Origin of the sequence: Nonomuraea sp. NPDC005650 (assembly GCF_040605375.1) — a bacterium.
In the GTDB taxonomy this organism is placed as follows: Bacteria; Actinomycetota; Actinomycetes; order Streptosporangiales; family Streptosporangiaceae; genus Nonomuraea.
This window is the reverse complement of record NZ_JBEXCR010000007.1, coordinates 31279-87156: the sequence shown is the minus strand read 5'-3', so window position 1 is coordinate 87156 and position 55878 is coordinate 31279. Positions and strand designations below refer to the sequence as shown.

The following is a 55878-nucleotide window of genomic DNA, read 5'->3' as shown; positions in this document are numbered from 1 at the left end:
CGACCTGCTGGCCAAGGGCACCCGCACGCTGGCCGAGGCGGGCGTGCGGCGCATCGTCGCGGCCACGGACGTCGCGAACGTCCCGACTGCCGACGCGTTCCTGCGTGCTGAATACTCGGAGGTCGGCCGGTTGTTCCGCTATTACTGGAGGGCATCGTGAGACTCGGAGTCATGTTCGACCGGGACCTTCCTCCCGAGCAGTTGATCCCCTTCGCCAGGGCGCTCGACGACACGTCCGTGGACGACCTGTGGGTGGTGGAGGACCTGGGCTGGACCGGGGGCGTCTCGTCGGCCGCCACCGCGCTCGCCGTCACGTCCCGGCTGCGGGTCGGCATCGGCATCACGCCCGCTCCCCTGCGCAACCCGATGCTGCTGGCGATGGAGCTGGCCAACCTGGCCAGGGTGCACCCCGGGCGGCTGGCCGCCGGCATCGGGCACGGCGTGGGCGACTGGATGCGCCAGGTGGGCGCCGCCCCGGCGTCGCCGCTGGCGCTCCTGGAGGAGACGATCACGTCCGTACGCGCGCTGCTGCGCGGCGAGACGGTCACCCTGCACGGCAGGTCCGTCCACCTGGACGGGGTGTCCCTCGTGCACCCGCCCGCCTCGCCCCCGCCCGTGCTGGCCGGGGTGAAGGGGCCGCGCTCGCTGGCCCTGTCGGGCCGGGTCTCACAGGGGACGATCATCCCCGAGGGCGTCGGGCCCGCGCAGCTGGCCGGGATCCTCGACCAGATCGGCGGCTCCGCGGATCACGAGCTCGTGGTCTTCTCCTTCCTCAACACCGGCGCCGAGGTCCCGGAGAGCTCGCGTGCCCTGGTGGCGGGGCAGGCCGGGTTCCTCGGGGTCGCGCCCGAGGAGGTGGCGATGGCGTCGGGGTCCCCCGAGGCCGCCGCCGAGCACGTCAAGGAGCTGTGGGCGGCCGGGGCCACGACGGTGGCGGTGCGGCCGTTGGGCACGGACCCGCTGCGGCACGTCACGGCGCTACTGTCGGCTCTGTAGCGTTCGCCGGCCCGCCGTTATGGCCGAAAGGTCGATGGCGGGCCGCCCGAGCTCGGTCGGATGGTCGATGGCGGGCGGGGAGCGCTCGGCCACCATGGCGGCATGAGCATCTCCATGAGGCAAGTCATGGTGTCAGGGGCGACGCTGGCGGCGGCGCTGGCGTTGACCGGGTGCAAGGTGGACCTGGACGCCGAGGAGGTCCGCACCGCGCAGTCGTTCCCGTTCACGGGCGCCGCGCTGAAGATCGACGCCTCCCTGGGCGGCGTGCGTGTCCTCCCGGGCACCGGCGGGCGCGTCGAGGTGGAGCGGTGGGTGCGCGGCAAGGCCGCCGACGACGGCAACGCCACCTGGTCCCTGCGGGACGGCACCCTGCGCCTGAGCGCGAACTGCAGCATGGTCTTCGGCGACTGCGGCGCCCGCTACCACGTCAAGGTCCCGCCCGGCGTGCCGCTGTCGATCGAGGCCGACGACGGCGTCATCCTGAACGGCCTCGCCCAGGACGTGGACGCGGTCAGCCGGGACCGCATCCAGGTCTCTGGCGCCACCGGGAAGCTGCGGCTGCGGAGCGAGGGCCCGATCACGGGCGAGGGGCTGAAGTCGCCGAGCGTCCGGTGCCGGACGGCGGACGGCGCGATCGACGTGTCGTTCACCAGCCCGCCCACCGCCCTCGACCTGCGCTCCAGCGACGGCCGGGTGACCGCCACCGTGCCCAAGGGGACGTACGCGATCACCGCCCGCAGCACGGACGGCACCGAACGCTCGGAGCCCGAGCACGACGCCAAGAGCCCCAACACCATCAAGGCCGTGAGCGGCTCCGGCGATGTCCGCATCCTCCAGGCCGGGTGACCCGGCGCCGCTCACTGCCAGATGGCGGCGTACAACCCGTTCTCGGCGTTCACCTGGACGGGGGCCAGCCCCTTGGCCCTGAGGTCGTCGAAGCGCTTCTGGAAGCTGGCGGAGGTCATGTCGATGTAGTGGGCCCAGGACTTGACTCCGTCCTTGCGCCACACCGCCGTGTACGTCCCGTCGGGCGCCACGGCCACCTTGACCGGCCGGAACCCCTGCTTCTTCTTGGCGTAGAACGCGGCCTCGTGCTGCCGCCTGGACTTCCCGTACGTGTAGTACCAGGCCCCGCCCTTGTTGGCCGTCCACACGCCCACGTACCGCAGGTCGTCCGGGGTGCCGTACACGTCGACCGAGGCCAGCGCGAGGCCCTGGGCGGTGGCCCGCTTGTTGGCGGCGCCGAACTGGGCGGGGGTGAGGTTCGACCTGGCGAAGAACTTCCCGCGCCGCTTCTCGAAGACGGCCGTGAACACCGGCGCGTCACCCGGCCCGGTGGCGGAGACGGAGACCGGCTGCGCCCCCTCCTTCAGCCCCTGGTCGAACCGCTGCTGGTACTCCTCGGCGGACATGCCCTGCCAGATGCCCCAGTTGGCCGGCGACCCGCCCTTGACCCACACGGCCGCGTACCGCTCGCCGTCGGAGACGTTCACCGTGACCGGGTGGAAGCCCTGGTCCCTGAGCTGCTTGACCCGCGCCACGCTCTGCTCGGCGGTGAGGCCGTGGTAGGCGACCCAGGCCGGACGCGCCTGCGCGCCGGCCGCGGGCGCCACCACGGCCATCGGAGCCGTCATTCCGATCAGTAAGGCAGCGATCTTGCTCGTGGTCCGCATGACCCTCCCATGCAGGATTCGTACAGGTTCGTGGGTTTCGGACCGACCATAACAGCCTTAACTGACAACCCGCTGGAGCTCCGGTCAGCCGACCTTCTCGAACGGGGTCGGTGTCTGGCCCGTCCAGCGGAAGAGCTGGGCGTGGCTGGTGTACTTGCTGACCCCGCCCTCCGTGACGGTCCCGGACTTGGACACGTAGTAGCGTCCCCCGCCCAGCGAGATCAGGCCGTACTCGCCGCCGAACTCCCAGCCCCGGACCCCGGAGGCCTCGTGCTGGAGTCCGCCCGGCGCCAGCGCGAGCAGCCGGCCCCGCTCGGCCTGCGGCTGCCCGACGATGTCGCCCTCCCTGGGCCGCTCGCGGCCGTCCACCATGAAGAAGGAGTAGTTGGGGAACTGCGGCTTCTTGCCCTTGTACACGGCCATCATCCAGTTGCCCGTGAAGTCGTCGTACTCGAGGTTCTGCACGCCGTAGGTGGTGTTGCCGGTGTAGGCGAAGTACTTGCCGTCGACCTGCTCGGGGCCGCTCTTGTGCGGGTCGCTCTCGGTGAGCGGCTTCTCGTACTTCTTCCACCGCTCGATGTCGTACTGGAGGAGGACCTGGTGGTCGTTGTCGTCACGGGTGGTGTTGGAGTAGATCCCGTACGCCACGGTCAGCAGCTGCTTGCCGTGCCTCTTCCCGAACTCGGGCCCGAAGGACACGCCGTCGATGCCGCTGCACCCGTACCGGTGATCGGCGGTGTTCCCCACGTTGCCGTCGAACTTGCCGTCGCCGTTCATGTCGGCGGTGTAGTCGGCGACGACCTCCTTGAGGTAGACGGTCTTGACGACGTCACTGGTCTGGGCGTCCATGCCCATGCTGGTGATGCGGTCGACGTCGAAGATCGCGATGTAGAACGACTCCTGCTCCTTGTACTCGAGGGAGCCGTACACCCGGCCGTCCTTGGCGTTGAAGTCCAGATCTCCGAGGTGCCCGGTGAAGCCCGTCACCGAGCCCACGGGGTTGCCCTTGAGGTCGGTCTTCACGAGGACGTTGGTGAAGGAGAAATACATGTACCCCTTGCGCTCGTCTATGGCGATCCCCTGGACGTGCCCCTCGGTCCAGGCGCCGCCGTAGATCTCGTTCGGCAGCTCCCGCGGGCGGTTGTCGGCGGAGGCGGGGGCGGCGAGCAGGCCGAGCGATGCGGTGGCGGCCACGGCGAGCGTCAGGACTTTGCGCATGTTGCGGTACCCGTCTTCAGTTAGGGATCAGACCGAAACCTGACGGTATACCGGACGAATGCCGTTGTCTGACATATGACTGAACTAAGGGTGAAGTCACCTCAAACTACCCATTCAGCCCCCTAAGGGCGATACAGCCGCTCCAGCCCCACCAGAGCCACCCGAGGATCCTTGCCCCACTTGGCTTCACCGAACGACAGGATCCGCCGCGGCTTCCCGGGCTCCTGCGCGGCCGGCGCCACCACGTCAACCTGGGGTGTCGAGAGCGACCAGTTCGACCTCGAAGCCGTCCCGGTCCTCCAGGTAGGCGGCGTAGTGCTGGTCCCCGCCCGCGTAGGGGTGGCGATCGGGGAACATCAGCGTCCAGCCGTTCGCGGGCGCCTGCTCGGCCAGCGCGTCCACCTCGGCGCGGCTGCCCACATGGAAGGCCAGATGGTTCAGCCCGGGGCGGCGGCGGTCGTGCCGGTCTGCGCTGAGCGCGGGCGACTGCTCCAGCACCAGGTACGTGGCCCCCAGCCGCCAGCTGCGACCGTGCTCCCAGTCCTGGTGGAGGGTGTAGCCGAGCGCCTCCAGCAGCCACCGCCAGCTCTCGACGGCCCGCGGCAGGTCGGGCACCCAGATCTCGACGTGATGCAGCAGCCCGGTCGTGGGCTCCCCGCTCATCCCGTAACCCCCTCCGCCCGCGTCACCTCAGAGCTTGGAGACGAAGTACATGTTGCCGCCCGGCTGGAGGATATCGGCCAGGACGGAGGCCTTGACGGTGTGGGTGCCGCCGGTCGGCTTCCACGGGTCGTACACGGTGATGCTGCCCGCCGTCTTGTCGTAACCGTAGGCGATGATGGCGTGGCCGACCTTGGTGCCCTTGATCTTGCCCTTGTTCCAGGGCAGCTGCTCCATCCACACCGCGAGCACCGGCGCCCGGTGCAGGTCCCCGATGTTTCCCGAGACCCGGTTCATGAGCACGAGCGCGTTGCCGTCCGCGTCGGTGGGGATCGTGAACTTGTACCCGCGCGACTTGACGTAGGCGTTGACCACCGGCAGGGCGTTCGAACCCTTGGTGCCGGCGGCGGCCGTGGTCTTCATCTTCTTGGCAAGGGTCGACTGGCTGACCTTGACGCCGAAGGTCGACAGGCTCATCGACGACGAGGCGGGGACGCAGAAGTAGTTGGTCTCCTGCCGCTGGCCCTTGAGGCTGAGCTGGTACTTCAGGGGCGCGAACAGGCCCTTGGGCGACGCGGTGGCGGTCGGGGTCGGGGCGGCGGAGGGCGAGGGGCTGGGGGTCGGAGTGCTGGGGGACGCGTAGGCCGGCGAGGCGGCGGTGAAGGCCAGTACGCCCACGGTCACGGCTGCGGTGAGGGCGGCGCCGGTCCCCGCGCTGCGGTTCTTCACTTGATCACTCCACACGTGCACACAGGGGGATGACAGTAGTCAGGGACCGTAGTTGATATGCCAAGGGTGTGCAAATAGTGGCGCATGGTGACATAGGGACATTTGGTGTGCTGGGCCCCGGATCGGCGCATGTCGCGGAAGTGGCCGGATGCGGACGCCGGTGATCGCCAACCCGGCCGTCACGGCGACCGTCTCATTGATGTCACGTTCCATCACCAGTCAAGTGGAGCCCGCAGTGCTCAAGCGTCTCCTCGCGGCGATCGGCGTCACCGCCGTGGCCCTGCCGTTGGCCGCGACGTCCGCCCAGGCCGCCACCCCGGTCGTTCAGATCGTCAAGGTGTACTACGACTCGCCGGGATCGGACCGGGGCGGCAACGTCTCGCTCAACGGCGAATACGCGGTTCTGCGTAACATGAGCAGGCAGAGCATCCAGCTCGCGAACTGGATCCTGCGCGACAAGACCGGCTACAAGTTCATCTTCCCCAGCTTCACCCTCAAGCCCGGCAAGTCGGTGACCGTGCGCTCGGGCCAGGGGAGCAACACCGCGACCACCCTGTACTGGGGGCGCAAATGGTACGTCTGGAACAACGACGGGGACACGGCTGGCCTCTACCGGGGCGGCGACCTCAAGAAGATCGACGTTTGCGCCTGGGGACGCGGCGGCATCTCCACCACCTGCCAGTAGCGCCACCGCGGCAGCATCTCCACCGCCTGCCAGCAGTGCCGCCTGGGCGGCATCTCCTGCACCTGCCGGTAGTGCCACCTCGGCGGCTGACCCGCCGTGCGAGTTAGCCTGACAAGGTGAGCATCACCGCTGGTAGCTACACGTTCGGCCCCGATTCCGGCCGGATCTTCATCCATACGACCCGTACCGGGCTGGGGGCCAAGGCGGGCCATGATCTCACCATCGAGGTCACCCGCTGGCACGGCGACGCCACGATCGACGCCGCCTCCCCGGCCGGCTCCTCGGTCACCGTCGAGGTCGACGCGGGGTCGCTCGAAGTTCGGACCGGGACCGGCGGCGTCAAGCCCCTCACGGACTCCGACCGCGAGGAGATCGGGCGGATCATCCGGGAGAAGATCCTGCACACCGACCGCCACCCGACGATCACGTTCCGGTCGTCACGGGTCGACGGGACCGCGGAGTCGTTCCACATCGAGGGCGACCTCACCATCGCCGGGACCTCCCGGCTGGTGACGGTCCAGGGTCTGGTCGCCGATGACCGCGTACGGGGCTCGGCGGTCATCGTGCAGTCCCGGTGGGGGATTCGGCCTTATTCGGCGTTGTTCGGCGCGCTCAAGCTGAGCGACGAGGTCGAGGTACGGCTCGACGTCGGGCTCGCGGTGAAGGGTTGAGCGCTAGCCGGGATCGCCTCCCGGGCTCACGCAAGCCGAGGTGCGGCTAGAGACGTCCCTTGGCCCTGCGCTTGATTTCGGCTCTCCGAGGTCCGGTGACAAGGATCATGGGGCCGACCCCATCACAACCAGAACCTCGCACTGGCCTCAGGGTCTCCCCCTTGGCCGAGCTTTCTCTCCGTGGCTCGCGTGCTCAACGAACCGGCGAAGCGGCTTTTGGCTGGGGGTTTGGGGGGCCGCGCCCCCCAATGTCACAGCCCGAGCCCTCTTGGCGCGAAGCGCCCCCATGTGAGGACCACGCTTTTGGGGCGGGGGTTTGGGGGGTCGCACCCCCCAATGTCACAGCCTGAGCTTCCTTGGCGCGAAGCGCCCCCTTGCGAAGGCCATGCGTTTCCCCTCAGGGCTGCTATTTGAGGAGTTGGCGGGCCATGACCATGCGCTGGATCTGGTTGGTGCCCTCGTAGATCTGGGTGATCTTGGCGTCGCGCATCATGCGCTCCACCGGGAAGTCCTTGGTGTAGCCGTAGCCGCCCAGCAACTGCACCGCGTCCGTGGTGATCTCCATGGCGGCGTCCGAGGCGGCGCACTTTGCCGCGCTGGACAGGAAGGTCAGGTCCTTCTGGGGCTCGCCGTTCATGGCGCGCTCCGACTTGGCGGCCGCGTGGTAGGTGAGCTGGCGGGCCGCCTCCAGTTTCATGGCCATGTCGGCGATCATGAACTGCAGACCCTGGAAGTCGGCGATCGGGCGGCCGAACTGGCGGCGCTCCTTGACGTAGCCGATGGCGTAGTCGAGGGCGCCCTGGGCGATGCCCAGGGCCTGGGCGGCGATGGTGACGCGGGTGTGGTCGAGGGTGGCCAGAGCGGTCTTGAAGCCGGTGCCCGCGGCTCCGACCATGCGGCCGGCCGGGATGCGGACGTCCTCCAGGATCACCTGGCGGGTGGGTGAGCCCTTGATGCCGAGCTTCTTCTCCTTCGGACCGAAGGAGACACCGTCATCGGACTTCTCCACGACGAAGGCGGAGATGCCGCGGGCGCCCGCCGACGGGTCCGTCACCGCCATCACCGTGTAGTACTCCGAGACGCCGGCGTTGGTGATCCACATCTTGGTGCCGTTGAGGACGTAGTGGTCGCCGTCCTGGACCGCCCGCGTCCGCATCGAGGCCGCGTCCGAGCCCGCCTCCGGCTCCGACAGGGCGTAGGAGAACATGGCCTCGCCGCTGGCCACCGCCGGCAGGTAGCGGGACTTCAGCTCCTCCGAGGCCGACAGCAGGAGCGGGACCGTGCCCAGCTTGTTGACCGCCGGGATCAGCGAGGACGACGCGCAGGCGCGGGCCACCTCCTCGATCACGATCACCGTGGCCAGCGCGTCCGCCCCGGCGCCCCCGTACTGCTCAGGGATGTGAACGGCGTGGAAGTCGGCCGCGACGAGCGCCTTGTAAACCTCCCAGGAGAACTCCTCGTTCTCGTCGGCCGCCGCGGCCTGCGGGGCGATCTTCTCGTCGGCCAGGGCCCGGACCGTCTCCCTGAGCATGTCGTGCTCTTCGGCGGGGGCGTACAAGGGGAAGCTCATACGTCAGATATTAGGAGGTCCGACCATCTTGTTACCAGTCAGTACCGTTTGCGAACAAGTGCAGGTGGCACGTACGAGGTAGCGAGTCCCGGTAACATGCCTGCGCGATCGAAAGGAGCTCACTCGTGCCATATCGCCTCACGGTGATCGGGACCGGATACCTGGGCATCACCCATGCGGCATGCATGGCTGATCTCGGATTCGACGTCCTGGGCCTGGATATCGACGCCGACAAGGTCCGCCGCCTCAACCAAGGGGAGCTCCCGATCCACGAGCCCGGGCTCGAACCCGTGCTCCGCCGCGGGCTCGAATCCGGCCGCCTTCGTTTCACCACCTCGTACGAGGAAGCCGGCGCCTTCGGCGACGTGCACTTCGTCTGCGTGGGCACCCCGCAGAAGCGCGGCGAGTACGCCGCGGACGTCACGTACATGGACAACGCGATCGAGTCCCTCGCCCCGTTCCTCGACCGCCAGTGCCTGGTCGTGGGCAAGTCCACCGTGCCCGTCGGCACCGCCGAGCGGCTCGCGGACAAGCTCGCCCGTCTCGCGCCCGCCGGAGGGCAGGCCGAGCTGGCCTGGAACCCCGAGTTCCTGCGGGAGGGGTTCGCGGTCGAGGACACCTTGCACCCGGATCGCATCGTGCTCGGCGTTCGCACCGAGCGAGCGGAGAAGGTGCTGCGTGAGGTTTACGAGCCGCTGGGCGAGGTTCCGTTCGTGGTGACCGATTTCGCCACGTCCGAGCTGGTCAAGACCGCCGCCAACGCGTTCCTGGCCACCAAGATCTCGTTCATCAACGCGATGGCCGAGGTCTGCGAGGCCGCGCACGCCGACGTCAAGCAGCTGTCCGAGGCGCTGTCGTACGACGACCGGATCGGCGGACGGTACCTGAACGCGGGCCTCGGGTTCGGCGGCGGCTGCCTGCCCAAGGACATCAGGGCGTTCATGGCGCGGGCCGGCGAGCTGGGAGCGGACCAGGCGCTGACGTTCCTGCGCGAGGTGGACGCCATCAACCTGCGGCGGCGCGCCCGCATGGTCGATCTGGCCAGGGAGCTGGCCGGAGGCTCGTTCCACGGCTGCACGGTGGGCGTGCTGGGCGCCGCGTTCAAGCCCAACTCGGACGACATCCGCGACTCCCCCGCGCTGGACGTCGCCGTGACCATCGGCCACCAGGGCGGACAGGTCACCGTGTACGACCCGATCGCGCTCGTCAACGCCCGTAAAGCCCACCCCGAGCTGAACTACGGCGAATCAGCCCTCGACGCGGTACGCGGAGCGCACGTGGTGCTGCTGCTCACGGAGTGGCAGGAGTTCGTGGAGCTCGATCCCGAGGAGCTGGGGGCCGTGGTGGCGACCCGGCGCATCGTGGACGGGCGTAATGCCCTCAACGCCGAGACGTGGCGGTCCGCCGGATGGCACTACCGCGCCCTCGGCCGCCCCTAGCCCCTAGCTAGCCTCAAGCTCCTAGCCCCACCCACCTGCGTTCGACCAGTCAGCTGGATCCCCCGAATCCCGCAGCCTCGGCACCCCCCGTCACAACCCGAGGTCCGCGGCCTCCGCACGAAGCTTCTCGCCCTTGGCGTACGCCTGCTCCTTCAGCCGCGCCTGAAACTCCTCCATCCGCTCCCTCAACCCGGGATCCGACGCGGCGAGGATGCGTACGGCCAGCAGCCCCGCGTTACGGGCCCCGCCGACCGCCACCGTGGCCACCGGCACCCCGGCGGGCATCTGGACGATCGACAGCAGCGAGTCCATCCCGTCGAGGTACTTCAGCGGCACCGGCACCCCGATCACCGGCAGCGGCGTGACGGAGGCCAGCATGCCGGGCAGGTGCGCCGCTCCCCCGGCCCCGGCGATGATCACCTGGAGGCCCCGGGAGGCGGCCTGGCGGCCGTACTCGATCATCTCGGTCGGCATGCGGTGCGCGGAGACCACATCCGCCTCGAAAGGCACGCCGAACTCGGCGACCGCCTCCGCGGCGGCCTTCATGACCGGCCAGTCGGAGTCGCTCCCCATGACGATCCCGATGCTCACGATGCCGCCTTCGTCGGCATCGTGAGCATCGAGATGCTGCTGTGTCCCATTGTTCGTTCGCTTCGCTCTCTCACGTGTACTCCCCGGTGGTGAGGTAGACGGCGGCGTGGCGGGCGCGGGCGCGGACCTCGTCGAGGTTGGAGCCGAGGGCCGTCACGTGGCCGATCTTGCGGCCTGGGCGCACCTCCTTGCCGTAGAAGTGCAGCTTGATGCCCGGATCGTGGGCCAGCACGTGCTCGTAGCGCTTGAACAGGTCGGGCTCCTCGCCCCCGAGCAGGTTGGCCATGACGACGACCTGGGCGGTCATCTTGGGCGAGCCGAGCGGCAGGTCCAGCACCGCCCGCAGATGCTGCTCGAACTGCGACGTCGTCGAGCCCTCGATGGTCCAGTGGCCGCTGTTGTGGGGGCGCATGGCCAGCTCGTTGACCACGAGTCCGTTCGGCGTGTCGAAGAGCTCGACCGCGAGCAGCCCGGTCACGCCGAGCTCGTCGGCGATCTTCAGGCCGATGCGCTGCGCCTGCGCGGACTGTTCGGGGTCCAGCCCGGGGGCGGGCGCGATGACCTCCACGCAGATGCCGTCCTGCTGCACGGTCTCCACGACCGGGTAGCTGACGCCCTGCCCGTGCGGCGAGCGGGCGACCAGCACCGCGAGCTCCCGCTCGAACGGCACGAACGCCTCCGCCAGCAGCTCGACCCCGGTCGCGAACGCCTCGGCGACCTCCTCGGCCGACCGGCACACCCACACGCCCCGGCCGTCGTAGCCGCCGCGCACCGACTTCAGGACCATCGGCCAGCCGTGCTGCTCCGCGAAGCGCGTGGCCTCTTCGGCCGACGACACGCGTGCCCACGCCGGGCACGGCACCCCGATCGCGGTCAGCCGCTCGCGCATGACGGCCTTGTCCTGGGCGTGCACGAGGGCGTCGGCCCCGGGGTGGACGGCGTGGCCGGCCTCGGTCAGGGCCCGGATGTGCTCGGTGGGCACGTGTTCGTGGTCGAACGTGATCGCGTCGCAGCCCTTGGCGAACTCGCGCAGATCATCAAGATCGCGATAGTCTCCGAGGCGCGTGTCGACGATCACGCGTGCGGCGCTCTCCTCCGGCGTGTTGGCCAGCACCCGCAGCTCGACCCCGAGCGCGATGGCGGGTGGCTGCGACATCCTGGCCAGCTGGCCTGCGCCGACGATGCCGACGACCGGCCCGATGGGGCTGTAGGAACTCACGCCAGGTGAGCTTACCGGGACGGACCGACTTTCCCGGACCGCCCCGGGCTGGGCGGCCGTTCCGGGTCACCTTCGCAGGCACGACCGCCCAGCGTTCCGCTCCGCCCGCGTATGCCGGGTCGCGGGCGATGTGCATGGCAGCGTAATGCCCAGCTGTCTTAAATGTCGGGCATAGGACGATATTTCTAAGTGGTAAGTTCACCAGCCTGACGTCGCCCCTACATGGCGGCCGGTACGCTGAGTTGGGTCAGGCTCGACGAAGGAAGGGACCGAGCGGAGACGTGGACTTCGTAAAACGCCTCTACGAGCGGTTCTCCTCCCTTGTGCACGAGCTGGCCAAGTTCGGCAGCATCGGGGCCGTCGCCTTCCTGATCGACTTCGGCCTCCTCAACCTCTGCAACGTGGTCCTGGGCTTCGGCCCGCTGACCTCCAAGGTCGTGGCGACGACGATCTCCACGACCTTCGCCTACATCGGCAACCGCTTCTGGACCTTCCGGGACCGCGACCAGAGCGGGCTGGGGCGCGAATACTTCCTGTTCTTCCTGCTCAACGGCATCGCGCTGCTGTTCGGCATGCTGACGATCGGCTTCACCACCTACACGCTCGACCGGCACGACGCGCTCAGCATCAACATCGCCAACATCGTGGGCGTCGGGCTGGGCACGCTGTTCCGCTACTGGTCGTACAAGAAGTGGGTGTTCCTGGAGGCCACCGAGCCGATCCCGATGGAGCTGCCCGAGACCGGGGTCAAGCAGGACCGCTGACCACCCGGGTCCTGGCGCCGTCGTCCTCCGCCGGGCGCAGGAAGATGGCGAACGTCGCCGGGCGGCGCCGTACCAGCTCGAGTCTGCCGCCGTCGGCGGCGGCCAGCGCGCGGGCCAGCGTCAGCCCGAGGCCGGTGCCTCCGCCGCCGCTGACGTTCCGCTCGAAGATCTTGGGGGCGATCTCGTCGGCGATGCCCGGGCCCTCGTCGGCGACCTCGATCACCGCGTAGTTGTCACCGCTGGTCGTGGTGACGGTGACGTCGCCGCCGCCGTGGCGCAGGGAGTTCTCCAGCAGGGACGCGATCACCTGGCCGAAGCCGCCGGTGGTCGCCATCGCCTTCAGGCCGCGGGAGCCTTCGAGCCGCAGGACGCGGCTCGCCTCCCGGAACACCGGCTCCCACTCCCTGATCTGCTGGATGATCACGTCGTCGACGGCGACCGGCTCGGCCTGGGCGTGGCGCTGGCGCCGGGCCGCCGCCAGCAGCTCGTCGATCACGGCGGTGAGCCGCTCCGCCTGCACGATCGCCGCCTCGCCCTCCTCGCGTACGACCTCAGGCTCGTGCGCGGCGGACACGATCTCCTCCAGGCGCATGGTGAGACCGGTCAAGGGGGTGCGAAGCTGGTGAGAGGCGTCGGTGGCGAACTCGCGCTCGCGGGTGAGCAGGTCGGAGATGCGGGTCGCGCTGCGGTCGAGCACCTGCGCCACCCGGTCGAGTTCGGGGATGCCGTAGCGGTGTTTGCTCGGCCGGGCGTCTCCGGAGCCCAGCCGCTCGGCGATCTTCGCCAGGTCCTGCAGGGGCAGCGTCAGCCGCCGGGACTGTACGACGGCCAGGCTCACGGCCACCGCCAGGGCGGCGACGGCCAGGGCCACGATGAGCAGCAGCCGAGCCCGTACGTCCTGCTCAACCTGGTCACGATCACGACTTATACGGACATAGACGCCGGTGTTGGTCTGCGCGTCCTCGGTCATCAGGTGACCGGACGCCGGCGCGGTGCCGACCACGGTCACCCGTAGGGGGGTTCCGCGTTCCCAGATCTGGATGTACCTGCCGGGATACTTCTGCTCCAGTTGCTGGGGGTCGAGCGGAGTCTCCTGGACGCGGGCGTACTCGACCTCTCCCACGAGACGCTTGGCCTCCGCCCCGAGCTCCTGAGCCGCCTCGTCGACGATCAGGCGGCTGACGACGACGCCCAGGGGGACCCCCAGCAGCAGAACCGCGATGACCGCGACGACCAGGGTTGAGGAGAGCAGTCGGCGGCGCATCTCCTACTCGCGTTCGAATCGGAAGCCGACTCCCCGGACGGTCGTGATGTAGCGCGGCTTCGCGGCGTCGTCACCGAGTTTGCGGCGCAGCCAGGAGATGTGCATGTCGAGGGTCTTGGTCGAACCCCACCAGTTGGTGTCCCAGACCTCACGCATGATCTGCTCCCGCGTCACCACCTTTCCGGCGTCGCGAACGAGCACCCGCAGCAGGTCGAATTCCTTCGTGGTCAGATGCAGCTCCTTTTCCCCCATCCACGCGCGGCGGGAGTCGGCGTCTATACGCACGCCCTGGACGACCGGAGTCTCGGAAGTGCCGCGCCGGAGCAGCGCCCGTACCCGGGCGAGCAGCTCGGCCAGCCTGAACGGCTTGGTCACGTAGTCGTCCGCCCCGGCGTCGAGGCCGACGACGGTGTCCACCTCGTCGACGCGAGCGGTGAGTATCAGGACCGGAGTGCCGTGGCCCTCGGCCCGAATGCGACGGGCCACTTCCAGACCGTCCATTTCGGGCAGTCCAAGGTCAAGAACGATGAGATCGATGCCGCCCGACAGAGCCCTTTCCAGGGCCTGCGGGCCGTCGGGGCTCACCTCGACCTGATAGCCCTCACGGCGCAATGCACGCGCGAGCGGCTCGGAGATCGAGGTGTCATCCTCGGCGAGAAGTACGCAGGTCATGAAGCGATCGTAGGACCTTAAGCGATCGTTTCCCGGGCACAGCGCGCGGTTTGACTCGCAGTTGACCTATCCATTGACCTGGGCAAACGCGGCTAAATATCGGTTAGTCGGGATTAAATTACCGCGATTGCCGGGAATCAAAAGCAATGGAAGTCCTCGGCCCCCGCCGGTCGCGAAAACAAACAATGTTGTTAACGTTGTCCGCTGTGACTGATCTGACCCTCTGGTACGACCGGCCGGCCACCGACTGGGAGACCCAGGCGCTACCCATCGGCAACGGCGCGCTCGGGGCGATGGTGTTCGGCGGGACGGGCACCGAGCGGCTCCAGTTCAACGAGAAGAGCCTGTGGACGGGCGGTCCGGGGTCACGCGAGGGATATGACTTCGGCGACTGGACCTCTCCCCGGCCGGGCGCGATCGCCGGGGTCCAGGAGGCGCTGGACCGGGACGGGAGCATGGCCCCGGAGGCGGTGGCGGCCGCGCTGGGGCAGCCGAAGTCGGGCTTCGGCGCGTACCAGCCCTTCGGCGATCTCTGGCTGGACCTGGCCACGCGACCGGGCTCGGCCGCCGGCTACCGGCGGGAGCTGAGCCTGGGCGAGGCCGCGGCCAGGGTGACGTACACGGCGGACGGGGTGCGGCACACGCGCGAATACCTCGCCAGCCACCCCGCGAACGTGATCGCCGGGCGTGTCTCGGCCGACGAACCGGGGCAGGTGTCGTTCACGCTCCGGGTGTCCACGCCGCACGAGGACGGGCGGGTCGGCGTCTCGGCCGGGCGGCTGACGATCCGCGGGCGGCTCGCGGACAACGGGATGACGTTCGAGGCCCAGGTGCGGGTGGTCACGGAGGGCGGCAGCCGTACGGACGGGGTCGACCGGATCACGGTCACCGGGGCCGACAGCGCCGTGTTCGTCCTGTCCGCCGGCACCGACTACGCCCCCGTCCATCCGCACTACCGCGGGCAGGACCCGCACGCCGCCGTCACCGATGCCGTGGACCGGGCGGTGGCGCAGGGGTACGAGGCCCTGCGCCGCGCCCACCAGGCCGACCACCGGACCCTGTTCGACCGGGTACGGCTGGACCTCGGCCGGCGGGAGCCGTCGATCCCGACGGATCGGCTCCGGGCGGCCTACGCCGGAGGCGCCTCCGCCGATGATCGCGCGCTCGAAACCCTCTTCTTCGCCTACGGCCGCTACCTGCTGATCGCCTCCTCGCGGGCCGGATCGCTGCCCGCGAACCTGCAGGGCGTCTGGAACGACTCCACCACCCCGCCCTGGTCCGGCGACTACCACGTCAACATCAACCTGCAGATGAACTACTGGCTCGCCGACCAGACGAACCTGGCCGAGACGGCTCAGCCGTACGTCGACTACGTCGCGGGCCTGGTGCGGCCGGGCGAGATCACGGCGCGGGAGATGTTCGGGGCGCGCGGGTGGCTGGTGCACAACGAGACGAACCCGTTCGGCTTCACCGGCGTGCACGACTGGGCCACGTCGTTCTGGTTCCCGGAGGCCGGAGCCTGGCTGGCGCAGCAGCTCTACGACCGCTATCGCTTCAGCTCGGACACCGGATATCTCCGCGACACCGCCTATCCCGTGATGAAGGGGGCGGCCGAGTTCTGGCTGGACACCCTGCGTACCGACCCCCGTGACGGGACGCTGGTCGTCTCGCCCAGCTACTCCCCCGAGCACGGGGACTTCTCGGCCGGGGCGTCGATGTCCCAGCAGATCGTCCGGGACCTGTTCACGAACGTGGCCGAGGCCGCGGACGTCCTGGGAGACGCGGAGTTCGGCGGCCGGGTCCGGGACGCGCTGGCGAAGCTGGACCCGGGGCTGCGGATCGGGTCCTGGGGGCAGCTCCAGGAGTGGAAGGCCGACCGGGACGACCCGGAGAACGCGCATCGGCACGTCTCGCACCTGTTCGCTCTGCACCCCGGGCGGCAGATCGCCGCCGGGAGCCGCGAGGGCGAGGCGGCCAGGGTCTCGCTGACCGCCCGCGGGGACGGCGGCACCGGGTGGAGCAAGGCGTGGAAGATCAACTTCTGGGCGCGGCTGCTGGACGGGGATCACGCGCATCGGATGCTGAGCGAGCAGCTGCGGACGTCCACGCTGGACAACCTGTGGGACACGCACCCGCCGTTCCAGATCGACGGAAATTTCGGGGCTTGCGCGGGTATGGCGGAGATGCTGGTGCAGAGTCAGCACGGCGAGATCCACGTACTGCCCGCGCTGCCCTCCGCCTGGCCCACGGGGTCGGTGCGCGGGCTGCGGGCCCGGGGCGACGTGACGGTGGACATCGACTGGCGGGACGGCGCCGCCGAGCGGATCACGCTGCACGCCGGGCGCACCGGGCCGATCACGGTGCGCACGACCCTCGCCGGAGGCTGCCGGGTGTCCGGCGGCGTGCGCCCGCGGCGCTCCGGGGACACGCTGAGCTGGGACGCCCAGGCCGGGACGGCGTACACCGTCAGCCGGGTCAGCCCGTAGGCCGCGCAGCCGCCGTACGTATCCTGGTCGGCATGTCATCGCAGATCAGCATCGGCCGACTCGCCGAGCTCACCGGGCTGAGCGTGCACACGCTGCGCTTCTACGAACGTGAGGGCCTCCTGCTCAACCCCGTACGCCGCGGGCCGGGCGGGCGGCGGGTCTACAGCGACTCGGACGCGCACTGGCTGAACACGTGCGTCATCCTGCGCGCCTCTGGGATGCCGCTGCCGGCGATCCGGGAGTACACCGACCTCGTCAGGAACGGCGCCGGGAACGAGGCGGAGCGCCTCACCATCATGCTCGCGCACCGGGAGCGCGTGCTGCGCCAGATGAGCGATCTCAACCGCTGTCTCGACCTCATCAACTACAAGGTCGGCGTGTACGAGGACGTCATCTCCGAGGACGTCGTCACCGACTGCTCACCCCAGAGCTGAAGCCTCACCGGGCATCCGATCACAACAAATCGGGATTTGCGCGCGTCTCAGTGATCAATACCTCAACGGAAAGGGTCACTGACGTGGTCGCCACCCCCACCAAATTGTTCGCCGTCGCCGCCACCGCCGCCCTGGCGCTGTCCCTGGCCGCCGCTCCCGCTTCGGCGGGGGGCAGCGGACGGCTGATGAACGCCGCCACCGACCTCTGCCTGGCCGTGGGCAAGAGCGAGGTCAAGGCCGGCAAGAAGGTCATCCAGTGGACGTGCTCCGACAACAAGGACCAGCAGTGGATCTACCGGGGCCGCAAGGTCGTCAACTCCAAGACCGGCATGTGCCTGGCGATCGCGCGCGGCTCCATGGCCAAGGGCAAGTACGCGATCCAGTGGCCGTGCACCGACGGCGGGATCGAGCAGGAATGGGTCTACGACGACGAGCAGCGCCTGCGTAACCGGGCCACCGGCCTGTGCCTGGCGGTCGGCAAGGGCGAGCGCAAGAAGGGAAAGTGGATCATCCAGTGGACGTGCAGGGACACGGCGGAGCAGGCGTGGCTCTGGCGGTAGAACGCGCCGTGGCAGGCGTAAGGCGCCCCGTCCGGAGGCGGGGCGCCTTACGGGCCGGTCAGTCGTCGGACGAGGGCGGTTCGGCGTAGCGGGCCAGGTAGAGCTGCTCGCCCAGGCTGCGGATGAGGCTGAGCTCTGTCTCCAGGTAGTCGATGTGCTCTTCCTCGTCCTCCAGGATCTCCTCGAAGATCCGGGCCGAGGTGATGTCGCCCTTCTCGCGCATGAGCGCGATCCCCGGGCGCAGACGCTGCACGACCGAGAGCTCGACCTCGAGATCCGCCCTGAGCTGCTCCTCGACGGTCTGGCCGATGTGCAGGGTGCCCAGGCGCTGGTAGTTGGGCAGCCCCTCCAGGAAGAGGATGCGATCGGTCAGGCGCTCCGCGTGGCGCATCTCGTCGATCGACTCCGCGCGGGTGTGCTCGGCGAGTTTCGTGTATCCCCAGTTTTCCTGCATCTTGGCGTGCAGGAAGTACTGGTTGATCGCGGTGAGCTCGGCGGTCAGCTGCTCGTTGAGCAGCTCGATGATCTGCTTGTCGCCCTGCATGGAACGGGCCCCTCGCTATGCGGTCGTCAGTTCTTCAGACCGTTTCAGGATTGCACAGATCTTCCGTACACATCGGGCACAGTCACCACCGGCACCAGTGGTGTCGCGGATCTGCTTGGCGCTGGTGGCACCGGAAGCGATGCAGTCGTGGACCTCATTCTCGGTCACAGCACGACATATGCACACGTACATCCGGTAGCAGGCCTCTCGCAAGCGAAGTGGGGGTGCCTTTAGGTTAGGCACACCTAAGGTACCCCACTTCGGTAAGGCTTGCCTATGTTAGGTGGGACACACCTGGCTATCCACCTCGGGTGATCCACTCGTCCAGGTGCGGCGCCTCGGCGCCGATCGTGGTCGAGTCGCCGTGACCCGTGTGCACGACGGTCTCCGGGGGCAGGGTCAGCAGCCGCTCCCCGATCGAGCCGATGATCGTGTCGAACGAGCTGTAGGACCGGCCGGTCGCCCCGGGGCCGCCCTTGAAGAGGGTATCGCCGCTGAACAGTGCGCCCAGGTCGGGGGCGTACAGGCAGACCGCCCCGGGCGAGTGGCCGGGGGTGTGGAGCACCTCCAGCGCGATGCCGCCGATCTCGATCTTCTCGCCGTCGGCCAGCGGCTCGTACGGCACCGCGTCCCCGTACTGCTGCTCCCACAGCACCTGGTCGGCGGGGTGCAGCCGGATGGGCGCCCCGGTGCGGTCGGCGAGGGGCTTGGCGGCGTTGATGTGGTCGTTGTGGGCGTGGGTGCAGACGACGGCCTTGACCGTGCGCCCGCCCACCCGCTCGGCGATCGGCGCGGCGTCGTGGGCCGCGTCGATGACGACGACCTCGCGGGCGTCGCCGATCAGCCAGATGTTGTTGTCGACGTCCCAGGTGCCGCCGTCCAGCGAGAACGTGCCCGAGGTGATGACCCGGTCGATCATCTAGAACGTCACCACCGAACGCAGTACCTCGCCGCGGTGCATCTTCGCGAACGCCTCCTCGACCTGCCCGATCCCGATCGTCTCCGAGACGAACTTGTCGAGCGGCAGCCGGTTCTGCAGGAACAGGTCGATGAGCATCGGGAAGTCGCGGGAGGGCAGGCAGTCGCCGTACCAGGAGGACTTCAGCGCGCCGCCGCGGCCGAAGACGTCGATGAACGGCAGCTCCAGCGTCATGTCAGGCGTGGGGACGCCGACCAGGACGACCGTGCCGGCCAGGTCGCGGGCGTAGAACGCCTGCTTGTACGTCTCAGGGCGGCCCACCGCCTCGATGACCACGTCGGCGCCGAAGCCGCCGGTCAGGTCGCGGATGGCCTCGACCGGGTCGCTCTCGCGGGAGTTGACGGTGTGGGTGGCGCCGAAGTCTCGCGCCCAGGCGAGCTTGCGGTCGTCCACGTCGACCGCGATGACCTTCGAGGCCCCGGCCAGCGAGGCGCCCAGGATCGCGGCGTCACCGACGCCGCCGCAGCCGATGACGGCGACCGAGTCGCCGCGCGTCACGCCGCCGGTGTTGATCGCGGCGCCGAGGCCCGCCATGACGCCGCAGCCCAGCAGGCCCGCGACCTGCGCGGGCGCCTCTGCGGAGACCTTGGTGCACTGCCCCGCGGCCACCAGCGTCTTCTCCAGGAACGCGCCGATGCCCAGCGCGGGCGAGAGCACCGTGCCGTCCTTGAGCGTCATCTTCTGCTTGGCGTTGTGGGTGGCGAAGCAGTACTGCGGGCGGCCGCGCAGGCACGCGCGGCACTGGCCGCACACCGCGCGCCAGTTGAGGATCACGAAGTCGCCGGGCTCGACCTCCGTGACACCGGGGCCCACCGCCTCGACGACGCCCGCCGCCTCGTGGCCGAGCAGGAACGGGAAGTCATCGTTGATCCCGCCCTCGCGATAGTGCAGGTCGGTGTGACAGACCCCGCAGGCCTGCACATTGACGACCGCCTCGCCGGGACCGGGGTCCGGCACCACGACCGTCTCGAGCGAAACTTCCTGACCCTTGGCCCGGGCGACGACGCCCTGCACTTCGTACGGCATGCCAGCCATCTTGTGTCAGGAGGATGATCTCCGCAAGAGATAGGGCTGGACCACGCCGAGCCCTCTGGCGGGCTGGCGCCTGATCCTTTGCAGAGCGAACCCCTCAAGCCCTTCGGCCAGCGCGGAATCGACCAGGATCGAGCCCGGCCGGGCGAGGGCGGTGAGCCTGGCGGCCAGGTTGACGGTGGTGCCGAAGACGTCGCCCATGGTGGGCAGGACCGGCCCGTACGCCAGGCCGACGCGCAGCTCCACGCCCGACTCGACCAGGTCGAGCGCGATCCCCGCCGCCTGGGCCGGGGTCGGGGCGGTGAACAGCACCTCGTCGCCCAGCGTCTTGACCAGCCGGGCGCCGTGGGAGGCCACCACGTCGGAGGCCCGCGCCTCGAACCCTTCGACCAGCTCGGCCAGCTCCTTCTCGTCGAGCTCGCGGGAGCGCCTGGTGAACGAGACCAGGTCCGCGAACCCCACCGCCATCGTCACCCGGGTCGGCACCAGCTCGTCGCCGCGGTCGGCGATGGCCAGCAGCCGGGTGCCGGCGGCGGCGAGCTGGGCCCGCCAGACGTGGACCAGCACGTGCTCGAAGTCGGGGATCAGCTCCTGCGCCGCCCCGAGCACCTTGGCCAGGTCGTCCTCCGTGGGCTCCGCCGGCAGCATCGCGCCGATCATGATCTCGGCCTGCCACTGCGCCAGCCGCGCCGTGGTCTGGCCGAGCGCGCGGGCCATGCGGATGACCGTCTGCTCGTCGAGCGTGCCGCCGTCGAGCATGCGGCGCACCCGGCGCAGCGCCGCCACGTCGCCGTCGGTGAACGCCACGGCGTCATCGGCCCGCTGCGCGAACCCGAGCGCGCGCCAGATGCGCTCGGCCAGCTCCTGCGGCACCTCGGCCTTCGCCGTGACCTGCTCGTTCGTGAAGCGCGGCGACAAGCCGACGAGCAGGCGCTCGATCTCTTCGGCGCTCGGCCGGCTGGGGCGGCTCACGCGTCAGTGGCCGTCGAGCTCGCCGTCGGAGGCGTCCTCGACGAGCCTGAACAGGTCGGTGCGCACGTCCTGGATCTTGGGGATGTCGCGCAGCACGATCTCGCCCCGGTCTCCCGCGGACTCCACGGTCAGCGTGCCGCAGCCGAGCAGGCGCTCGAAGAACGTCTGGTCGGAGCTGACCGTGTTGACCTTGGTGATCGGGATCTCGTCGGTCGACTTGTTGAGCACGCCGGTGCTGATCGTGAAGCGGTGGGTGGTCAGCACGTAGCCGGTGTTGACCCACCGCAGGTAGGGGACGAGCGACCAGATCGTCAGCAGGACGAGGCCGATGACGACGACGGCGATCCTGCCGTAGAACGCGTATTCCCAGCTACCCGGGATGAAGAACATCGCCGCGCCCGCGGCCGCGACGACGAGGACCAGCGCGAGGAAAGGGAGCACGAGCCGCTTCCAGTGGGGATGGAAGGACCGGATGCGCCGCTCACCCTGCGTCAGATGATGGTCGGGAATGGTCATGGCAAAATCGTGCCACCATCGCGGCGCGGCGGCTACGCTCCCGCCGGATCAGGTCAGTCCGCCGGGCGGACGTGCACCACGTCGCCCGCGCTCAGCGTGTAGCGCTCCCCCTCCGACTCCACCTGCAGGTGCCCGAACTGGTCGACCCCCGTCGCCGTCCCACTGACCGCCTGCCGGCCCGGCAGCTCGACCCTGACCCGCCGCCCGACCGTGGCGCTGGCCGCCAGGTACGCCGGGCGCAGCCCGCACGCCTCGGCGTCACCCTTGGCGTCGGTCCACTCCCTGTAGTGGCTCTCGACCTCCCTGAGCACGGCCCGGAGCAGCGGATCCCGGTCGAGGCAGGCCGCCTGCTCGACGGCCAGCGACGTGGCCGTCTCGACGGGCAGCTCCTCCTGCCTGAGCGACACGTTCAGCCCCATGCCGACGACGACGCCGTCCTCCACCCGCTCGGCCAGGATCCCGGCCAGCTTGCGCTCGCCGATCAGCAGGTCGTTGGGCCACTTGACGCGGACGTCCACCTCGGCCAGGCGGCGCACGGCCGAGGCGGCGGCGACGCCGTACATCAGCGTCAGCCAGCCCTGCGTGGCGGCCGGCACGTCCGGCTTGAGGAGGATCGAGAACGTCAGGCCCGAGCGCGGCGGCGCCGTCCAGGTGCGGCCCAGCCGGCCGCGGCCCGCCCGCTGCGACTCCGCCACCAGCACCGTCCCCTCCGGGGCTCCGGCGTGGGCGGCCTCGGCCAGGTCGGCGTTGGTGGAGCCGGTGCTCTCCACGACGGTGACGCCGGTCCACAGGGAGCCGGGGCGGACGAGCGCGCGATTGAGCGCCGCCTGGGAGAGCGGCGGGCGTTCGAGGTCGGAGTAACGCGAGTCGGGCATCCCTCTATCTTGGCAGGCGGGAGGAAAATAAAGAGATGAGCAAGCCTCTGGACCCGCTTGACCGGGCCTCTTGGCGACCGCGCAAGCCGAACCACCCCGACCACGACGCCCTCGTCACCGTGCGGCCGCTGTGACCACGCGTCCCGGGCCCACCACGCGCATCAGGGTCGTGGAGCTGTCCGGCTCCACGACCAGGGAGCGGCGCGACGACCTGACCACCGAGGAGCCGCTGGAGATCCGGCTCACCGCGCACGACGGCACCCGCAAGACCGTGGCCATCACCATGCGCACCCCCGGGCACGACTTCGAGCTGGCCGCCGGGTTCCTGCACGGCGAGGGCCTGGCCGGTCCCGGCGACATCGCCGCCATCGCGTACTGCACCGACGAGGACCTCCCGCCCGAGGCCCGCTACAACACGGTGACCGTGCGCCTGCGCGGCCTCATCCCCGACCTGCCCGCGCTGGAGCGCCACTTCCTCACGTCGAGCGCGTGCGGCGTCTGCGGCTCGGCCAGCCTCGACGCGCTGCACGACCGCTGCAAGCCGGTCCCCAGGGGCCGGCTCGCCCTCACCCCCGAGTTCCTGTACGGGCTGCCGGACGCCCTGCGCGCGGCCCAGGGCGTGTTCGGCAAGACCGGCGGCCTGCACGCCGCCGGGCTGTTCTCGGCCGCGGGCACGATGGTGGCGGTGCGCGAGGACGTGGGGCGCCACAACGCGGTGGACAAGCTGGTCGGCTGGGCGGGGCTGACCGAGCGGCTGCCGCTGGCCGAGCACGTGCTCATGGTCAGCGGGCGGACCAGCTACGAGATCATGCAGAAGGCCCTGGCCGCCGGGATCCCGGCGGTGTGCTCGGTCTCCGCGCCGTCGTCGCTGGCGGTGGAGCTGGCCAGGGAGTTCGGCATCACGCTCGTGGGGTTCCTGCGCGGCGAGCGCTGCAACGTCTACGCGGGATCGGAGCGGATCGCTATGGAATAAAGCATTCCGTTCTGGTATTCTGGAACAGAACAAACCGTTCCGCTTGTTCCGGGAGCCTTCCATGAGCATCAGCCCGTTCCGCGTCGAGATCCCCCAGACCGACCTCGACGACCTCCAGGCCCGCCTCGCCCTGACCCGCTTCACCCACGAGATCCCCGGCGCCGACCAGGGCGTCGGCGTCGAGCGGGTCAAGCGGCTGATCGGCCACTGGCGGGCCGGCTTCGACTGGCGCGCGCAGGAGGCCAGGCTCAACGCCCACCCGCAGTTCACCACCGAGATCGACGGGCAGAACATCCACTTCATCCACGTGCGCAACGACGACCCCGACGCCCTGGCGCTGATCCTCACCCACGGCTGGCCCGGCTCGATCGCCGAATACCTCGACGCCATCGAGCCCCTGTCGCGCCGCTTCCACCTGGTCATCCCGTCGATCCCCGGCTACGGCTTCTCCGGCCCCACCAACGAGCTGGGCTGGAACAACCAGCGCATCGCCAGGGCGTGGGCCGAGCTGATGTCCCGCCTCGGCTACACCCGCTACGGCGCGGTCGGCAACGACGCCGGCTCGATGATCTCGCCCGAGGTCGGCAGGCTCGACCCTGACCACGTCGTGGGCGTGCACGTCACGCAGCTGTTCGCCTTCCCCTCCGGCGACCCGGCCGAGTTCGCCGGGCTGAGCGAGGAGGATCAGGCGGGGCTGGCCGTGCTCGACTGGTTCTGGAAGGAGAAGGGCGCGTTCAACGTGCTGCACTCGCAGCAGCCGCAGACCCTCGCCCACGCCCTCGCCGACTCCCCCGCCGGGCTCGTGGGCTGGCTCGCCCAGCTCTTCGACGAGGACCTGGACGACGACTTCGTGCTCACCAACGCCGCGATTTACTGGTTCACCGGCACCGCCGGGTCGGCGATCCGGCTGTACCGGGAGAACGCGGGCATGGAGCAGCCCAAGGAGCCCACCACCGCGCCGACCGCGCTGGCGATGGCCGAGGGCGACTTCAAGTCGATCCGCCGCTTCGCCGAGCGCGACCACGCGAACATCGTCTCCTGGAAGACGCTGCCGGCCCCGGCGCGCGGCCACTACACCGCGCACACCGCGACGGAGGCCCTCACCTCCGACGTCATCGCCTTCTTCGAGGGCCTCCGCTAGACCGCCCGCGCTCAGCCGGTGTTCTGCAGGCCCGCCGCGACGCCGTTGACCGACAGGAGCAGGAGCGTGGACAGGCGTTCGCGCTCCTGCTCCGACGGGTTGCCGGTGCGCAGCGCGCGCAGGGCCCGCAGCTGGAGGTGCGACAGCGCGTCCACGTACGGGTCGCGGAGCTGGACGGCGCGCGAGAGCACCTTGCGGTTCTCCAGCAGCCGCGTGTGACCGGTGACCCGCAGCACCAGGTCACGGGTCCGGTCGTACTCCTCCAGCACCTGCCGGGCGAAGTCCTCCCGCCCCCCGAGCGCCAGGTAGCGCTTGGCGATCGAGCGGTCGGTCTTGGCCAGCGACATCTCGGCGTTGTCCAGCATCGCGTTGAACAGCGGCCACTCCGCGTACGCCGCCCGCAGCTCGTCCAGGGAGCCGACCGAGGCCAGGCCGGTGCCGAGGCCGTACCAGCCGGGCAGGTTGACCCGCGTCTGCGCCCACGCGAACACCCACGGGATCGCCCGCAGGTCGTCGAGCGAGCGCGGCGCGCCGAGCCCGCGGCGCGCCGGGCGCGAGCCCAGGCGCAGCGTGCCGATCTCCTCCAGCGGGCTGACCAGACCGAACCACTCGGGGAACCCCGGCGCCTCGGTCAGCCCGCGGTAGGCCTGCTCCGAGGCCGTGGCCACCTGCTCGGCCAGGCCGCGGAAGCGCTCGGCGGCCGCCGCGGTGCGGGCGCCGACCGTGGGCGAGGAGGCCATCAGCACGGCGTTGGCCACCTGCTCCAGGTGGCGGCGGGCGATGGCGATGTGGCCGTAGCGGGCGAAGATGACCTCGCCCTGCTCGGTGACCTTGAACCGGCCGGCGACCGAGCCGGGCGCCTGGGCCAGCACCGCGCGGTTGGCCGGACCGCCGCCGCGGCCCAGCGCGCCGCCGCGGCCGTGGAACATGCGCAGCTTCACGTCGTGCTTGGCCGCCCAGGCCGTCAGCTCCTCCTGGGCCTCGTAGAGCCGGAGCGTGGCGGCCGCGGGGCCGAGCTCCTTGGCCGAGTCGGAGTAGCCGAGCATGATCTCCATGCGCCGGCCGGTGGCCTCCAGCCGCTCCCGCATCGCCGGGATCTCTAGCATCCCGGTCAGCACGTCCGGCGAATTGGCCAGGTCCTGGCCCGACTCGAACAGCGGCACGACGTCGAGCACCGGCGCCCGCTCGCCGAGCGCGTGCCTGGCCAGCTCGTAGACTGCCGCGATGTCGTCGGCCGAGCGGGTGAAGGAGACCACGTAACGGGAGCAGGCCGTGACGCCGAACCGCTCCTGGATCCAGGCGATCACCCGGATCGTGGCCAGCACCTCCTCGGTGCGCTCCGACAGCTCGCCGCCGGCCCTGACCTCCTCCAGGGCGGCCGCGTGCACCTGGGAGTGCTGGCGCACCTCCAGCTCGGCCAGATGGAAGCCGAACGTCTCGACCTGCCAGATGAGGTGCTGCAGCTCCCCGTACGCCTGCCGCGGCGCCGAGGCGGCCAGCGACTCCTGCGCCAGCCGGAGGTCGTCGAGCAGCTCGACCGGCGAGCGGTAGGCCAGGTCGAGGTCGCGGCGGTGGGTCGCGGCGATGCGCGCGGCCACGAACAGCAGCCACTGCCGGTGCGGCTCGCGCGGCGAGCGGGTGGCCAGCTCGCCGACCACGTCGGGATAGGCGTCCACGGCCTCGGCCAGCGCCGACTTGAGCGCGGGCGACGGCGAGGCGAACTGGACGGAGGCGGTCAGCGTGCGGGCGATGCGCGTGCAGGCGGTCTCCAGGGCCGTCAGCACGTGCTCGGACTGGATCTGGATGGTCTCGCGGGTGACCCTGGCCGTGACGTTGGGGTTGCCGTCGCGGTCGCCGCCGATCCAGCTGCCGTAGCGGATGAACGGCCTGGCCTGCGGCGGGCGGGTGCCGGTGCGCTCGTCGAGCGCGGCGTCCAGCGATCGGTAGACCTGCGGCACCATGCGGAACAGCGTCTCGTCGAAGGCGGCCATCGCGGTGCGCACCTCGTCGAGTGGGTCGAGCTTGGTCGAGCGGAGCTGGGCCGTGCGCCACAGGAGGTCGATCTCCTCCAGCATGCGGCGCTTGTTCTCGGCGCGCTCGGTGGCGCCGCGGCCGGGCGTGTTGTACTCGGTGAGCTGGCCGCTGACGCGCTGGATGGCGGTGACGACCGCGCGTCTGCGTGCCTCGGTGGGGTGCGCGGTGAGCACCGGGTGCAGCTCAAGGCCCCCCAGCAGCTCGGCGACCCGCTCGTGGCCCAGCTCCTGTACGGCCTGGGCCAGCGACTCTCGCTGGACCCTGCCCTCGGCGTCCCGCTCGCGTAGTGTGCGGATCCGGTAGTGTTCCTCGGCCAGGTTGGCCAGGTGGAAATAGCAGGTGAACGCGCGGGCTACCGCCACGGCCCGCTCGATCTCCCATGTGGCGACCATGGCGGTGATCTCGTCGGCCGAGACCTCGCCCTTACGTGCTGCGATGACTGCCTTGCGCAGCCGTTCGACGTCGGCCAGCAGGTCTTCGCCACCCTGTTCGGCGAGCACCTGGCCGAGCAGTTTGCCGAGCAGGCGCACATCGTGGCGTAGCTCGTCCGGCATCTCGGTAACGGCGGCGCTGCGTCGCTCGAGCCCCTGGTCAATCATGTTTCGAAGGGTATCGAGTCGCTCAGGGAAGCCGTAAACCGGTCTCGCCCATTGGACTAGACCATTCAACTACCTTTGGAAACGGCCCCCAGCAGCTCGGGCATCCGGGCGAATCCGATCCTGGCGGCCAGGCGCCTGCCGAGCGCCTCCACGAGCAGCCCGTAGAAGGGCGCCACCGCGCACACCCAGAGCCAGCCGAACGCCAGCGGCACCACGAACGGCAGCGACAGCAGCGCGATGCCGACCGTGGCCCCCATGGCGGAGGCGAACGCCGGGCCGCCCTGCCCCGGCGCGGCGCCGCTGAAGGCGTTCATCCGCTCGGGCACGGTGTACGGCACCACCACGCTGGTCACCGACCCGACGCCGAGCCCGATGCCGAGCGCGCCCCACCCGGCCAGCGCCGCCGACACGATCACGCCGGGATGGCCGGTGAACAGGCCGGTGGCCACCGCGATCACGGCGAGCAGCGGCAGGGCGATCAGCGCGTTGGCCAGGTGCCGCCCGGCCAGGTCGGTGGCCACCCCGCGCTCGGAGCCGAACACCACGGCGTTCATCCAGAGCGAGCGGCCGTCGATGCCGAACGCGTTGCCCGACTGCAGCGCGATCATCAGGGCGCCGACGCAGGTGAGCACGATCGGCAGGCCCTCCGCGCCGCCGGACCTGCTGCCCATCGAGAACGCCAGCACGGCGGTGACCACGACCGCGCTGAACCAGCCGACGCGGAACCTGGGCTCGCGCCTGATGTACTTCAGCTCCTTAGTCACCACGGCCGCCAGCGGCCCGTCCGGCAGGAACCGGTCGACCAGGCCGCTCTCCTTGCGTACGGACGAGGTCTGCGTGGAGACGTCGGGCGTCACCAGCGCCCGCCCCAGCGCCTTGATCCACAACCAGCCGAGCGCCACCACGATCACGGCCAGCAGCGCGAGCTCGGCCAGCCCGACCAGACCGCCGTCGGCCATCGCGTGCGCCGCCAGGCCCGGCGGGGTCCACCTGAGCACCCCCGCAAGCTGGCGCAGCATGGCCTCCGGGTCGCCGAGGCCGCGGTTCATGATGAGGTTGGGCAACTGCGCGAGCACCACCACGAGCAGCGCGGCCACGGCCAGCACGTCACGGCCCCGCCGGGTGCGCAGCGCGCTGGACAGCGAGGTGGTGATCAGCCTGGACGTCACCACGCACAGCGCGAACTGCAGCAGCACGGCCGGCACCCCGAGCAGCACGCCGCCGGCGCCCGTCGCCAGCCCCACCAGCGCGCCGGCCGTGACGATCAGCATGGCGAGCGGCCAGACCCCGGTCACGGACGCGGTGAACATGCCGACCGCGAGCTGCCGCGTACGCAGCGGAAAGAGCGACAGCTTCGCCGGGTCGAGCGTGTCGTCCAGGCCGAAGGCCAGCAGCGGCACGATCATCCAGCCGAAGAGGAAGGACGTGAACGCGACGATCACCAGGTCGGCGGCGATGTCGTGGGGCGCCAGCCGGAGCAGGCTCATCAGGAAGAAGCCGAGCACGGCCAGGCCGGTGGCGATGACCAGGGTGAAGACGAAGCCGAGCTTGCGCTGGAGGTCTCCGCGCAGGTTTCCGGCCAGCAGCCGGAGCTTGAGCTGCGCGAACAGGGCCACGGTGCTCATCACGGTGGTCAACGGCGCTCCTCGGGTGCGGCGGGGCTCACGGATGTCACCTGGGGTTGGCGCCGAGCCACGTGAGGCCCTCGCCGTTGTCGCGCGAACCGCCGACCAGCTCCAGGAACGCCTGGTTGAGGCTGCGCCCGCCGCGTACGTCCGCCAGCGTCCCCTGCGCCACGATGTGGCCCGCGCTCATCACCGACACCCAGTCGCACAGCCGCTCGACCAGGTCCATGACGTGGCTGGAGAAGATCACCGTCGAGCCGGACGCCGTGAAGCGCCGGAGCACGTCGGTGAGCGTGTTGGCGCTGACCGGGTCGACGCCCTCGAACGGCTCGTCCAGGAAGAGCACGGACGGGTTGTGCAGCAGCGCGGCGGCCAGGCCGATCTTCTTGCGCATGCCGGTGGAGTAGTCGACGACGAGCTTGTCGGCGGCGGCGGTCAGGTCCATCACGGCCAGCAGCTCGCCCGCGCGCTGCTCGACGTCGGCCTTGGGGATGCCGCGCAGCCGGCCGTTGTAGAGCAGCAGCTCGCGGCCCGACAGCCGCTCGAACAGCCGCAGCCCCTCCGGCAGCACGCCGATGCGCGCCTTGACCTCCACGGGGTCGCGCCACACGTGGAACCCGTCGACCTCGGCCGAGCCGCCGTCGGGGCGCAGCAACCCGGTGATCATGCTGAGCGTGGTGGTCTTGCCCGCGCCGTTGGGTCCGACGAGGCCCGCGAAGCTCCCCGACGGCACCACGAGGTCGACGCCCGCGACCGCGACCTGCGGCCCGTAGCGCTTGAAGAGCCCCTGCGTGCGAACCGCATCCGTCATGGATCCACTCTAGGAGGAGGACTAGCCTTGCGAGCATGAGCACTGCTGCCGAGGAGTCGCCGGACCGGCCGGACATCCACACCACCGCCGGGAAGATCGCCGACCTGGAGCGGCGGCTCGACGAGGCCGCGCACGCGGGCTCCGCGGCGGCCGTGGACAAGCAGCACGCCAAGGGCAAGCTGACCGCCAGGGAGCGGGTGCTCGCGCTGCTGGACGAGGGCTCGTTCGTGGAGTTCGACGAGTTCGCCAGGCACCGGTCGACGATGTTCGGGCTGGAGAGCCGGCGGCCGTACGGCGACGGCGTCATCACCGGGCACGGCACGGTCGACGGCCGGCAGGTGTGCGTGTTCTCGCAGGACGTGACGGTCTTCGGCGGCTCGCTCGGCGAGGTGTACGGCGAGAAGATCGTCAAGGTGCTCGACCTGGCGATCAAGACCGGGTGCCCGATCATCGGCATCAACGAGGGCGGCGGCGCGCGCATCCAGGAAGGCGTGGTGGCGCTCGGCCTCTACGCGGAGATCTTCAAGCGCAACGTGCACGCGTCCGGCGTGATCCCGCAGATCTCGCTCATCATGGGCGCCGCGGCCGGGGGGCACGTCTACTCCCCGGCGCTGACCGACTTCGTGGTGATGGTGGACCAGACGTCCCAGATGTTCATCACCGGGCCCGACGTGATCAAGACGGTGACGGGCGAGGAGGTCACGTTCGAGGAGCTCGGCGGGGCCCACACGCACAACACGAAGTCGGGCGTGGCCCACTATCAGGCCGCCGACGAGCAGGACGCGCTGGAGTACGTCAAGGCGCTGCTGTCCTACCTGCCGTCCAACAACCTGGACGAGGCCCCCGCCTTCGAGCCGGCCGCCGACCTGGAGCCCGATCCGGAGCTCGACGAGCTGATCCCCGACTCGGCGAACCAGCCGTACGACATGCACCGGGTGATCGAGCACGTGCTGGACGAAGGGGAGTTCCTGGAGGTCCACGCGCTGTTCGCGCCGAACATCGTGGTCGGGTACGGCCGCGTGGACGGCCAGCCGGTCGGGGTCGTGGCCAACCAGCCCATGCATTTCGCCGGATGTCTGGATATCAACGCGTCGGAGAAGGCCGCCCGATTTATTCGAACATGTGATGCCTTTAATATTCCGATACTGACATTTGTGGATGTGCCGGGATTCCTTCCAGGGACCGATCAGGAATGGAACGGAATCATCCGCCGGGGCGCCAAGCTCCTCTACGCCTACGCCGAGGCCACCGTGCCGCTGATCACGGTGATCACGCGCAAGGCGTACGGCGGCGCGTACGACGTCATGGGCTCCAAGCACCTCGGCGCGGACGTCAATCTGGCCTGGCCCACGGCCCAGATCGCGGTCATGGGGGCACAGGGCGCGGTCAACATCCTCTACCGGCGCGAACTCGCCGCCTCCGACGACCCCGAGGGCGAGCGGGCCCGGCTCGTCACCGAGTACGAGGACACGCTGGCCAATCCGTACATCGCGGCGGAGCGCGGCTACGTGGACGCGGTGATCCGGCCGTCGGAGACCCGGACCCAGGTCGTCAGGGCGCTGCGGGCCCTCAGGAACAAGCGGGCGACGCTCCCGCCGAAGAAGCATGGGAACATCCCGCTATGACGCCAGATCTGCGAATAGTACGGGGGGACGCCACGCCCGAGGAGATCGCGGCGTTGGTCGCCGTCCTCGCGACACGGCAGGGCTCACACGCAGAACCGGAGGCACCTCCACAGCCCCGTCGGCAAACGTGGCGAAACCCTGCCAGAGCTATGCGTAAGCCTGTCGTCCCAGGGAAGTCGGCTTGGCGGATGAGCGCTCTACCCTAGATAGATCCTGAGAATCGGGTGTCAAGTTCCCCGGGAGTTGGGACTATCTAGAGAAAGTAGGCGTATATAGTCAGCCGATCAACTAACACCGCGGCCTGGAGGACGACATGGCCATCCCAGACCTCATGCCGCATCCTGTGGCAGCCAAGTACGCCGTCCTAGTGGATGTCGGTTATCTGTACGCGGCGGCGGGTGAAGTGCTGCTCGGCGCGAAGGAACGCAAAGAATATCGGGTGGCCGCCGATGAGCTCATCCAGAGTCTACAGAAACATGCAGAGGAACGTACTTCCGGCGAACTACTGCGGATCTATTGGTATGACGCGGCCCGTGACCGTGTGCCCACCGTCGACCAGCGGGTCATCGCCCAGCTCCCGTGGGTCAAGGTGCGGCTTGGCAACCTGAACGCCCGTGGCCAGCAGAAAGGCGTGGACGCGCAGATCCGGAGCGATCTGGAGGCGCTGGCCCGACATCATGCGGTCACCGACACGATCCTGCTGGCCGGCGATGAGGACATGGTTCCGGCGGTCGAGGCGGCGCAGGCGTACGGAGTGCGGATCCACCTGTGGGGCGTCGAGCCGCCGTACGGCACCAACCAGGCCGAGCGCCTGGTGTGGGAGTCCGACACCGTGGAAGTGATCTCCGCTGATTTCCTGAGGCCCTTTTTCAGCCGTGCTCCCCAGCCCGTCCCGGTCACCCCGCCCGCTGCCGCCCCGTCGCCCGCGCAGGTCTTCGCCGGGCGCGCGCCCGTCAAGCCGCACGCCAAACCGGGCCAGGTGGCCAAGCTCGGGCCGAGCCGCCCGCGCGTGGAGGACGTGGGCGAGCACGTGGCACAGAAGTGGATCCTCACGCGTGGCCGCGACAACATCCGCGACCTGCTGCCCGGCCCCATCCTGCCGACCGTGATCGACACCGAGCTGCTGATCGAGGCGGAGAAGGAGCTCGGCCACTCGCTGCGCCCCTACCCGGAGGCGCGCGTGTGGCTGCGTGACGGCTTCTGGGCCCGGGTCTACCGGGAGTTCGACCTGGGCGTCGGAGTCTCGTCCAAGTAGCCATGGGCCGGGTGTCCGATTTCCGCAGGTCACCCGGCTCGGCCTGCTGACCTGCCGTTCGACGCTCACGTCCGATTTCCGCCAGTCGGCGCCCTCCGGGAGCGCCTAGTGTCGGAGGCATGTCACCACTCCAGCTCGACTTCGACTCCTGCTACCGGGCCGTCTCCGCCAGGGACGCCCGGTTCGACGGGCGCTTCTACACAGCGGTGACGACGACGCGCATCTACTGCCGTCCGATCTGCCCGGCGCGTACGCCTTCGTCAAGGAACGTGCGCTTCTACCGGCACGCGGCGTCGGCCGAGGCCGCGGGGTTCCGGCCGTGCAAGCGGTGCCGTCCTGAGCTCTCGCCCGGCGACCCGGGCTGGGACGTGCGCGGCGACCTGGTCGGCCGGGCGCTGCGGCTGATCGACGACGGCGCGGCGGACGAGCAGGGCGTGGCGGGGCTGGCCCAGCGGCTGCACATCACCGAGCGGCACCTGCACCGGCTGTTCGTGGCCGAGCTGGGCGTCGGGCCGCTGGCGGTGGCGCGGACCAAGCGGCTGCTGCTGGCCAAGCAGCTGCTGACGGAGACGGGGCTGCCGGTCACGGAGGTGGCGTTCGCGGCGGGGTTCGGGAGCGTGCGGCAGTTCAACGCGACAATGCGGGAGACGTACGGCTTCACGCCCAGCGAGCTGCGGGCCACGGCGGGCCCGCGGGCCTCCGACGCGACGCTCCGGCTCCGGCTGCACCGGCGCGAGCCGTACGACGTGGACGGGGTCTTCGCGTTCCTGGCCGCGCGCGCCATCCCAGGGCTGGAGGTGGCGGACCTGACGTCGTACGCGCGGGCCGTACCGGGTGGGACGATCACACTCACACCGCGCCGCGACCACATAGCCCTGGACGTCGCGATCGACGACACCCGGCAGCTCGCCCGCGTCGTGGCCCGCTGCCGCCGGCTCCTCGACCTCGACGCCGACCCGTCCGCCATCTCGGAGATCCTCGAGCAGACCTCGCTCGGGCCGCTGGTGGCGGCCCGTCCCGGGCTGCGGGTGCCGGGGGCGTTCGACGGCTTCGAACTGGCCGTACGCGCGGTCGTCGGCCAGCAGATCTCGGTGGCCGGCGCCCGCACCCTCCTCGGCCGCATCGTCGCCAAGGCCCCCGGCCCGCTCTTCCCCACCCCGGCCGAACTCCTGGAAACGGACCTGATCGGCCTGGGCCTGACCAACCGCCGGATCGACACGCTCAGGCACCTGGCCGGCCACCTGGTGGAGGGCCGCCTCGACCTCGACGGCGGCCAGGACCCCGCCGAGGCGGTGTCGGACCTGCTCAAGATCCCGGGCATCGGCCCGTGGACGGCCAGCTACATCGCGCTCCGGGCGCTGCGCGACCCGGACGCGTGGCCCACGGGCGACCTCGTGCTCAAGAAGCGCATGGCCGCCCTGGGCATCCCCGACGACCACATCGAACGGTGGCGGCCCTGGCGGGCCTACGCCGCCCTGCACCTTTGGAGCTCATCATGATCGCTGCTCAGCTCATCCCGACCCCGATGGGCCCGCTGTCCCTGCTCTGCCGCGAGGGAGTGGTGGTGGCGGCCGGCTTCACCGCCGACCCGACGGAGATGTTCGACCGCCTGACGCCCGAGCTGCGGTCGGAGGGCCTGGAGGTCGTGGACGACCTCGGGGCCGTCTCCGTGGCGGTCCGGGCGTACCTGGACGGGGATCTGGACGCGCTGGACTCCGTCCCGGTCTCCCAGCCGGGCTCGGCCACCCGCAAGCGGCTCCACGCCGCGTTGCGCGAGGTCAAGGCGGGGACCACCGTCTCGTACGCGGAGCTGGCCGAGCGGGCCGGCATGCCCAGGACGGCCGCCAGGGCGGCCGGCTCGGCCTGCGCGCAGAACCTCATCGCGCCGTTCGTCCCCTGCCACCGGGTGCTGCCCAGCGGCGGCGGCTACGGCGGCTACTACTACGGCGTGCCGGTCAAGGAGTGGCTGCTCGCCCACGAGTCCGGCGTCCGCTAGGCGGCGCTCGCTAGGTGGCGGGCACCAGGCGGCGGGCCTGCAGGCCCGCCGCCCCCGCCACGGCCAGCCCGGCCAGGCCCAGCAGGGCCGCGGTCCAGGCGGGGGCCGTGTAGCCGAGGCCGGCGTCGATGGTGAGGCCGGCCGCGAAGGAGCCGATCGCGTTGCCCAGGTTGAAGGCCCCGATGTTGGCCGCCGAGGCGAGCGTCGGGGCGCCGGCGGCGGCGTCCAGGACGCGGGTCTGCAGGGGCGGGACCGTGGCGAAGGCGGCCACCCCGAACAGCGTGATGGTGATCACGAAGGCCACCTGGTTGCCCGACACCAGGGCCACCGCCACGGCCAGCAGGGTGAGCAGGGCGACCGAGCCGTAGATGCTGGGCATGACCGCGCGGTCGGCCAGCTTGCCGCCGATCAGGTTGCCCGCCACGAGGCCGACCCCGAACAGGGCCATGACCACGGGCACGGCGCCGGGCGAGAAGCCGCCCACGCCGGTCATGATGGGCGCGATGAACGTGATGACGGCGAAGACCGGGGCGAAGCCGAAGACCGTCATCCCCAGGGCCAGCCAGACGCCGGCCTTGCGGAACGTCGCCAGTTCCCGCACGATGCTCCCGGTCGGGCGCGGCTGCCGGGGCACGAGGGCGACCACGCCGGCGAGACCGGCCACGCCGATCGCCACCACGACCCAGAACGTGGCCCGCCAGCCGAACGCCTGGCCGATCCACGTCCCCAGGGGCACGCCCAGGACGTTCGCGAGCGTGAGACCGGTGAACATCATGGCGATGGCGCTGGCCCGCTTCTGCGGCGCGACCAGATCGGCGGCCACGACGGAGCCGACCCCGAAGTAGGCGCCGTGCGCGAAGGCCGACAGGAACCGCCCGACCATCAGCAGCGCGTACGAGGGCGCCAGCGCCGACAGCAGGTTCCCCACGATGAACAGCACCATCAGGGACAGCAGCATGGTCTTGCGCGACAGGCGCCCGCCGAGCATGGTCAGCGGCGGCCCGCCGACGGCCACGCCCAGCGCGTAACCGGACACGAGCAGCCCGGCGGCCGGGATGGACACGTGGAAATCGGCCGCCACCTCGGGCAACAGCCCGTTGATGATGAACTCCGTGGTTCCGATGCCGAAGGCGCTGATCGCGAGGGCGAACAGGGCGAGAGGCATAGACTTCTCCTCAGACGACGTTAGTAAGCGTGGACATTATTTGCACACGCCGACTACATGAACATACAAGGATGTCGAGGAGGTCGTCACATGCCCCTAGCCGATGACGCCGTGGAGGCGCGCGCCCAGGGCTGGCGCACCCTCGCGGCGCTGCACGCGAAAATCGAGGACAAGCTGGAGAAATCACTCCAGAAGGAGCACTCGCTCAGCGTGAGCGAATACACAGTGCTGGACGTGCTCGCCAGGCAGGACGGCTGGCACATGCGGATGCAGCAGCTCGCCAGGGCCGTCGTGCTCAGCCAGAGCGCCACGACCAGGCTGGTGACGCGCCTGGAGAACCGCGGCCTGCTCAAGCGCTACCTGTGCGAGGACGACCGGCGCGGGATCTACTCGGAGGTCACGCAGGCCGGGTTCGAGCTGCTCGGGCGGGCCCGTCCCACGCACGACGGCGTGCTGAAAGAGGTGCTCGACGAGGCGGCGGAGCAGCCCGAGCTGGCCCCGCTGGTGGCGGTGGTCCGGGCCTGAGCCGCCCGGACCCGCCGCTCACGGCTTGACGTTGCTCTGGATCTCGCCGACCGGCACGTCCCGGCTGGCGCCGACCTGTACGGGCGCGAACTGGAACGGCACCACGTTGTCGGCCACCTGGACCGGCCACACGGTGGTGACGGTCAGCGTGTACTTCTCGCGCGGCTGGTCGATCGCCGAGCGCAGGTAGCGCACGCCGCACGTGAACTGGGCGCCCTTCACGTACGGCTTCCCGGACGCCCCGCAGCCCTCCTCGTGCACCTCGGCCCGGTCCTTGGACGTACCCGGATCGATCTTGATGTCCTGCAGCGTCGCCACCAGGGTCACGCTCATGACGCCGGGGATCGCCGCCGTGACCGTGCGGCGCGGCTGGCCGACGTTCTCCAGCCAGACGAAGGTCGGGAGGTTGACGAAGCTCCTGGCGTCGGGGTTCAGCTTGACCGTGGGCTCGGGGACGGTCAGCGCGGCCCTGGCGATCTGCGCCAGCTGCTCGATCGTGATCCCGGACGGGGGCGTGGTGTTCGGGGGCATGAAGACGAACAGATCGAGGCCGCCCCAGCAGGCGGCGCCGTTCGGATCGGCCTTGTTGTACGCGGGCACCCACCATCGGCCCGGTTTGCCGAGCTTGTCCTTGAACTGCTGGACGAAGGCCCGGAAACTCCCCTCGTCGATGCCCGCCCGCCTGGCCGGGCCCGCGCCTTCGGTGTGCAGCCGGAACATCTCCTCGGCGTTCAGGCTGGGCTCGTACCAGCAGGGGCGCGGGATGCGATAGCCGTCCCCCGAGCCGCCCTTGGCGCCGTCACCGCTGATCTTGATGGAGCTGGCCTCCAGGCTCAGGCTCGTCGTCCGCCCGCTCTGGCTGCCGTTGACGTCGACATCACGGGGTCCCGGAGTCGGACCGAGCGACAGCGGCACCGCGAGCAGTACCGCGAGCAAAGATTTCATCGGGTGCATCTCTCTGTGGAGGTGATGTAGGACCTGATGCGCCACACCCCGTCGTCACCGCGATGGGCGACCACGCTCTGGCTGTAGGGGGTGCGCAGCCAATCGGGTTGGGGCGCGACGGCCTTCCCGGTGCGCGAGGAGATCATCCGCACGCCTGACTCGTCCACGCACGCGTTGATCTGAGCGCCTTTGCCCATGCGGGCGCTGACCCGCAGGTCGTAGAGCCGGCCCGTCCCGCGCATCGACTGCTCCTCGTCGATGAACCCGTTCACCCACTCCGTCGCCTGCGCCTCGGCCTTGATCTCCAGATTGCGCCGGTAGCCGCGGGTCCCGTCGACGACGGCCTGGCGGGTGCCCACGTACTGGTCGACGATGACCTTCAGCAGCGGGTCGGGATCGGCCGGCCACTCCACCCGCACGCGCAGACCGTCGCCGATGGCGATGCTCTGGGGGCCGGCGGGCAGCGTCTCCTCCGGCTGTGCGGCTTTGGCGGAGGGTTTCGCCGGGGTGGGCTCCGTCGCGGGCGAGTACGGGCGCTCGGCCTGCCCGCAGCCCGCCAGGACGATCATCAGCAGCACCACGACTCGTCTCATGCCGACGACTCCCTCACCACATGGATGCGCCACGTGGGCAGCAGTTCCTCGATCAATGCCTCGGTCTCCGGGGCCATCCCGCCGCCGTAGGGGTGCGAGGCCGCCCTGCGGGTCAGGCCCTCGACGACGGCGCGCAGCCGTACGGTGTCCTCGGTGGCGTGCGTGGCTCGCAGCAGGTCGCGCCAGAGGCCCTCGTCGTCCACCGCCAGCAGCAGCGCCGCGCGTACGGCGGCCACCGCGGCGTCCGGCTGCCCGTGCGCGAGCCGCAGCTCGCAGAGCTGGTGCGCCGCGTCGGCCACCTCGGCGGCCACGTCGTACTCCAGGTCCTCGGCCGCCAGCCAGGCGTACCTGCCCGGCTGGCGGCCGCTCAGCAGCGGGCCCCTGACCAGGCCGAGCGCCTTCTCCAGCAGGACTGCCCTGGCCGTCGGGTCGCCGTGCGAGCGGCGTACGAGCTCGCGGAACAGCGCCCAGTCCGTACGCACGTCGGGCCCCAGGCTGAGCCGACCGGCCTCGTCGGTGAGCAGGTGCTCGCGTCCGAGCCACTCGGCGACCCTGGCGATCGTGGCGTCCCTGACCATGTCCTGCACGCCGCGCGGCCAGAGCACCCCGCCCAGCACCGAGGGATGCACGCCGCCGGGGTGCGTGGCCAGGTAGACCAGCAGCTCCGCGGCCAGCGCCAGCCGGCCCTCCTCCAACGGCCGCAGGCCGGTGACCTGGATGGGGCCGAGCATCCTGACCTCGACGACGGGCGGGTGCAGCCCCGCCAGCGGCTCGGCCTCGGTGACGGCCTCGCCGTCGACCCGGGAGGCCGTCCTGAACAGGTCGATCAGGGCCTGGTAGTGGCGGCGGGGCAGGAGCTGGGCCTGCACGTCGAAGCCCAGCTCGGCGATCCTGGCCCGGCCGTCGTCGTCGATCTCCAGCGTCCAGGTGGCGTGCGGGACCTCGCCCGCCAGCACGTAACCGGCGGTGTCCCTGCGGGCCAGCAGCGCGAGCCGCCGGGCCTCCTCGTGCGTGGGCGCGACCGCGGACAGCAGGTAGTGGGCCTCGCGCGGGCTGCCGGTGATGCGCCCGGTCAGCACCTCCCTGCGCGGCGTGGCGACGGCCTCCAGCTCGGGCAGCACCTCGGCCAGGCCGCCGACGGCCCTGATCCGGTCGGGCGCGATGGCGGTCAGCTCCTCGCCGAAGCCGACGAGCGTGATGCGCATGCGGTCGGACCAGCGGTTGGTGGCCAGTTCGACGGCGAGCGCGGCCAGCGCGGCGGTGGTCTGCGGGCCGCGCACGTTGATCAGGCCCTGCGCGGCTTCCAGGTCGATGAGCACGCGCCCGCTGGCGTCCGTGCCGATGGAGACCAGCCCCGGGTACGGCGCCCCGCCCGCCTGCTCCTCCAGCAGGCGGCCCTCATGGGCGGGCAGCCGCCACACCTGGCCGCCGTCCTGGGCCGTCCACGGCGCGGGCGCGTCGCCGTCCGGCGGGTGGATCCACAGGTCGAGCGTGCGGGCCGACAGGTGCGCCCCGTACACGGTGGGGGGCGTGCGGTTCTGGGCGGCCAGCTCGGCGCCCAGCAGCCGCAGGCCGATGTCGAGGATGCGGGCGCCCGGCGCGTCGCCGCCGAGCCTCAGCGCGACCTCGGCCTGGGCGGCGTCGTCGCGCGGGCGGACGATCCGGCGGCCGAACACCCTCCGCCAGAGCTGCTCGCGGCGCCGCCTGGCCAGCACGAGCAGCAGGCCCGCGGCGGCCAGGGAGGCGGTGGCGAGGTAGTCGGTCAGGTCGGCCGACTGGCTCTCCCTGATGGTGGCCTGCGGCTGGTCGGGCCGCCGCTGCTCCTGCTGCTCCGGCTGGCGGTGCTTGGCCTCGACCTTCTTCTCGGCCCGGCCGGTCCGCTCGTCGGCGTGCCGGCCCGCGTCCTGGCTGGTCGCGGCCCTGCCCGGGTGCTCGCGCAGCGTCTGCTCGCGGGGCTGGTCGACGGGGACGATGTGGACGTTCCTGGCGTCGTCCGGCATGTCGAGCACCCAGCCGGGCCTGATGAGGTCGGCCATGCGCAGGCGGGTGCCGTCCGGCTGCTCCTTCGCCTGATTAAGCCGATAAATTTCGGGATATCGGCGGCCGTCTCCTAAGCACTTCTCGGCGATCTCCCACAGGCTCTCGTGGTGCCGGCCGTGCGGGGGCTGCACCACGTACACCTTCTTGGTCTTCTGCGTCTCAAGGGCCGTCTTCTCGACGATCGGCGCGGAGTACGCCACCGCCGTCACGGGCGTGGCGGGCGGCGTGGGCGCCAGCTTGGCCAGCGGTACGACCATCGCACCCGCCGTGAACAGCAACAGCACCGCGCCGACGAGCTTGTTGGCCAGCGCCTGCGTGCCTCCGGAGAGCGGCACGCGGGCCGGCATGCCGACTCTGCGGACGCCCGCGTACACCTCGACCAGCACGCACGCGAACATCTGGAACCAGGCCAGCCAGACCAGCAGCACCAGCACGGCCACGATGGTGCTCGGGCCGACACGGCTGGTGAGCAGGTCGAGGTCGAGCAGCTCGGGCGCGATCGGCGGCCCGACGAACGTGAGCAGCGCGTACGGCACCCCGCCCACGAGCGCCACCAGCACGATCAGCGACCCGATGCCGGCGAGCACGTCTCCTGCGCTGCGCCTGGCTTTGACGCGCACGGGCGTGTGACGTCCGTGTGGGCGCGCGGGCTCTCGCGTCGGCATCGTCTCTCCCTTCCGCCAGTCCAGGGTCGTGCTCGTGAGCTCGCCGATCCATCGACCGGTGAGTTTCGGTCTATCTCGCTTCGGGCGCGGCGACGGCCTGGCCGGTCATCTCGTCGCCGGGGAAGCCGATCGCGCTCAGGAAGAACGCCTTCCACTGCACCGACACGGTGACCGTCACCTGCGCCTGTGCCTGGCCGACGGTGCACTCGCCGCGGGTCACGCCCTCGCCGCCCTGCGCGGCGACGATCTCGTCGGCCCTGGCGCACACCTGGTCATCGCCGAGCAACCGGGTCTGGCCGGTGGCGCGCAGGTGGTCGACGTCGATCTCGTCGGCGCCGGCCCGCGCGGCCTGCTCGGCCACGTCGGCCGCGCGCAACCGGGCGTTGATCGCCGCGCCGCCGTCCACGAGGAGCCCGGCCAGCAGGAACACGACGACGGAGAACAGCACGGTGAACACCGACATCGACCCCCGCTCGCTCATTCGACCCTCCTGAACTGCTCGATCGGCACCACCGCGGTGCCGGTCATCTGCTTGACGCCCCCGAACCCCAGGAAACCGAGGTCGAGCTCGCAGCTCACCTCGGCCTGGACCTGGCCGCCCTGCTCCCACTCGGAGCCGTCCAGCGAGACGGACGGGGACCCGCAGGGCCCGGTCAGCGTGCCGTCGGCGACCGCCTTGGCGGCGGCCTCGGCCTCGTCGAACGTGCGCTGCACCGACGCGGCCCTGGCCGCGTCCCTGGCCGCCCCGTTGACGCGCCCCTGCGACTCCACCAGCACCCCCGCCCCGGCCAGGAACATGAGGAACAGCAGGAAGACCGGGGCCAGCATCACGGTCTCCACGGCCATGGAGCCGCGCTCTCCCGCCTTCATGAGCAGTCCCCTCCGCCGTTGTCCGGGCGGAAGCACTCGACCGGCCCGCCCGCGGTGGCGGTGATCGTGAACGTCAGCTCGGGCAGCAGCGGGATGACCTGTACGGCGCTGCCGGTCACGGTGACGAAGCGCTCGTCGGGGTCCTTCTCGGACGTCGTGGCCGTGGCGCCCTGGAGCAGCTTCGGGCCGACGGCCTGGATGATGTCGGTGGCCTTCGCGGTGGCCTGGCCCGGCCAGTCACCGGAGTCGAACGGCGCCGCCCTGGCCACGCGCGCGCCCTCCTGGGCGGCGGCCTCCGCGACCTGCCGGGCGTGGAACCAGAGCGCGACCTGCACGACGAGCAGCGCCACCGCGAGGATGACCGGCATGAGCATGGCCAGCTCGATCACCGTGGCGCCCCGCTCGCGCCTCCTACGGGTTGCCACCGGTGCCGCCGCCACCGCCGAAACTGCCTTGGATCTCACTCTGCTTCTGCTCCACCAGCGACTTGATCAAGGTGGCCAGGCCGAGCGCGACACCGGCGATGATGGCGGTGATGATCACCCACTCGACGGCGGAGGCGCCGCGGGTGGGGGCGGTGCGGGCGCGATGGATGCGCACGCCCAGGTAGGCGGTGAGGTAAACGATCCAGGGATGGTTCATCAGGACCCCAACATCTTCATAGCGGCGGGAAAACTGAGAAAGATCACGAAACCGGCGCAGAGCAGCAGCTGGGCGACGAGCATCGACTGTGACCGCTCGCCGGCCCTGCCCTCGATCTCCGCCAGCTCGCGGCGGCGCAGCGTCGCGGCCCTCGCCGTCAGCGACGCGCGTACTTTGGCGCCGTCGTCGGCCACCAGGCCGAGCGCGGCGGACAGGTCACGCAGCTCGTCGACGTTGATCTCCTCGCCGAGCTGGCCGAGCGCCTGCCACGGGGTGATGCCGACGATCCTGGCGCCGCTGAGCGCGTCGCGGATGCGGCCCATCGCCCAGTTGGGCTGCTCGCCGCTGACCGACACGGCCATCATGAGGGCCTCGGGGACGCCTCGGCCGCCGGCCAGGTTCATGGAGACGAGGTCGAGGAACGCGCCGACCACGTGGCGGAAGTCGCGCCGCCTGGCCGCCGCGTCCTTGCGTATCTGGAGGTCGGGCAGGAAGAAGAACAGCAGCGCGACGAGCACGGCGGCCCAGAACGGGATGGCGAGCGAGGTGCCCCACTCCATGAGCACCAGCCAGCCGAGCAGCAGCGGGAAGGCCAGCAGGCCGCTGGCCGCCAGCAGCACTTTGCCGGCCAGGAACGCCTCGAACGAGCGGCCGAGCAGCGCCAGGTCCGCCTTGATCGACCTGACCTCCCAGCCACGGGCCGCGTACAGGCGGGCCAGGCGCGCGCCCAGGCCGCGGCGGAACGCGCTGACCTCCTCCTCGGGCAGCAGGAGCTGAAGGCTCGGGGCGCCCGCGTCCTCGCGCACGGCGTCGAGCGCGAGCAGCCGCGCCACCAGCCCCGGGCGGGCCGGGAAGAGCGCCCGCAGCAGCACGAACAGGCCGAGCCCGAGTACGGCTCCGCCCAGCGCGCCCTCAACCATTGACGCCGCCTCCTCCCATGAGCAGCCGGGTCGGCTTGTCGAACCTGGCCAGCCGCCTCATCCAGGCGAACCCGGCCCCGAACAGCCCCGCGACGACCAGGAGCACGGCCTGGCCCAGCAGGCCCTCGTACTCGGCCACGTAGGAGGGGTTGAACAGGATGAGGAGCCCGGCGAAGACGAGCGCGGTGATCACCACGATCTGGACGCTGCGCCTGGTCGCACGGCGTTCGGCCTCGACGCGGCGGCGCATGTCGAGCTCCTCGCGGGCCGAGACGGCCAGCGCGCCCAGCACGTCGCGCAGGCCGGGGCCGCGCAGCCGGGAGTTGAGGATGAGCGCGGCCACCACGAGGTCGGCCGAGGGGTCGTCGAGCTCGTCGGCGAACAACGCCAGGGCCTCCGGCAGCGCCATCCTCGTGTGCAGCCGGTCGATCATGGCCCGCAGGTGTGGCCTGAGCATGGGGGCGGCGGCCCTGATGGACGACGGGATGGCCTGTTCTAGCCCGGCCGCGCCGGCGATCGTGTCGCGCAGGGACTCGGTCCAGGCGGCGAGCCCTTCGAGCCGGCGCATGGCGGCGCGCTCCTCGGCGGCCCCGCCCGACAGTCCGCGCCAGGCGAACACGAGCAGCACCGTGCCCACCGCCATGACCGGCCAGCCGGTGATGATCAGGACCAGCCCGGCCGCCACCGCGGCTATCGCCGTGCGGGTGGTCAGCGCCTTGAGCAGGTGGCGCTTGGGCTGGGGCGGGCGGGGGCGCATGCCGTACAGGGCGATGAAGAACAGGAACAGACCGCCGCCGATGACCGCCCCGGTGAGCAGCGCGAACGGGTCGAAGATCATCTCGTCACCATCCCCCCGGCAGGTATCCGTGGGCCATGAGCTCGTCCAGGCAGGAGACCGGCGCGTGCGGGACGGCGGCGCCGTCGGGGCCCGGCACGAACACCTCGCTCGACAGGACGCGGCCGTCGCAGCCGTTGACCTCGCGGATGCTGGCCACGTAGCGGCGCAGAGTGCCGCCGATGTGGTAGTCGTTGCGCTTCTCGATGAAGACGACGAAGTCGATGGCGCCCGCGATGAGCATGTGGGTCGCGTCGATCGGGAGGCGTTCGCCGGCCTGCAGGGCGTAGGTGGAGATGCGGTTGAAGACCTCCATGCTGGAGTTGGCGTGGATGGTCGACAGGGAGCCGTCGTTGCCCTGGGTCATCGCGTTGAGCATGGTGACGATCTCGTCGCCGAGGACCTCGCCGACGATGACGCGGCTGGGGTTCATCCGCAGCGAGCGTCTGACCAGCTCGGCCATGGAGATCTCGCCCTGGCCCTCGGAGTTGGGCAGGCGCTGTTCGAAGGCGACGACGTTGGGGTGGAGCTCGGGGAACTGGTCGAGGCCCAGCTCCAGGGCGCGTTCGACGGTGATGAGGCGCTCGCTGGGCGGGATCTCGTTGGCCAGGGCTCTGAGCAGGGTGGTCTTGCCGGCGTTGGTGGATCCGGCGATCATGATGTTCTTGCGGGCGGCGACGACGGCCGTCAAGAACAGCGCTATATCCCGACTTATCGTGCCGTTGCCTGCCAAGTCGGACAGGAAGACCTTGCCGAGGCGGGCGCGACGGATCGAGACCGCCGGCCTGATGGTGACGTCCATGACGGCGCTCAGCCTGGAGCCGTCGGGGAGGCGCAGGTCGAGCTGCGGGTTGGCGCTGTCGAACGGCCTGCTCGACAGGCCCGAGTACGCCGCCAGGATCTGGATGAGCTCGATCAGCTCGTCGTCGGACTCGGCGACCGGGTCGTGCATGACCTCCTGGCCGTCGGCGTAGCTGACGAACACCCTGTCGCAGCCGTTGATGTCGATGTTCTCGACCTGGGGGTCGTCGAGCAGCGGCTGCAGCCTGCCCACGCCGAACAGCGCGGCGTGGATGCCGGCCGCGAGAGCCTCTTCCTCCTCGACCGTGGGCGACGTGCGGCCCAGGCCGATCTCGTTACGGGCGTGCTCCTCCAGGACCTGGGAGATCAGCGCCCGGGCGAACTGGCGCTCGTCCTCCCCCGTCATCGGCGGCAGGCCGTTGGCCTGGTCGAGCCGGCGCTGGTGGGCGAGCCGGTCGCCGACCTCCTGGCGGAAGCGCTTGACCAGCGAGTGATCGATCATCGGTGACTCACCAGCCTTCCCGCCAGGTCTCTCGCGGTGCGGATGAGCAGGGACCGGTCGAGCCGTCCGCCCCACTGGCCGCGCAGCAGCTCGGCGCCCTTGGGGTCGTGCGCGAGGCCGTACACGTACTGGACGGTCGGGCCGACGATCCTGCGTACCTCGTCGATGGAGCCGCGGTAGTTACGCGGGTCGGCGATCACGGCGACGCCGTGCGCCTTGGTGATCTGGAGGCGTTCGCGCAGGTGGGCGACGTGGTCGAGGGTGGCCCTGGTGAGCAGCACGACCTGCTCGGCCTCGGCGATCAGGTCGCCGAGCTGCGCGTGCGCGCCGAGGCGGCCGCAGTCGGCGATCACGTCGGCGTCCGGGATGCCGGCCAGCGCCCTGCCCAGCGGCCCCCACAGCCAGGTGAGCCCGGCGGCCTGCTCGCCGTGCGTGAGCCCGACCAGCACGTCGAGCCCCCCGACGATCTTCTGCGTGTGCTGCTGGATCTGGGCGGGATCAAGCCCGCGCCGCGCCGTGGCGCCGAGGGTGAGCAGTCCCTTGCCGGGGTTCAGCACGCCGCCGTCGGCGGCCGGGAGCCGGTAGGCGAGGTCGCCGCCCGCCGGGTCGCATTCGGCCACCAGCACGGGCCGCGGCCACACCGCCGCGAGGGCCGTCGCCGCCGTCGTCACACCCGGGGCGCCTTTGTCGGCGGCCAGTACGATCAGCGCCACGTCAGCGTGCCCCCGGTAGCTCGGCCACCGCGATCTCACCGCTGGAGGCGAACGCCACTATTTCCGGTGACGCCGATGAATCCACTATTACCGTGATCTGGCCGGAATTTCCCGTCCGGGACCTGTCGCCCACCGAGAACACGAGGGCGCTTTCCGCGAGCACGCGTGTTTGTCCCTGGCCCGTACGGCTCGGCACATATATCACCTGGACCCGGTCACCCGGCTCCACTCCGGCAGGCATTTGCCCTGGCTTGAGGGCCAATCCGACGGTCGCCTTTCCCTGGCCCAGCTCGCTGCTCTGCTTGACTCCCATCCGGCTCGTCAACAGCGTGCCGGGCAGGATCGTGACGGTCGCGAAGCTGTTTTCCACCTTGCCCCGCTCCGACCAGCTCACGTAGTCGACACCGCTGTCGGCCGCGACCTGGACCTCTTCCAGCATCTGCGCGGTGAACTTCTGACCCGCGCCGACCTGCTGGGTCACGCGGATCGCGGAGACGCGGTCGCCGCTGCGCAGCACGAGCAGGGTCGTGGCCAGCGCGCCGCCCAGAATCAGGAGAACGGCCAAGGCGGCGAGGGCCGGCTTGCGCTCTCGAGGGGGCACGGGGAGCCTACGCGAGGCCGGGCCGGACAACCCCGCCGCCGCGTTGACGGCAGGCTTTTCACTGGTCCTCATGGGTGGGGGCTCCCAATTGAATCGTGGAATTGCCGCCATTATGTGGTGCGGGGAGGGCGCGCGGGGGCGGAATGCGAGGACCCATGCTTGTTTCGCAGGTGACGGTATGCCAATGCCGGATAATCGATGCCCGTTCTTTCTATCGAGTTGACGAACGGCGTTTTCTCCGGCTAGTCACCACTCCAATAACACCCACCACAACATTCACCCCATTACCTTCCCCACTCCCATATCCCCACCACCCACCTCACCCCGCCCGAACCATCACCCGCTCGCCCACCCCCGCCGCACCCACCCCAACCACCGCACTCAGCCTCACCACCACCGACCCCGCTCCACCCCACCCAGCGATCGCACCTTGCCCACCCTCGCCCCCTCTCATCACCACTCCGCTCGCACCCACCGCCACCCAACGATCACGCCCCTGCCCACCACCGCCCACCCTCACCACCCAGCCCGGCGCAACCCGCAAGACGCCCAACCACCCACCCCCACCCATGCCACACGCAACCCCCCACCCCTAACCAAACGGACAGCAATGCCATACGCCCGTCAGTCACACCCACCACCCCCCAGACAGCCGCCCACCCCCGCCAAAGAGCGAAGACCGGTTATCCACAGCCGCCAGGAGCACCAACCCCCGCCCATCCACAGCAACCGCCAGCCATGCCTTTGCCGTCAACCAACCCGCCTACTCTCGCTGCGGGCGCTACCTTTGGGCGCCCGAGATCCGAGCGAGGAGACGGCATCATGCGGATCATGCTCACCGTGCTCGGCGGGCAGGGCGACCGTGACGTCGTGATCGACGGCGACGACGGCGCCACAGTGGCGAGGGTGAGCGACGCGCTCAACGATCACGGTCCGCTGGCGAAGATCGTCCGCCTGCCCAAAGCACGAGCCCCCTACGGAATGTCGCCCACGCAAGACACCGGCACCCATGTGCCACACCCCCGCCAACCGGAGCACTCCGCAACACGACCGGCACAGGCGGCCACGGCACAGGCAAAGGCCGCGCCGGTCCTGTGGCGTGACGGCCGCCCGCTCGACCCCCGCGCCCCCGCCACCGCCGTCCTGCGCGACGGCGACAAGATCACGCTTGACCCCCAGCTCGCCCGCGCCACCCTCATCGAGGAGCCAGGCGGGGTGGCCGAGGTACGCGTGGTGGGCGGCCCGGCCGCCGGCACCGTACACCGGCTGGGCCTGGGCGTGCACGTCATCGGCTCCGACCCGATGTGCGCCATGACCACCGCCGACCCCGCCCTCGCCCCGGAAGCGGTGACCGTACGCGTGACGCCCGACGCGATCACCATCGAGCGCGCGTGGCGACCGGCCGGCGAGGCGCCCAAGCTCAAGCTCAAGGGCAGATGGGCCGAAGAGGTCGCCGAGCTCACGGCCAGGGTCGCGGAGCGGGAGGCGGCCGAGCTCGCCGCCGACTACGGCGAGGTGCCCGAGCTCGACGGCAGGCCGCTCACGGAGCAGATCGAATGGCCCGACCAGGCCGTGCTCACGAGTGGTTCGTCGGTGTTCGTGCTGACGTCGATCGAGCCCAAGGACGCGCATCTGGCGCCCAGGAGCGAGGGCGGCGTGTCCTACAACCGCCCGCCCAGGCTCCGGCGCCCGGAGCCCGAGCGCAAGTTCGTCAAGCCCAAGGAGCCGTCCAGGAACGAAGGCCTGCGCCTCCAGTTGCTCGCCGCCCTCCTCCCCGCCGTGCTCGGCGTGACGCTCGCGTTCGCCCTGAAGCAGCCGTACTACCTGCTCGTCGCCCTCATGACCCCGGTCATCATGATCGGCCAATGGTGGAGCGACCGCCGCCACGGCAAGAAGCAGCACAAGAAGGCGCTCAAGGACTACGACGAGCAGCTCCAGGCGTACGACGAGGCCGTCGAGCAGGCGAGGGTGGCGGACGAGGCGGCCCGCAGGTCGGACGCGCCCGACCCCGCGCAGGTGCTGCTCACCGCCACGGGCCCGCGCAGGCGGCTGTGGGAGCGCAGGATCCACGACGCCGACTCGCTCAGGCTCAGGGTCGGCCTCGCCGACCTGCCCGCCAACCTGGAGCTGTCGGAGGAGCAGGGCGGCGCCATCGACCCGCCGATGTGCCGTTCGGTTCCGGTGGCGCTGCCCATGCGCAGGCTGGGCGTGGCGGGAGTCACGGGCCCGCGCGCCGCGGCCACCAGCCTCGCGAGCTGGCTGATCGCCCAGGCCGCGACCCTGCACAGCCCCCGCGACCTGGCCATCGTGGTCGTGTCCGCACACGCCGACGGCGAGCGCCGCTGGGGCTGGACGCGCTGGCTCCCGCACTGTACGCCGCGCTCGGGCGAGGAGTGCGTCGCGCTGGTCGGCACCGACCCCGAGTCGGCCGCCCGCCGCGTCTCCGAGCTCGCCGCCCTCATCGACGAACGCCAGAACACCGCCATCCCCGAGCTGGGCAAGATCCCCACCGGCTGGGACGACCTCGGAGGCCCGGAGAAGCCCACGTTCTCCTCGTACGACGTGCGCCCCTACGACGTGCTGGTGATCCTCGACGGCGCCCAGGTCCTGCGCGGCCTGCCGAACATGCCGCAGGTCTTGCGCCAGGGGCCGCGTTCGGGGGTGTTCACGCTCGCCATCGACGACGACCAGCGGCTGCTTCCCGAGGAGTGCCAGACGGTGGCGGCGTGCGGCCCGGGCGGTCTCGTACGCCTGCGCGGCGGCGGCCTCGACGTCATCGGCCCGATCCTGGGCGACCTCGTCTCCCCCGCCTGGTGCGACCGGCTGGCCAGGGCCCTGTCTCCGATCCGCGACGTGAGCAGGGACGACGCGTCGGGCAACCTCCCCGACGCCGTCCGCCTGCTCGACCTGATGGGTCTGCCCAGCCCGTCCGGCCGGGAGCTGGCCGGGCGATGGCGCGCCCAGGGCTCCACCAGCGCGCTGATCGGCATCGGCCCCGAGGGCCCGTTCTCGGTGGACCTCAGGCTCGACGGCCCCCACGGCCTGGTCGCCGGCACCACGGGCGCGGGCAAGTCGGAGCTGCTGCAGACGCTGATCTGCTCGCTGGCGGTGGCCAACCGGCCCGACCAGCTCACGTTCGTGCTGATCGACTACAAGGGCGGCGCCGCCTTCAAGGAGTGTGTACGCCTGCCGCACACGGTCGGCATGGTCAGCGACCTCGACGGCCATCTGACACAGCGGGCCCTCGACTCGCTGGCGGCCGAGATCCGCCGGAGAGAGCGCCTGCTGGCGGCGGCCGGCGCCAAGGACATCGAGGACTACACGGGCACGGGCATGCCGCGGCTGGTGTTGATCATCGACGAGTTCGCCGCCCTGGTGGCCGAGCTGCCCGACTTCGTCACGGGTCTGGTCGACATCGCCCGCCGTGGCCGATCGCTGGGCATCCACCTCATCCTGGCCACGCAGCGCCCCGCGGGCGTGGTCACGGCCGACATCCAGGCGAACACCTCCTTGCGCATCGCCCTGCGCGTGACCGAGCCGGCCGAGTCCTCCGACGTCATCGACCTGCCGGACGCCGCCCATATCTCCAAGTCGACGCCCGGCCGTTGCTACGTCCGTTCCGGCATGGGAGCGGCGACGGCCGTACAGACTGCCAGGGTTGGCGGCCGCAGCCCCGCACCGGGTTCTGCGGACCCGTTCACCGGGCCGGGCACCGCCGTCAGAGTGCTCGACGTGAGCTGGCGCTCGTTGGGCAAACCCCTGCCGCCCCCTCCGGAGCCGACGGAGGACTCGACGGTCACCGACCTCACCCTGGTCGCCGACGCCCTCATCGAGGCCACCCACCTGGCCGCGGTCCCCGTCCAGCCCAGCCCCTGGCTCGACCCCCTCCCCACCCATTTCGTCCTGGACCTCCCGGCCCTCACCACCCCACCCCCGGGAACCACACCACCACTCCCACCCCCCAACGGCTCAGACCTCCCAGCACCGCCGAAGAGCGCTTCCAAACGGCACATTCCAGGGATCGCCGCCCACCCCCACGACCCCATCCAGGCCTCCGTGAAAGGCTCGGCCCAGCCTTCCCTCGGCCTCCCCGGAAGCCCACCCGTGGACCACCCCACGCCCCTCAACCCAGTAGCAGCCTCAGGCCACCGCTCCCCCGGAGGCGCCAAAAATCCCCTGCCAGGCAGCCCGCGCGACCCAGCACCGGCCCCCTTCGCTCCCCCGCCGGACCACCCCAGCACCACCGCCCCTCAGGGGACGTTCGTCGGCGAGGTGCCACCCCTGCCTTACGGCCTGACCGACCGCCCCTGGGCACAGGACCGCCGCCCGCTGGCACTGGACCTGGCCCACGGAGGCCACCTGCTCATCGCGGGGGCCGCCCGCTCCGGCAGATCGACGGCACTGCGCACGATCGCGGGCTCCATCGCGGCCCACACCTCCCCTGAAGACGTCCACGTCCACGCGGTCGACTGCGGCTCCGGAGCGCTCCTGCCCCTGATGGCGATGCCCCACTGCGGCGCCGTCGTCACCCGCGACCAGCTCGACCGGGTCGAACGTCTCCTCACCCGCCTGCGTGCCGAGGTGGGCCGCCGCCAGCAACTCCTGGCCGAGGCCGGCCACGCCTCCCTGGCCGAATACCGCCAGGCCGGCCACCGCCTCCCCTGGCTGGTGTTCATGCTCGATCGATGGGAGGGCTTCGTCGCCGCCTTCGAGAGCTACGACTACGGCCGCCTGATCGAGGCCCTGCTCCAGCTCATGCGCGAAGGCCCGGCGGTGGGGTTCAGGGCGGTGGTCACCAGCGACCGTTCTGGCCTGCTCGGCCAGGTCTCGACGGTCTTCGACGACCGCCTGCTCCTGCGCCTTTCAGACTCCGCCGACTACGGCCTGGCGGGCTTCCCCCTCAAGGGACTGCCCTCGTCGATGCCACCCGGCCGGGCCCTCTCGATGGGCGAGAACGGCATCGTCGAACACCACATCGCGCTGCTCTCCCCCGACCCGTCGGGCCCGGCCCAGGTCGCCGCCTTCCAAACCCTCGCCCGCACTTCGACGGCAGGCCCGGAGGGTCTACGACGTGCTTCCGGCCCCGCTCGCGCTCGATCCGCGAACGCCGGCCAGGGCAACTGGCCCTGGAAAGGCGACCCGCCCTTGCGGGTGGACGCCCTCCCCATGCGCATCACGGCATCCCAGTCGCTCGCCCTGGACCCGACGTTCACACCCACGTCCCCGTTGTGGGCGCTGATCGGCGCCGGCGGCGACGCCCTGGCACCGCTCGGCCTCGACCTGCTGGCTCACGGGCCCGGCGCCGTGATCGCCGGCCCGTCCCGCTCCGGCCGCTCGTCCATCCTGCTGACCGCCGCCCATTCGCTCATCGCCCACGGCACACCCGTCATCGCCGTCGCCCCCAGGCGCAGCCCGTTAAGGGAGCTGAACGGCGCACTGGCCGTGCTGGACGGCAACGCCACCAACCTGCCGGAGCTGGTCGCGGAGCTGCAGCAGTACGTCGTGCTCGTGGACGACGCCGAGCTGATCAATGCGGACGGCCCACTGGGGATGGCATTGGAGGAAGTGCTCCGATCGGGCCGGGACGGAGATCACGCACTGCTGATCGCCGGCACAACCGGAGACCTGGCCGTCGCCTATCGCGGCTTCGTCGCCGAAACCCGCAAGTCCCGCACCGGCGTGCTACTGGCGGTCCAAAGCCAGGCCGACGGCGACATCTTCTCGATCCGCCTCCCCCGCGGAACCACCGGAGGCCCCCCTGGCCGAGGCTTCCTGGTGCGAACAGGCAACACCACCCCCATCCAATCGGCCCTACCCGACAACGACTGACAACCAGCACCCCTACCACCCGCGAGGCGCCAACCAACAAGCCCGAACAACCCAACCTCGGCCTTCTGGGCACCGCGGAGTGAGGCTGCGCGTCTCGGGGCGTGACAACAGCCCTCGAGACGCACCGAGCACGGACCTCGGGCTTCCGTTGCACTCTCCGGGCTTCAGTTGCATTCTGTGGCGGCATCAGCCGCAGCAGCACACGCCGCCACAGCCCACCGCTCCAGTGCCCGGACAGCACCCAACCGTCACAACCCGCCGCCTCGGCCCCCGCCACAACGACACGTCTTGTGGCAACCCATGCCACAGTGCCGACCGCCCCGGCGCCCGGACAGTACCCGGCCGTCGCAACCCTCACCGTGCAACGCACGCCACCACAGCCCCCACCGTGGCAGCGCACGCTCTCAGCGCCTACGGCCCAGGCCGCTGCTCCAGTGCCGGGGGTTAGGGCTCGTCGGCGGGGAGGGTGAAGAGGCGGATGTAGACGGGGCGGGCGTCCGGAGAGGTGTCCTCGTGCCGGCGGCTGTACTGGAGGAGCAGCGCGATATACGCGTTGTAGAACTCGTTCAGCTCCTCCTTCGTCATGCGCGCCAGACCCCTTGAGCCCTTTGCCCAGTCGGGGTCAGTGCGGTAGGCGGCCGGGAAACGGTCCACGAGGGCGCGGTCCTCCTCGAACCCGACCCTCAGGAACTCGGTCAGGACCGCGCGGTCCTCCGGGGCCAGTTGGTCGGGGTTGGGGAAGCGCATGTCCCTAGGGAGCTCGGCGCGGCGCCACCAGCGTTCGCGGCCGGACGAGCGTTCGGGGATCTCCTCAATGAAGCCGTACTTCTCCAACTGGCGCAGGTGGTAGCTCGTGGTGCCGGTCTTGGCGCCGAGCAACTCGCCCAATGTGGTGGAGGTGGCTGGGCCGTGGATGTTGAGGTGGGTCAGCATACGGCGGCGCATAGGGTGGGCCAGTGCTTTGAGCCTGCCCGGGTCGTCAAGGATGAACGGCTCGTCGCCATCCTTCGTCTCGTCCTCCTTCATGAGGAGGAGGGTAGTCCTCCCGAACGATATCTGCAGACTTCTCTTTGCCGACACTTCTCTGCAGAGTATGTTCGGCGATATGCGAACGATTCTCGCGGCCCTCGCCGCCACGCTTCTGGCAGCCAGTCCCTCTGGCAGTTCTTCAGTACTCGGCTCCTCGCTCAGCGCCTCACCCGGCACCTCCGTGGGGCTTCCGGCGGTCACCTCTCAGGTGGGGCAGTTGGCGGTCAGATCCTCGACCGAGCACATCGACGGGCAGGCGGGGCAGGGTGTCCTGCAGCGGGGGCTCGGAGCTGGACAGCACGACCTGGCCGGGCAACGCGGCCCGAGCGGACAGCTCGGCCCAGGCAGGCTCAGCTCGGGCGGGCTCAGCTCGGACAGACAGTTCAACTTGGGAGGGCAGGTCGGCTCGGGCGGGCAGGTCGGCTCGGGAGGGCAGGTCGGCTCGGGAGGGCAGGTCGGCTCGGGCGGGCAGGTCGGCTCGGGCGGGCAGGTCGGCTCGGGAGGGCAGGTCGGCTCGGGCGGGCAGGTCGGCTCGGGAGGGCAGGTCGGCTCGGGCGGGCAGGTCGGCTCGGGTGGGCGGCGTGGAGGTGGTGTTGAGGTGCGTTCCGGCCCTGGGGGCGGTGGGGGGCTTGGTGTGCCCGACGATCTGGTGGCCTCCGAGGTGAGCTTTCGAGGGAGTGGTGGGCTGGAGATGCATGGCAGCGTGATCAGTCCGGCTCGGGCGCGGAGTGGGCGGGCCGGTGTGGTGCTGGTGCATGGGGCGGGGACCGGGACGAAACGGGAAAAGCTGCTGGGCGAGGCCGTGGCGTTCGCCCGGCAAGGGCTGTCGGTGCTGATCTACGACAAGCGTTCCGAGGGGTATTCGCTGTTCGAGAGGTCGTACTCGCAGCTGGCCGACGACGCCCTGGGGGCTGTGGGGACGTTGCGGCGACAGCCGGGGGTCGATCCGGCCAAGGTCGGAATCTGGGGGCTCAGTGAGGGTGGATGGGTGGCGCCGCTGGCGGCGTCGCGGTCCAAAGACATCTCGTTCGTGATCCTGGTGGGCGCCAACGCGCTGCAGCCGCTGCGGCAGCAAACGTGGGCGGTGGCGGCCGGGTTGCGGAAGGCGGGGGTGCACGGGTCCTTCGTCGACCGTACGGAGCCCACGATGTACCGGATGATCGCGGATGGCGGGTTGTTTCCCGAGCCCTACTACGATCCGGAGCCGGTCATCGCGCGTGTACGGCAGCCCGTGCTCGGGATCTGGGGCGTACACGATCTGCTGACCCCGCCCCGGGAGACGCCTCCCATCTTCGCCAAGGCGCTGGAGAAGGGTGGAAACCGGCGGTACATGTTCCGGTTCTTCGCGGATGCCGATCATGCTGCTCATCGGACGCCCGACGGCGGGGTCACCCGGTTGCCCGAGCTCGCTCCTGGCTATGCGGAGCTGGTCGGCAGTTGGGTGGGAGAGGCGACGTCGGGGCGGGCGCCTGTGGCGCAGGTGACGGGGCCCGCGCCGGTCCAGGCGGATGACACGGTGGCGGTGCCGCCTGCTGAGTGGTGGGAGTCGGCGGGTGTTCAGGTCGCGGTGTTGGTGTTGTTCCTGGTCGCGTTCGGGGGGTATCCGGTGGTGGCCTTGGTGCGGCGGGTCCGGCGAAGGGGTGGAGTCCTGTCTGCCAAGGAGGCACGGAAGGGCGGGGTGCCGCCTGCCAAGAAGGCCCAACAGGGTGGGGTGCTGCCTGCCAAGAAGGCGAGGCGGGGTGAGGTGTCACCCGTCGAGAGGGCGAGGCAGGGTGAAGTGCTGCCTGCCGAGGAAGTCCAACGGGGTGGGGCGCTGCTTGCCGACGAGGCGCGGCGGGATGAAATGTCACCCGTCGAGGGGGTGCGGCACGGTGAGGTACGGCCCATCAAGGGGGCGTGGCTGGTCAGTGTCGGTGGGCTTGCGGTGGTCGTCGGCGGGTTCGCGTACTTGTTCTACTCGATCATGACCGGGGGGAAGCTGGCCTCGCCGGGGCCCCTGGTGGCGGAGCGGCCTCTCATCTGGCTGGCGCTCCAGGCTCTCGCTGTCGCGACCGTCGTGGGCACCGTCTTGACCTGCGTACGGTGGCGGCGGTCCACTCCACTCGGGGAGAAGGTACGGGTCGGGCTGCTGGTCGCGGGCGGCGTCGTCTTCGTTCCGTGGGCGCTGTATTGGGGATTGCTCCTCCCATAGGCGGGTGAGGCGTTGGTCGGCAAGAACTCCTTCTGGGGGCCAGGACCAGGTGCGGCTCGGCTTGGCCTCAAGAAGCGGCCTTCATCGGGGCTGACCTGATGGGCAGGTGGCGTGGGAAGGGCGATCTGGGGCTGGACCACGCTGGTTTGAGGGCGCTGAGGCGAGTTGGTGAGGCTGAAGGCGGTTGAGCCGAGGGATGGCTGGGGCGGCTGAGCCGAGGGGATAGCTCGAGCAACTGAGCCAGGGGGAGCTCTAGCGGCTGAGCCAGGGGTAGCTCTGGCGGCTGAGGCCAGCGGAGGCTGGAGGCGAAGGCTGGAGGCGAAGGCTGGAGGCGAAGGCTGGAGGCGAAGGCTGGAGGCGAAGGCTGGAGGCGAAGGCTGGAGGCGAAGGCTGGAGGCGAAGGC

General features: G+C 70.5%; 54 protein-coding genes and 1 pseudogene (1 of these 55 only partly in view). 21 read left to right on the top strand and 34 right to left on the bottom strand.

All coding sequences use genetic code 11. The annotated features are described in order from the left end of the window. The 3 genes from ABZS69_RS13810 to ABZS69_RS13800 all read left to right on the top strand — a co-directional run. On the top strand, positions 1–160 hold the 3' end of the coding sequence (locus tag ABZS69_RS13810; protein ID WP_355370880.1) for a GNAT family N-acetyltransferase. 704 nt of this gene lie to the left of the window's left edge; 160 of the gene's 864 nt are visible here — the last part of the coding sequence; the start codon falls outside the window, past its left edge; it ends in the stop codon at positions 158–160. After that, positions 157–996 (top strand): LLM class flavin-dependent oxidoreductase, encoded by an 840-nt coding sequence (locus tag ABZS69_RS13805; RefSeq protein ID WP_355370877.1) that lies wholly within the window; start codon positions 157–159, stop codon positions 994–996. The genes ABZS69_RS13810 and ABZS69_RS13805 overlap by 4 nt, the downstream gene beginning before the upstream one ends. 102 nt (positions 997–1098) lie before the next feature. Next, entirely contained in the window at positions 1099–1842 is a 744-nt protein-coding gene (locus tag ABZS69_RS13800; protein ID WP_355370874.1) for a hypothetical protein, read from the top strand. 11 nt (positions 1843–1853) lie between these two features. Here ABZS69_RS13800 and ABZS69_RS13795 read toward each other — a convergent pair whose 3' ends face one another. From ABZS69_RS13795 to ABZS69_RS13780, 4 genes are all read right to left on the bottom strand, one after another. Then, entirely contained in the window at positions 1854–2630 is a 777-nt protein-coding gene (locus ABZS69_RS13795; RefSeq protein ID WP_355370871.1) for a hypothetical protein, read from the bottom strand. Between the two features lie 123 nt (positions 2631–2753). Beyond that, positions 2754–3887 carry a hypothetical protein gene (locus ABZS69_RS13790; protein WP_355370868.1) on the bottom strand — a complete coding sequence of 378 codons (1134 nt, stop codon included), beginning with the start codon at positions 3885–3887 and terminating at the stop codon, positions 2754–2756. A 246-nt stretch (positions 3888–4133) separates the two neighbouring features. Continuing rightward, the gene (locus ABZS69_RS13785; protein ID WP_355370865.1) at positions 4134–4550 is read right to left on the bottom strand and encodes a VOC family protein; all 417 of its coding nucleotides are present in this window, start codon (positions 4548–4550) and stop codon (positions 4134–4136) included. Between the two features lie 27 nt (positions 4551–4577). Beyond that, positions 4578–5276 carry a C39 family peptidase gene (locus tag ABZS69_RS13780; protein ID WP_355370862.1) on the bottom strand — a complete coding sequence of 233 codons (699 nt, stop codon included), beginning with the start codon at positions 5274–5276 and terminating at the stop codon, positions 4578–4580. A 235-nt stretch (positions 5277–5511) separates the two neighbouring features. On the opposite strand from ABZS69_RS13780, the gene ABZS69_RS13775 reads away from it, so the two are divergent. Both ABZS69_RS13775 and ABZS69_RS13770 read left to right on the top strand, forming a co-directional pair. After that, positions 5512–5961, top strand: coding sequence for a lamin tail domain-containing protein (locus ABZS69_RS13775; protein ID WP_355370860.1), 450 nt, complete (start codon positions 5512–5514; stop codon positions 5959–5961). A 116-nt stretch (positions 5962–6077) separates the two neighbouring features. Beyond that, positions 6078–6632, top strand: coding sequence for a YceI family protein (locus ABZS69_RS13770; RefSeq protein ID WP_355370857.1), 555 nt, complete (start codon positions 6078–6080; stop codon positions 6630–6632). Positions 6633–7038: 406 nt separating this feature from the next. Here the strand turns inward: ABZS69_RS13770 and ABZS69_RS13765 are convergent, their stop codons facing one another. Then, positions 7039–8202 carry an acyl-CoA dehydrogenase family protein gene (locus ABZS69_RS13765; protein WP_355370854.1) on the bottom strand — a complete coding sequence of 388 codons (1164 nt, stop codon included), beginning with the start codon at positions 8200–8202 and terminating at the stop codon, positions 7039–7041. Positions 8203–8327: 125 nt separating this feature from the next. On the opposite strand from ABZS69_RS13765, the gene ABZS69_RS13760 reads away from it, so the two are divergent. Next, a complete protein-coding gene (locus ABZS69_RS13760) occupies positions 8328–9641 on the top strand; it encodes a UDP-glucose/GDP-mannose dehydrogenase family protein (protein ID WP_355370852.1) in 1314 nt (437 codons plus the stop codon). A gap of 90 nt (positions 9642–9731) precedes the next feature. Here the strand turns inward: ABZS69_RS13760 and purE are convergent, their stop codons facing one another. Further along, positions 9732–10214, bottom strand: coding sequence for a 5-(carboxyamino)imidazole ribonucleotide mutase (gene purE, locus ABZS69_RS13755; RefSeq protein WP_355371628.1), 483 nt, complete (start codon positions 10212–10214; stop codon positions 9732–9734). Between the two features lie 88 nt (positions 10215–10302). Further along, on the bottom strand, positions 10303–11451 hold the full coding sequence (locus ABZS69_RS13750; RefSeq protein ID WP_355370849.1) for a 5-(carboxyamino)imidazole ribonucleotide synthase: 1149 nt from the start codon (positions 11449–11451) through the stop codon (positions 10303–10305). Between the two features lie 281 nt (positions 11452–11732). Here ABZS69_RS13750 and ABZS69_RS13745 point away from each other — a divergent pair, with 281 nt between their 5' ends. Further along, positions 11733–12215 (top strand): GtrA family protein, encoded by a 483-nt coding sequence (locus ABZS69_RS13745; protein ID WP_355370847.1) that lies wholly within the window; start codon positions 11733–11735, stop codon positions 12213–12215. Here ABZS69_RS13745 and ABZS69_RS13740 read toward each other — a convergent pair. Continuing rightward, positions 12199–13086, bottom strand: a complete 888-nt coding sequence (locus ABZS69_RS13740) for a HAMP domain-containing sensor histidine kinase (protein WP_355371625.1) — start codon at positions 13084–13086, stop codon at positions 12199–12201. The two genes, ABZS69_RS13745 and ABZS69_RS13740, sit on opposite strands and share 17 nt — an antisense overlap. A gap of 111 nt (positions 13087–13197) precedes the next feature. Further along, positions 13198–13338 (bottom strand): annotated as a pseudogene (locus ABZS69_RS13735) (two-component sensor histidine kinase); the annotation flags it as partial. Between ABZS69_RS13735 and ABZS69_RS13730 the strand changes: the two are divergent. Next, a complete protein-coding gene (locus ABZS69_RS13730; RefSeq protein ID WP_355371650.1) occupies positions 13285–13458 on the top strand; it encodes a hypothetical protein in 174 nt (57 codons plus the stop codon). The pseudogene ABZS69_RS13735 and the gene ABZS69_RS13730 sit on opposite strands and share 54 nt — an antisense overlap. A gap of 24 nt (positions 13459–13482) precedes the next feature. Here ABZS69_RS13730 and ABZS69_RS13725 read toward each other — a convergent pair whose 3' ends face one another. Beyond that, on the bottom strand, positions 13483–14151 hold the full coding sequence (locus tag ABZS69_RS13725; protein ID WP_043620820.1) for a response regulator transcription factor: 669 nt from the start codon (positions 14149–14151) through the stop codon (positions 13483–13485). A gap of 206 nt (positions 14152–14357) precedes the next feature. Here ABZS69_RS13725 and ABZS69_RS13720 point away from each other — a divergent pair, with 206 nt between their 5' ends. The 3 genes from ABZS69_RS13720 to ABZS69_RS13710 all read left to right on the top strand — a co-directional run bounded on the left by ABZS69_RS13720 (position 14358) and on the right by ABZS69_RS13710 (position 17631). Further along, a complete protein-coding gene (locus ABZS69_RS13720; protein WP_355370844.1) occupies positions 14358–16637 on the top strand; it encodes a glycoside hydrolase family 95 protein in 2280 nt (759 codons plus the stop codon). A gap of 32 nt (positions 16638–16669) precedes the next feature. After that, complete coding sequence (locus ABZS69_RS13715) at positions 16670–17071, top strand: MerR family transcriptional regulator (RefSeq protein WP_355370841.1); 402 nt, start codon at positions 16670–16672, stop codon at positions 17069–17071. Positions 17072–17154: 83 nt separating this feature from the next. After that, on the top strand, positions 17155–17631 hold the full coding sequence (locus ABZS69_RS13710) for an RICIN domain-containing protein (protein WP_355370838.1): 477 nt from the start codon (positions 17155–17157) through the stop codon (positions 17629–17631). Positions 17632–17689: 58 nt separating this feature from the next. Here the strand turns inward: ABZS69_RS13710 and bfr are convergent, their stop codons facing one another. The 7 genes from bfr to ABZS69_RS13675 form a co-directional block, all read right to left on the bottom strand. Beyond that, complete coding sequence (gene bfr, locus ABZS69_RS13705) at positions 17690–18175, bottom strand: bacterioferritin (RefSeq protein ID WP_355370835.1); 486 nt, start codon at positions 18173–18175, stop codon at positions 17690–17692. A gap of 15 nt (positions 18176–18190) precedes the next feature. Beyond that, a complete protein-coding gene (locus ABZS69_RS13700; RefSeq protein ID WP_127939836.1) occupies positions 18191–18367 on the bottom strand; it encodes a (2Fe-2S)-binding protein in 177 nt (58 codons plus the stop codon). Between the two features lie 106 nt (positions 18368–18473). Then, entirely contained in the window at positions 18474–19094 is a 621-nt protein-coding gene (locus ABZS69_RS13695; RefSeq protein WP_355370831.1) for an MBL fold metallo-hydrolase, read from the bottom strand. After that, positions 19095–20180, bottom strand: a complete 1086-nt coding sequence (locus tag ABZS69_RS13690; RefSeq protein ID WP_355370829.1) for an S-(hydroxymethyl)mycothiol dehydrogenase — start codon at positions 20178–20180, stop codon at positions 19095–19097. 15 nt (positions 20181–20195) lie between these two features. Then, a complete protein-coding gene (locus ABZS69_RS13685) occupies positions 20196–21158 on the bottom strand; it encodes an adenylate/guanylate cyclase domain-containing protein (protein WP_355370826.1) in 963 nt (320 codons plus the stop codon). A 3-nt stretch (positions 21159–21161) separates the two neighbouring features. Beyond that, positions 21162–21674 (bottom strand): PH domain-containing protein, encoded by a 513-nt coding sequence (locus tag ABZS69_RS13680; protein WP_355370823.1) that lies wholly within the window; start codon positions 21672–21674, stop codon positions 21162–21164. 53 nt (positions 21675–21727) lie between these two features. Continuing rightward, on the bottom strand, positions 21728–22549 hold the full coding sequence (locus tag ABZS69_RS13675; protein ID WP_355370820.1) for a biotin--[acetyl-CoA-carboxylase] ligase: 822 nt from the start codon (positions 22547–22549) through the stop codon (positions 21728–21730). 130 nt (positions 22550–22679) lie between these two features. Between ABZS69_RS13675 and fdhD the strand changes: the two genes are divergently transcribed. Further along, positions 22680–23522 carry a formate dehydrogenase accessory sulfurtransferase FdhD gene (gene fdhD / locus ABZS69_RS13670; RefSeq protein ID WP_355370818.1) on the top strand — a complete coding sequence of 281 codons (843 nt, stop codon included), beginning with the start codon at positions 22680–22682 and terminating at the stop codon, positions 23520–23522. Positions 23523–23583: 61 nt separating this feature from the next. After that, positions 23584–24663, top strand: a complete 1080-nt coding sequence (locus ABZS69_RS13665) for an epoxide hydrolase family protein (RefSeq protein WP_355370815.1) — start codon at positions 23584–23586, stop codon at positions 24661–24663. Between the two features lie 11 nt (positions 24664–24674). On the opposite strand, the gene ABZS69_RS13660 is transcribed toward ABZS69_RS13665, so the two are convergent. The 3 genes from ABZS69_RS13660 to ABZS69_RS13650 form a co-directional block, all read right to left on the bottom strand. Continuing rightward, positions 24675–27296 (bottom strand): phosphoenolpyruvate carboxylase, encoded by a 2622-nt coding sequence (locus ABZS69_RS13660; protein ID WP_355370812.1) that lies wholly within the window; start codon positions 27294–27296, stop codon positions 24675–24677. A 65-nt stretch (positions 27297–27361) separates the two neighbouring features. After that, on the bottom strand, positions 27362–28924 hold the full coding sequence (locus tag ABZS69_RS13655) for a hypothetical protein (RefSeq protein ID WP_355371622.1): 1563 nt from the start codon (positions 28922–28924) through the stop codon (positions 27362–27364). Between the two features lie 43 nt (positions 28925–28967). Next, positions 28968–29732, bottom strand: coding sequence for an ABC transporter ATP-binding protein (locus tag ABZS69_RS13650; RefSeq protein WP_355370809.1), 765 nt, complete (start codon positions 29730–29732; stop codon positions 28968–28970). A gap of 35 nt (positions 29733–29767) precedes the next feature. Between ABZS69_RS13650 and ABZS69_RS13645 the strand changes: the two genes are divergently transcribed. The 5 genes from ABZS69_RS13645 to ABZS69_RS13625 all read left to right on the top strand — a co-directional run bounded on the left by ABZS69_RS13645 (position 29768) and on the right by ABZS69_RS13625 (position 34608). Continuing rightward, positions 29768–31357, top strand: a complete 1590-nt coding sequence (locus tag ABZS69_RS13645; protein ID WP_355370807.1) for an acyl-CoA carboxylase subunit beta — start codon at positions 29768–29770, stop codon at positions 31355–31357. Beyond that, a complete protein-coding gene (locus ABZS69_RS13640) occupies positions 31354–31563 on the top strand; it encodes an acyl-CoA carboxylase subunit epsilon (RefSeq protein ID WP_355370804.1) in 210 nt (69 codons plus the stop codon). Before ABZS69_RS13645 ends, ABZS69_RS13640 begins: the two co-directional genes overlap by 4 nt. 107 nt (positions 31564–31670) lie before the next feature. After that, positions 31671–32612 carry an NYN domain-containing protein gene (locus ABZS69_RS13635; RefSeq protein WP_355370801.1) on the top strand — a complete coding sequence of 314 codons (942 nt, stop codon included), beginning with the start codon at positions 31671–31673 and terminating at the stop codon, positions 32610–32612. 119 nt (positions 32613–32731) lie between these two features. After that, positions 32732–34111: a DNA-3-methyladenine glycosylase 2 family protein gene (locus tag ABZS69_RS13630; RefSeq protein ID WP_355370799.1), complete on the top strand. Its 1380-nt coding sequence runs from the start codon at positions 32732–32734 to the stop codon at positions 34109–34111. Beyond that, positions 34108–34608: a methylated-DNA--[protein]-cysteine S-methyltransferase gene (locus tag ABZS69_RS13625; protein ID WP_355370797.1), complete on the top strand. Its 501-nt coding sequence runs from the start codon at positions 34108–34110 to the stop codon at positions 34606–34608. Before ABZS69_RS13630 ends, ABZS69_RS13625 begins: the two co-directional genes overlap by 4 nt. 10 nt (positions 34609–34618) lie before the next feature. Here the strand turns inward: ABZS69_RS13625 and ABZS69_RS13620 are convergent, their stop codons facing one another. Further along, entirely contained in the window at positions 34619–35773 is a 1155-nt protein-coding gene (locus tag ABZS69_RS13620; RefSeq protein WP_355370794.1) for an MFS transporter, read from the bottom strand. Positions 35774–35863: 90 nt separating this feature from the next. On the opposite strand from ABZS69_RS13620, the gene ABZS69_RS13615 reads away from it, so the two are divergent. Next, positions 35864–36298, top strand: coding sequence for a MarR family transcriptional regulator (locus ABZS69_RS13615; protein ID WP_355370791.1), 435 nt, complete (start codon positions 35864–35866; stop codon positions 36296–36298). 18 nt (positions 36299–36316) lie between these two features. On the opposite strand, the gene ABZS69_RS13610 is transcribed toward ABZS69_RS13615, so the two are convergent. The 12 genes from ABZS69_RS13610 to ABZS69_RS13555 form a co-directional block, all read right to left on the bottom strand. Further along, positions 36317–37243, bottom strand: coding sequence for a hypothetical protein (locus tag ABZS69_RS13610; protein ID WP_355370788.1), 927 nt, complete (start codon positions 37241–37243; stop codon positions 36317–36319). Further along, positions 37240–37836, bottom strand: coding sequence for a hypothetical protein (locus tag ABZS69_RS13605; RefSeq protein WP_355370785.1), 597 nt, complete (start codon positions 37834–37836; stop codon positions 37240–37242). The genes ABZS69_RS13610 and ABZS69_RS13605 overlap by 4 nt, the downstream gene beginning before the upstream one ends. After that, the gene (locus tag ABZS69_RS13600; RefSeq protein ID WP_355370783.1) at positions 37833–40541 is read right to left on the bottom strand and encodes a BTAD domain-containing putative transcriptional regulator; all 2709 of its coding nucleotides are present in this window, start codon (positions 40539–40541) and stop codon (positions 37833–37835) included. Before ABZS69_RS13600 ends, ABZS69_RS13605 begins: the two co-directional genes overlap by 4 nt. A gap of 70 nt (positions 40542–40611) precedes the next feature. After that, positions 40612–41022 (bottom strand): pilus assembly protein TadG-related protein, encoded by a 411-nt coding sequence (locus tag ABZS69_RS13595; RefSeq protein WP_355370780.1) that lies wholly within the window; start codon positions 41020–41022, stop codon positions 40612–40614. Further along, the gene (locus ABZS69_RS13590; RefSeq protein WP_355370777.1) at positions 41019–41411 is read right to left on the bottom strand and encodes a TadE/TadG family type IV pilus assembly protein; all 393 of its coding nucleotides are present in this window, start codon (positions 41409–41411) and stop codon (positions 41019–41021) included. Before ABZS69_RS13590 ends, ABZS69_RS13595 begins: the two co-directional genes overlap by 4 nt. Continuing rightward, on the bottom strand, positions 41408–41836 hold the full coding sequence (locus ABZS69_RS13585) for a TadE/TadG family type IV pilus assembly protein (RefSeq protein ID WP_355370774.1): 429 nt from the start codon (positions 41834–41836) through the stop codon (positions 41408–41410). The genes ABZS69_RS13590 and ABZS69_RS13585 overlap by 4 nt, the downstream gene beginning before the upstream one ends. Beyond that, the gene (locus tag ABZS69_RS13580; protein ID WP_355370772.1) at positions 41823–42053 is read right to left on the bottom strand and encodes a hypothetical protein; all 231 of its coding nucleotides are present in this window, start codon (positions 42051–42053) and stop codon (positions 41823–41825) included. The genes ABZS69_RS13585 and ABZS69_RS13580 overlap by 14 nt, the downstream gene beginning before the upstream one ends. Continuing rightward, entirely contained in the window at positions 42053–42973 is a 921-nt protein-coding gene (locus tag ABZS69_RS13575) for a type II secretion system protein (RefSeq protein WP_355370769.1), read from the bottom strand. Before ABZS69_RS13575 ends, ABZS69_RS13580 begins: the two co-directional genes overlap by 1 nt. After that, entirely contained in the window at positions 42966–43811 is an 846-nt protein-coding gene (locus ABZS69_RS13570) for a type II secretion system F family protein (RefSeq protein ID WP_355370766.1), read from the bottom strand. Before ABZS69_RS13570 ends, ABZS69_RS13575 begins: the two co-directional genes overlap by 8 nt. A gap of 4 nt (positions 43812–43815) precedes the next feature. Next, the gene (locus ABZS69_RS13565) at positions 43816–45111 is read right to left on the bottom strand and encodes an ATPase, T2SS/T4P/T4SS family (protein ID WP_355370763.1); all 1296 of its coding nucleotides are present in this window, start codon (positions 45109–45111) and stop codon (positions 43816–43818) included. Next, on the bottom strand, positions 45108–45824 hold the full coding sequence (locus tag ABZS69_RS13560; RefSeq protein WP_355370760.1) for a hypothetical protein: 717 nt from the start codon (positions 45822–45824) through the stop codon (positions 45108–45110). The genes ABZS69_RS13565 and ABZS69_RS13560 overlap by 4 nt, the downstream gene beginning before the upstream one ends. A 1-nt stretch (position 45825) precedes the next feature. Continuing rightward, positions 45826–46389, bottom strand: coding sequence for a hypothetical protein (locus ABZS69_RS13555; protein ID WP_355370757.1), 564 nt, complete (start codon positions 46387–46389; stop codon positions 45826–45828). A gap of 858 nt (positions 46390–47247) precedes the next feature. Between ABZS69_RS13555 and ABZS69_RS13550 the strand changes: the two genes are divergently transcribed. Next, positions 47248–52254, top strand: a complete 5007-nt coding sequence (locus ABZS69_RS13550; protein WP_355370755.1) for an FtsK/SpoIIIE domain-containing protein — start codon at positions 47248–47250, stop codon at positions 52252–52254. Between the two features lie 444 nt (positions 52255–52698). Here ABZS69_RS13550 and ABZS69_RS13545 read toward each other — a convergent pair whose 3' ends face one another. Further along, positions 52699–53280 (bottom strand): helix-turn-helix domain-containing protein, encoded by a 582-nt coding sequence (locus ABZS69_RS13545; protein WP_355370751.1) that lies wholly within the window; start codon positions 53278–53280, stop codon positions 52699–52701. 220 nt (positions 53281–53500) lie between these two features. On the opposite strand from ABZS69_RS13545, the gene ABZS69_RS13540 reads away from it, so the two are divergent. After that, positions 53501–55474 carry an alpha/beta hydrolase gene (locus ABZS69_RS13540; RefSeq protein ID WP_355370748.1) on the top strand — a complete coding sequence of 658 codons (1974 nt, stop codon included), beginning with the start codon at positions 53501–53503 and terminating at the stop codon, positions 55472–55474. The last annotated feature ends 404 nt before the right edge of the window (positions 55475–55878 follow it).

Bases quoted from the DNA above. Each gene is read 5' to 3' on its own strand.
- ABZS69_RS13595 (WP_355370780.1), bottom strand. From the start codon at position 41,022: ATGAGCGAGCGGGGGTCGATGTCGGTGTTCACCGTGCTGTTCTCCGTC.
- ABZS69_RS13550 (WP_355370755.1), top strand. From the start codon at position 47,248: ATGCGGATCATGCTCACCGTGCTCGGCGGGCAGGGCGACCGTGACGTC.
- purE (WP_355371628.1), bottom strand. From the start codon at position 10,214: ATGGGGAGCGACTCCGACTGGCCGGTCATGAAGGCCGCCGCGGAGGCG.
- ABZS69_RS13570 (WP_355370766.1), bottom strand. From the start codon at position 43,811: ATGATCTTCGACCCGTTCGCGCTGCTCACCGGGGCGGTCATCGGCGGC.
- ABZS69_RS13565 (WP_355370763.1), bottom strand. From the start codon at position 45,111: ATGATCGATCACTCGCTGGTCAAGCGCTTCCGCCAGGAGGTCGGCGAC.
- ABZS69_RS13590 (WP_355370777.1), bottom strand. From the start codon at position 41,411: ATGAAGGCGGGAGAGCGCGGCTCCATGGCCGTGGAGACCGTGATGCTG.
- ABZS69_RS13580 (WP_355370772.1), bottom strand. From the start codon at position 42,053: ATGAACCATCCCTGGATCGTTTACCTCACCGCCTACCTGGGCGTGCGC.
- ABZS69_RS13600 (WP_355370783.1), bottom strand. From the start codon at position 40,541: ATGCCGACGCGAGAGCCCGCGCGCCCACACGGACGTCACACGCCCGTG.
- ABZS69_RS13545 (WP_355370751.1), bottom strand. From the start codon at position 53,280: ATGAAGGAGGACGAGACGAAGGATGGCGACGAGCCGTTCATCCTTGAC.
- ABZS69_RS13785 (WP_355370865.1), bottom strand. From the start codon at position 4,550: ATGAGCGGGGAGCCCACGACCGGGCTGCTGCATCACGTCGAGATCTGG.
- ABZS69_RS13700 (WP_127939836.1), bottom strand. From the start codon at position 18,367: ATGTACGTGTGCATATGTCGTGCTGTGACCGAGAATGAGGTCCACGAC.
- ABZS69_RS13645 (WP_355370807.1), top strand. From the start codon at position 29,768: ATGAGCACTGCTGCCGAGGAGTCGCCGGACCGGCCGGACATCCACACC.
- ABZS69_RS13605 (WP_355370785.1), bottom strand. From the start codon at position 37,836: ATGAGACGAGTCGTGGTGCTGCTGATGATCGTCCTGGCGGGCTGCGGG.
- ABZS69_RS13610 (WP_355370788.1), bottom strand. From the start codon at position 37,243: ATGAAATCTTTGCTCGCGGTACTGCTCGCGGTGCCGCTGTCGCTCGGT.
- ABZS69_RS13790 (WP_355370868.1), bottom strand. From the start codon at position 3,887: ATGCGCAAAGTCCTGACGCTCGCCGTGGCCGCCACCGCATCGCTCGGC.
- ABZS69_RS13695 (WP_355370831.1), bottom strand. From the start codon at position 19,094: ATGATCGACCGGGTCATCACCTCGGGCACGTTCTCGCTGGACGGCGGC.
- ABZS69_RS13680 (WP_355370823.1), bottom strand. From the start codon at position 21,674: ATGACCATTCCCGACCATCATCTGACGCAGGGTGAGCGGCGCATCCGG.
- ABZS69_RS13690 (WP_355370829.1), bottom strand. From the start codon at position 20,180: ATGCCGTACGAAGTGCAGGGCGTCGTCGCCCGGGCCAAGGGTCAGGAA.
- ABZS69_RS13715 (WP_355370841.1), top strand. From the start codon at position 16,670: ATGTCATCGCAGATCAGCATCGGCCGACTCGCCGAGCTCACCGGGCTG.
- ABZS69_RS13635 (WP_355370801.1), top strand. From the start codon at position 31,671: ATGGCCATCCCAGACCTCATGCCGCATCCTGTGGCAGCCAAGTACGCC.
- ABZS69_RS13765 (WP_355370854.1), bottom strand. From the start codon at position 8,202: ATGAGCTTCCCCTTGTACGCCCCCGCCGAAGAGCACGACATGCTCAGG.
- ABZS69_RS13725 (WP_043620820.1), bottom strand. From the start codon at position 14,151: ATGACCTGCGTACTTCTCGCCGAGGATGACACCTCGATCTCCGAGCCG.
- ABZS69_RS13795 (WP_355370871.1), bottom strand. From the start codon at position 2,630: ATGACGGCTCCGATGGCCGTGGTGGCGCCCGCGGCCGGCGCGCAGGCG.
- ABZS69_RS13665 (WP_355370815.1), top strand. From the start codon at position 23,584: ATGAGCATCAGCCCGTTCCGCGTCGAGATCCCCCAGACCGACCTCGAC.
- ABZS69_RS13640 (WP_355370804.1), top strand. From the start codon at position 31,354: ATGACGCCAGATCTGCGAATAGTACGGGGGGACGCCACGCCCGAGGAG.
- ABZS69_RS13615 (WP_355370791.1), top strand. From the start codon at position 35,864: ATGCCCCTAGCCGATGACGCCGTGGAGGCGCGCGCCCAGGGCTGGCGC.
- bfr (WP_355370835.1), bottom strand. From the start codon at position 18,175: ATGCAGGGCGACAAGCAGATCATCGAGCTGCTCAACGAGCAGCTGACC.
- ABZS69_RS13575 (WP_355370769.1), bottom strand. From the start codon at position 42,973: ATGGTTGAGGGCGCGCTGGGCGGAGCCGTACTCGGGCTCGGCCTGTTC.
- ABZS69_RS13800 (WP_355370874.1), top strand. From the start codon at position 1,099: ATGAGCATCTCCATGAGGCAAGTCATGGTGTCAGGGGCGACGCTGGCG.
- ABZS69_RS13620 (WP_355370794.1), bottom strand. From the start codon at position 35,773: ATGCCTCTCGCCCTGTTCGCCCTCGCGATCAGCGCCTTCGGCATCGGA.
- ABZS69_RS13675 (WP_355370820.1), bottom strand. From the start codon at position 22,549: ATGCCCGACTCGCGTTACTCCGACCTCGAACGCCCGCCGCTCTCCCAG.
- ABZS69_RS13650 (WP_355370809.1), bottom strand. From the start codon at position 29,732: ATGACGGATGCGGTTCGCACGCAGGGGCTCTTCAAGCGCTACGGGCCG.
- ABZS69_RS13660 (WP_355370812.1), bottom strand. From the start codon at position 27,296: ATGATTGACCAGGGGCTCGAGCGACGCAGCGCCGCCGTTACCGAGATG.
- ABZS69_RS13625 (WP_355370797.1), top strand. From the start codon at position 34,108: ATGATCGCTGCTCAGCTCATCCCGACCCCGATGGGCCCGCTGTCCCTG.
- ABZS69_RS13630 (WP_355370799.1), top strand. From the start codon at position 32,732: ATGTCACCACTCCAGCTCGACTTCGACTCCTGCTACCGGGCCGTCTCC.